Annotated in this window: 48 protein-coding genes and 3 tRNA genes (1 of these 51 running past the window's edge); 11 read left to right on the forward strand and 40 right to left on the reverse strand. The window is 45.7% G+C overall.

The genetic code is table 11. The annotated features are described in order from the left end of the window. A partial coding sequence (locus tag J9B83_RS00005; protein WP_211534620.1) for a DDE-type integrase/transposase/recombinase occupies nt 1–420 on the forward strand: 420 nt, incomplete at its 5' end. Here the strand turns inward: J9B83_RS00005 and J9B83_RS00010 are convergent. The 4 genes from J9B83_RS00010 to uvrB form a co-directional block, all read right to left on the reverse strand. After that, a complete protein-coding gene (locus J9B83_RS00010; protein ID WP_211534621.1) occupies nt 413–865 on the reverse strand; it encodes a hypothetical protein in 453 nt (150 codons plus the stop codon). The genes J9B83_RS00005 and J9B83_RS00010 overlap by 8 nt on opposite strands. A 515-nt stretch (nt 866–1,380) precedes the next feature. Next, a tRNA-Val gene (locus tag J9B83_RS00015) sits at nt 1,381–1,457 on the reverse strand. Between the two features lie 83 nt (nt 1,458–1,540). Beyond that, nucleotides 1,541–1,729, reverse strand: a complete 189-nt coding sequence (locus J9B83_RS00020) for a hypothetical protein (protein WP_211534622.1) — start codon at nt 1,727–1,729, stop codon at nt 1,541–1,543. A 12-nt stretch (nt 1,730–1,741) separates the two neighbouring features. Continuing rightward, nucleotides 1,742–3,769, reverse strand: coding sequence for an excinuclease ABC subunit UvrB (gene uvrB / locus J9B83_RS00025; protein ID WP_211534623.1), 2,028 nt, complete (start codon nt 3,767–3,769; stop codon nt 1,742–1,744). A gap of 235 nt (nt 3,770–4,004) precedes the next feature. Between uvrB and J9B83_RS00030 the strand changes: the two genes are divergently transcribed. Then, entirely contained in the window at nt 4,005–5,717 is a 1,713-nt protein-coding gene (locus J9B83_RS00030; protein WP_211534624.1) for a SulP family inorganic anion transporter, read from the forward strand. 44 nt (nt 5,718–5,761) lie between these two features. On the opposite strand, the gene J9B83_RS00035 is transcribed toward J9B83_RS00030, so the two are convergent. The 5 genes from J9B83_RS00035 to ihfB all read right to left on the reverse strand — a co-directional run bounded on the left by J9B83_RS00035 (nt 5,762) and on the right by ihfB (nt 8,896). Then, a complete protein-coding gene (locus J9B83_RS00035; RefSeq protein WP_211534625.1) occupies nt 5,762–6,097 on the reverse strand; it encodes a ComEA family DNA-binding protein in 336 nt (111 codons plus the stop codon). Nucleotides 6,098–6,244: 147 nt separating this feature from the next. Beyond that, nucleotides 6,245–6,952 (reverse strand): orotidine-5'-phosphate decarboxylase, encoded by a 708-nt coding sequence (gene pyrF / locus J9B83_RS00040; RefSeq protein WP_211534626.1) that lies wholly within the window; start codon nt 6,950–6,952, stop codon nt 6,245–6,247. A 57-nt stretch (nt 6,953–7,009) separates the two neighbouring features. After that, nucleotides 7,010–8,188: a lipopolysaccharide assembly protein LapB gene (lapB, locus tag J9B83_RS00045; RefSeq protein ID WP_211534627.1), complete on the reverse strand. Its 1,179-nt coding sequence runs from the start codon at nt 8,186–8,188 to the stop codon at nt 7,010–7,012. 5 nt (nt 8,189–8,193) lie between these two features. After that, nucleotides 8,194–8,517, reverse strand: a complete 324-nt coding sequence (locus J9B83_RS00050) for a lipopolysaccharide assembly protein LapA domain-containing protein (protein ID WP_211534628.1) — start codon at nt 8,515–8,517, stop codon at nt 8,194–8,196. A gap of 73 nt (nt 8,518–8,590) precedes the next feature. Beyond that, a complete protein-coding gene (gene ihfB / locus J9B83_RS00055; RefSeq protein ID WP_211534629.1) occupies nt 8,591–8,896 on the reverse strand; it encodes an integration host factor subunit beta in 306 nt (101 codons plus the stop codon). 208 nt (nt 8,897–9,104) lie between these two features. Between ihfB and ppa the strand changes: the two genes are divergently transcribed. Next, nucleotides 9,105–9,635 carry an inorganic diphosphatase gene (gene ppa / locus J9B83_RS00060; protein ID WP_211534630.1) on the forward strand — a complete coding sequence of 177 codons (531 nt, stop codon included), beginning with the start codon at nt 9,105–9,107 and terminating at the stop codon, nt 9,633–9,635. 103 nt (nt 9,636–9,738) lie between these two features. Here the strand turns inward: ppa and trxB are convergent, their stop codons facing one another. Both trxB and J9B83_RS00070 read right to left on the reverse strand, forming a co-directional pair. Then, complete coding sequence (gene trxB, locus J9B83_RS00065) at nt 9,739–10,695, reverse strand: thioredoxin-disulfide reductase (protein WP_211534631.1); 957 nt, start codon at nt 10,693–10,695, stop codon at nt 9,739–9,741. Between the two features lie 163 nt (nt 10,696–10,858). After that, a complete protein-coding gene (locus J9B83_RS00070) occupies nt 10,859–11,599 on the reverse strand; it encodes a HesA/MoeB/ThiF family protein (protein ID WP_211534632.1) in 741 nt (246 codons plus the stop codon). A gap of 87 nt (nt 11,600–11,686) precedes the next feature. On the opposite strand from J9B83_RS00070, the gene J9B83_RS00075 reads away from it, so the two are divergent. Then, nucleotides 11,687–12,985, forward strand: a complete 1,299-nt coding sequence (locus J9B83_RS00075; protein WP_211534633.1) for an inosine/guanosine kinase — start codon at nt 11,687–11,689, stop codon at nt 12,983–12,985. An 86-nt stretch (nt 12,986–13,071) separates the two neighbouring features. On the opposite strand, the gene J9B83_RS00080 is transcribed toward J9B83_RS00075, so the two are convergent. The 9 genes from J9B83_RS00080 to J9B83_RS00120 all read right to left on the reverse strand — a co-directional run bounded on the left by J9B83_RS00080 (nt 13,072) and on the right by J9B83_RS00120 (nt 27,479). After that, nucleotides 13,072–13,581: a chemotaxis protein CheW gene (locus J9B83_RS00080; RefSeq protein WP_236037025.1), complete on the reverse strand. Its 510-nt coding sequence runs from the start codon at nt 13,579–13,581 to the stop codon at nt 13,072–13,074. 109 nt (nt 13,582–13,690) lie between these two features. After that, on the reverse strand, nt 13,691–14,557 hold the full coding sequence (locus tag J9B83_RS00085) for a Tim44 domain-containing protein (protein WP_211534634.1): 867 nt from the start codon (nt 14,555–14,557) through the stop codon (nt 13,691–13,693). 12 nt (nt 14,558–14,569) lie between these two features. Next, nucleotides 14,570–15,577: a tryptophan--tRNA ligase gene (locus J9B83_RS00090; protein WP_211534635.1), complete on the reverse strand. Its 1,008-nt coding sequence runs from the start codon at nt 15,575–15,577 to the stop codon at nt 14,570–14,572. A gap of 158 nt (nt 15,578–15,735) precedes the next feature. Next, nucleotides 15,736–16,302, reverse strand: a complete 567-nt coding sequence (locus J9B83_RS00095; RefSeq protein ID WP_211534636.1) for a hypothetical protein — start codon at nt 16,300–16,302, stop codon at nt 15,736–15,738. Between the two features lie 111 nt (nt 16,303–16,413). After that, nucleotides 16,414–17,958, reverse strand: a complete 1,545-nt coding sequence (locus J9B83_RS00100) for an alanine/glycine:cation symporter family protein (RefSeq protein ID WP_211534637.1) — start codon at nt 17,956–17,958, stop codon at nt 16,414–16,416. Nucleotides 17,959–18,277: 319 nt separating this feature from the next. Further along, entirely contained in the window at nt 18,278–20,218 is a 1,941-nt protein-coding gene (gene recD, locus J9B83_RS00105) for an exodeoxyribonuclease V subunit alpha (RefSeq protein ID WP_211534638.1), read from the reverse strand. Continuing rightward, on the reverse strand, nt 20,205–23,876 hold the full coding sequence (recB, locus tag J9B83_RS00110; RefSeq protein ID WP_211534639.1) for an exodeoxyribonuclease V subunit beta: 3,672 nt from the start codon (nt 23,874–23,876) through the stop codon (nt 20,205–20,207). The genes recD and recB overlap by 14 nt, the downstream gene beginning before the upstream one ends. Beyond that, the gene (recC, locus tag J9B83_RS00115; RefSeq protein ID WP_211534640.1) at nt 23,873–27,247 is read right to left on the reverse strand and encodes an exodeoxyribonuclease V subunit gamma; all 3,375 of its coding nucleotides are present in this window, start codon (nt 27,245–27,247) and stop codon (nt 23,873–23,875) included. Before recC ends, recB begins: the two co-directional genes overlap by 4 nt. Before the next feature lie 156 nt (nt 27,248–27,403). Further along, nucleotides 27,404–27,479 (reverse strand) — tRNA-Ala (locus tag J9B83_RS00120). Nucleotides 27,480–27,723: 244 nt separating this feature from the next. Between J9B83_RS00120 and J9B83_RS00125 the strand changes: the two genes are divergently transcribed. The 3 genes from J9B83_RS00125 to J9B83_RS00135 all read left to right on the forward strand — a co-directional run bounded on the left by J9B83_RS00125 (nt 27,724) and on the right by J9B83_RS00135 (nt 30,325). Next, on the forward strand, nt 27,724–28,950 hold the full coding sequence (locus tag J9B83_RS00125; RefSeq protein ID WP_211534641.1) for an EAL and HDOD domain-containing protein: 1,227 nt from the start codon (nt 27,724–27,726) through the stop codon (nt 28,948–28,950). Between the two features lie 77 nt (nt 28,951–29,027). Next, nucleotides 29,028–29,112 (forward strand) — tRNA-Leu (locus tag J9B83_RS00130). A 274-nt stretch (nt 29,113–29,386) separates the two neighbouring features. Beyond that, nucleotides 29,387–30,325 (forward strand): DMT family transporter, encoded by a 939-nt coding sequence (locus tag J9B83_RS00135; protein ID WP_211534642.1) that lies wholly within the window; start codon nt 29,387–29,389, stop codon nt 30,323–30,325. On the opposite strand, the gene J9B83_RS00140 is transcribed toward J9B83_RS00135, so the two are convergent. The 20 genes from J9B83_RS00140 to rpsB all read right to left on the reverse strand — a co-directional run bounded on the left by J9B83_RS00140 (nt 30,238) and on the right by rpsB (nt 51,693). Continuing rightward, on the reverse strand, nt 30,238–31,137 hold the full coding sequence (locus J9B83_RS00140; RefSeq protein ID WP_211534643.1) for a LysR substrate-binding domain-containing protein: 900 nt from the start codon (nt 31,135–31,137) through the stop codon (nt 30,238–30,240). The genes J9B83_RS00135 and J9B83_RS00140 overlap by 88 nt on opposite strands. 57 nt (nt 31,138–31,194) lie before the next feature. Next, nucleotides 31,195–31,491 (reverse strand): DUF6482 family protein, encoded by a 297-nt coding sequence (locus J9B83_RS00145; RefSeq protein ID WP_211534644.1) that lies wholly within the window; start codon nt 31,489–31,491, stop codon nt 31,195–31,197. A gap of 69 nt (nt 31,492–31,560) precedes the next feature. Next, on the reverse strand, nt 31,561–32,895 hold the full coding sequence (tilS, locus tag J9B83_RS00150) for a tRNA lysidine(34) synthetase TilS (RefSeq protein WP_211534645.1): 1,335 nt from the start codon (nt 32,893–32,895) through the stop codon (nt 31,561–31,563). An 83-nt stretch (nt 32,896–32,978) separates the two neighbouring features. Then, the gene (gene accA, locus J9B83_RS00155) at nt 32,979–33,926 is read right to left on the reverse strand and encodes an acetyl-CoA carboxylase carboxyl transferase subunit alpha (protein ID WP_211534646.1); all 948 of its coding nucleotides are present in this window, start codon (nt 33,924–33,926) and stop codon (nt 32,979–32,981) included. A gap of 123 nt (nt 33,927–34,049) precedes the next feature. After that, entirely contained in the window at nt 34,050–37,526 is a 3,477-nt protein-coding gene (dnaE, locus tag J9B83_RS00160; RefSeq protein WP_211534647.1) for a DNA polymerase III subunit alpha, read from the reverse strand. A 3-nt stretch (nt 37,527–37,529) separates the two neighbouring features. After that, on the reverse strand, nt 37,530–38,129 hold the full coding sequence (gene rnhB, locus J9B83_RS00165) for a ribonuclease HII (protein WP_211534648.1): 600 nt from the start codon (nt 38,127–38,129) through the stop codon (nt 37,530–37,532). Further along, a complete protein-coding gene (gene lpxB, locus J9B83_RS00170) occupies nt 38,129–39,319 on the reverse strand; it encodes a lipid-A-disaccharide synthase (protein WP_211534649.1) in 1,191 nt (396 codons plus the stop codon). The genes rnhB and lpxB overlap by 1 nt, the downstream gene beginning before the upstream one ends. Nucleotides 39,320–39,382: 63 nt before the next feature. Then, nucleotides 39,383–40,156 (reverse strand): acyl-ACP--UDP-N-acetylglucosamine O-acyltransferase, encoded by a 774-nt coding sequence (lpxA, locus tag J9B83_RS00175; protein ID WP_211534650.1) that lies wholly within the window; start codon nt 40,154–40,156, stop codon nt 39,383–39,385. A gap of 2 nt (nt 40,157–40,158) precedes the next feature. Then, nucleotides 40,159–40,596, reverse strand: coding sequence for a 3-hydroxyacyl-ACP dehydratase FabZ (fabZ, locus tag J9B83_RS00180; RefSeq protein WP_211534651.1), 438 nt, complete (start codon nt 40,594–40,596; stop codon nt 40,159–40,161). Beyond that, nucleotides 40,593–41,633: a UDP-3-O-(3-hydroxymyristoyl)glucosamine N-acyltransferase gene (lpxD, locus tag J9B83_RS00185; RefSeq protein ID WP_211534652.1), complete on the reverse strand. Its 1,041-nt coding sequence runs from the start codon at nt 41,631–41,633 to the stop codon at nt 40,593–40,595. Before lpxD ends, fabZ begins: the two co-directional genes overlap by 4 nt. A 3-nt stretch (nt 41,634–41,636) precedes the next feature. Continuing rightward, nucleotides 41,637–42,131, reverse strand: coding sequence for an OmpH family outer membrane protein (locus J9B83_RS00190; RefSeq protein WP_211534653.1), 495 nt, complete (start codon nt 42,129–42,131; stop codon nt 41,637–41,639). Between the two features lie 31 nt (nt 42,132–42,162). Then, nucleotides 42,163–44,475 (reverse strand): outer membrane protein assembly factor BamA, encoded by a 2,313-nt coding sequence (bamA, locus tag J9B83_RS00195; RefSeq protein WP_328797678.1) that lies wholly within the window; start codon nt 44,473–44,475, stop codon nt 42,163–42,165. A 10-nt stretch (nt 44,476–44,485) separates the two neighbouring features. Next, nucleotides 44,486–45,832 (reverse strand): RIP metalloprotease RseP, encoded by a 1,347-nt coding sequence (rseP, locus tag J9B83_RS00200; protein ID WP_211534655.1) that lies wholly within the window; start codon nt 45,830–45,832, stop codon nt 44,486–44,488. Further along, complete coding sequence (ispC, locus tag J9B83_RS00205; protein WP_211534656.1) at nt 45,829–47,004, reverse strand: 1-deoxy-D-xylulose-5-phosphate reductoisomerase; 1,176 nt, start codon at nt 47,002–47,004, stop codon at nt 45,829–45,831. Before ispC ends, rseP begins: the two co-directional genes overlap by 4 nt. Next, nucleotides 47,004–47,807: a phosphatidate cytidylyltransferase gene (locus J9B83_RS00210; RefSeq protein WP_211534657.1), complete on the reverse strand. Its 804-nt coding sequence runs from the start codon at nt 47,805–47,807 to the stop codon at nt 47,004–47,006. Before J9B83_RS00210 ends, ispC begins: the two co-directional genes overlap by 1 nt. Nucleotides 47,808–47,809: 2 nt before the next feature. Further along, nucleotides 47,810–48,541 carry a polyprenyl diphosphate synthase gene (gene uppS, locus J9B83_RS00215; RefSeq protein WP_211534658.1) on the reverse strand — a complete coding sequence of 244 codons (732 nt, stop codon included), beginning with the start codon at nt 48,539–48,541 and terminating at the stop codon, nt 47,810–47,812. A gap of 50 nt (nt 48,542–48,591) precedes the next feature. After that, on the reverse strand, nt 48,592–49,149 hold the full coding sequence (frr, locus tag J9B83_RS00220) for a ribosome recycling factor (RefSeq protein ID WP_211535105.1): 558 nt from the start codon (nt 49,147–49,149) through the stop codon (nt 48,592–48,594). 7 nt (nt 49,150–49,156) lie between these two features. Continuing rightward, a complete protein-coding gene (pyrH, locus tag J9B83_RS00225) occupies nt 49,157–49,879 on the reverse strand; it encodes a UMP kinase (protein ID WP_211534659.1) in 723 nt (240 codons plus the stop codon). A gap of 133 nt (nt 49,880–50,012) precedes the next feature. Beyond that, nucleotides 50,013–50,873 (reverse strand): translation elongation factor Ts, encoded by an 861-nt coding sequence (tsf, locus tag J9B83_RS00230; RefSeq protein ID WP_211534660.1) that lies wholly within the window; start codon nt 50,871–50,873, stop codon nt 50,013–50,015. 85 nt (nt 50,874–50,958) lie between these two features. Further along, nucleotides 50,959–51,693 (reverse strand): 30S ribosomal protein S2, encoded by a 735-nt coding sequence (gene rpsB, locus J9B83_RS00235; RefSeq protein WP_211534661.1) that lies wholly within the window; start codon nt 51,691–51,693, stop codon nt 50,959–50,961. Between the two features lie 328 nt (nt 51,694–52,021). On the opposite strand from rpsB, the gene map reads away from it, so the two are divergent. From map to dapD, 4 genes are all read left to right on the forward strand, one after another. Then, a complete protein-coding gene (gene map / locus J9B83_RS00240; RefSeq protein ID WP_211534662.1) occupies nt 52,022–52,879 on the forward strand; it encodes a type I methionyl aminopeptidase in 858 nt (285 codons plus the stop codon). A 77-nt stretch (nt 52,880–52,956) separates the two neighbouring features. Further along, complete coding sequence (gene glnD / locus J9B83_RS00245; protein WP_211534663.1) at nt 52,957–55,650, forward strand: [protein-PII] uridylyltransferase; 2,694 nt, start codon at nt 52,957–52,959, stop codon at nt 55,648–55,650. Between the two features lie 5 nt (nt 55,651–55,655). After that, a complete protein-coding gene (dapC, locus tag J9B83_RS00250; RefSeq protein WP_211534664.1) occupies nt 55,656–56,843 on the forward strand; it encodes a succinyldiaminopimelate transaminase in 1,188 nt (395 codons plus the stop codon). 79 nt (nt 56,844–56,922) lie between these two features. Further along, on the forward strand, nt 56,923–57,671 hold the 5' portion of the coding sequence (dapD, locus tag J9B83_RS00255) for a 2,3,4,5-tetrahydropyridine-2,6-dicarboxylate N-succinyltransferase (protein WP_211534665.1). The gene runs 286 nt beyond the window's last position; the window shows 749 of its 1,035 coding nt (coding positions 1–749); it begins with the start codon at nt 56,923–56,925; the stop codon falls past the right edge of the window.

Below are 57,671 nucleotides of genomic sequence, written 5' to 3' on the forward strand. Positions count from 1 at the left end.
CCTGTTGGCTGGGCGATGTCTTTGAGTCCGGATTGTGAGCTCATTAGTAAGGCGCTTATTATGGCTTATGAATTAAGGGGAAAACCTAAGGGAGTAATGTTTCATTCCGATCAAGGCAGTCAGTACACAAGCTTAAAATATCGTCGTTTGCTGTGGCGGTATCAAATGAATCAAAGTATGAGTCGCCGTGGAAACTGTTGGGATAACGCCCCGATGGAGCGTTTCTTTAGAAGCTTCAAAACAGAGTGGATGCCTGAATTAGGTTACCGGACTTTTTTAGAAGCAAAACAGGCGATAACGGATTACATAGTAGGATATTACAGCCAAATCAGACCACATCAGCACAATAGAATGTTGCCACCGAATAAAGCGGAAGAGCTGCACTGGAAAAACTATAAAACCGTGGCCAGTTTTACTTGACCACTACACCTGTAATGACTGAGTTTGAGGATTTTAGCCCTTTTATAAATGTATCTTTATCAGTAGCACCTACATTTAGAAAATTTTGGCCATCACTCGACTCGAAGAGATTTACTTGGCTTATTTGGTCATCATATTTGATTTTAGTAAGATGATTCTTAGTGCTCATCTTCCACTCGCCACCTATAAAGTTAGCCTTATTGAATCCAATAAACGCCCAATACTGATTATCGGTATTGCAGCCTACACCTATCCATGATCTAGCATCTGTATAGGGGAAAGATAAAATTTTTATCGGTGGAAAGCTGTCTGATGTGGCGTAGTAAGACTCATTGGTTGCCATAGGGTCATTTTGTTGTAAGGTCACATTCCAGCTACCTGCCACAGCTGTTAAAGAAGAGCAAAAACATGCTGAAATTACTAAACCCTTAAAACTAAAAATCATCCTTAACCTCGATCTTTTATAAAGTTCCCAATGATAATGTACCAAAAAGCTAGGTTTGGCTAAACACAAATTATTCAAATACACTTTTTATAGATCATTGAGTACAACATCAAGGTAAAGCTTATCACGGTTGAAAAGCGAAACACTCTAAATAGACGTCTAAAAATGATGCCGCTTCACTGGGTTCAATAAACCAGAAACCCGCAGGAGAAATTTGAGAAGTGTAATAAAATGATGCCATGGTCTCATAAAATAAAAATCTCTTGATTTACAAGGCTTTTATATTTTTTTGGTGGTGAGCAAGAAACCGCCCTATTGTGTCGGAAAAGAATGAATTTTCGGAAGCCCTAAAGAAGTAAAAAAAACAGAAAATACTATATATTAGTACCTTACTAAAGTGGATTGGATTAGAAAATAGGGCAAGCAACAAAGAACTTTATAGTTTGCAGATCGTTTGCAGATACAAAAAAGCCCCGACATTGTGAATGATCACTAACTGTCGAGGCCTTATAAATTGGTAGGACTAGGCGAATTCGAATCGCCGACCTCTACCATGTCAAGGTAGCGCTCTAACCAACTGAGCTATAGTCCTAAAAAGTGTTGGCTATTATACTCACGGACTTAGGTTTGACAAGTCTTTGTTGCTGTTTTTTTATGTCTTTATTTTTAAACGGATTATTCGACAATCGGCACCAGCAATTCGTGGCCAATCACTTCATCGATGAGGTGATAAGGCACCTTATATTTTTTACCTTTAAAGGTCACTAATGCGAACTCATAACACATTTCAACCACAGTGCAATTAACAATGACGCCGTTGTCGATCACTCGCACTATGTTGTAATTTCTCAGGGTAACAGCCATATCAATCTCCTTTTAAGATTCGCCAACATCTTTGAGTTTTTTCTGCAATTGACGAATTTGATCGCGATACCCAGCAGCGAGTTCGAATTTCAGTTCTTCCGATGCTTGCATCATTTCTTTTTGCAATTGAATCATAGCTTTGCGCACTTGAGCCACGTCTTCCATGCTTTCCACTTGGTAATCTTTGGCGGTTTCAGCGACTTTTTTGGTTTTACTGCCCCGCTTTCCAGCGCCTGGATTGTAAGCGCCTTCCATGATGTCTTCGACCGATTTGGTAATACCGGTTGGAGTGATACCGTGCTCTTGATTATAAGCTTGCTGCTTTTCTCGGCGACGCTCTGTTTCGTTGATGGCACGCTCCATGGAGCCGGTAATACGATCGGCATAAAGAATGGCCTTACCATTCACGTTTCGAGCAGCTCGTCCTATGGTTTGAATCAGTGATTTTTCTGAACGTAAAAAACCTTCTTTATCAGCATCAAGAATGGCGACCAAACTCACTTCCGGAATATCCAGACCCTCTCGTAATAAGTTGATTCCCACCAACACATCAAACTCACCTAATCGTAAATCTCGGATGATTTCCACTCGTTCTACTGTATCGATATCGGAATGCAAATACCGCACACGGATACCATGCTCGTTTAAATAATCACTTAAATCTTCCGCCATACGCTTGGTGAGTGTGGTAACGAGAACGCGCTCCCCGATAGGAACTCTAAGGTTAATTTCTGACAACAAATCATCCACTTGTGTCGTCACCGGACGCACCTCTAAGATAGGATCAATAAGCCCTGTTGGACGCACAATTTGCTCCACTACCCAATCTTGATGCTCTTCTTCATACTTACCTGGCGTCGCTGATACAAAAATAGTTTGTGGCTTAATTTGCTCCCACTCTTCAAAACGCATTGGTCGGTTATCAAGGGCTGAAGGCAAACGAAAACCGTATTCCACTAGGTTTTCTTTGCGCGATCGGTCGCCTTTGTACATGGCACCAATTTGCGACACGGTAACGTGGGACTCATCGATAACCAATAAAGCATTGGCTGGTAAATAGTCGAATAAAGTTGGTGGCGGCGCGCCCTCTTCTCGCCCTGACAAGTAACGAGAATAGTTTTCTATACCAGAGCAGTAGCCAAGCTCTTGCATCATCTCCAAATCATAACGTGTACGCTGCTCAAGACGCTGCAACTCAACCAATTTATTCATCGATTTTAGCTGCTCAAGCCGCTGATCTAACTCCACTTTAATGCGCTCAATGGCAGCTTGAACGGTTTCCTTGGGAGTCACATAGTGCGTTTTTGGATAAATGGTAATACGGGGGACTTTTCGGATGGTTTTGTTGGTTAATGGCTCGATCATCGACAAACTTTCCACTTCGTCATCAAAAAGTTCTATACGAATGGCCGTGTCTTCCGAATCGGCAGGAAATACTTCAATCACGTCACCTCTGACACGAAAATTCCCTCGTTCCAATACTAAGTCGTTGCGAGTGTATTGCAATTCTGCCAAGCGACGCAGCACGTCTCGTTGATCAATTCGCTCGCCGCGATCAAGGTGCAACATCATTTTCAAATAGGATTGTGGATCACCCAAACCGTAAATCGCCGATACTGTAGCGACTATGATAACGTCTTCACGCTCCAACAAGGCCTTGGTGGCCGACAATCGCATTTGCTCAATATGCTCGTTTACGGACGCATCTTTTTCAATGAAGGTATCCGATGCGGCCACGTAAGCTTCAGGCTGGTAATAATCGTAATACGAGACAAAATATTCAACAGCGTTATGGGGGAAGAATTCTTTGAATTCACCATAAAGCTGGGCGGCAAGGGTTTTGTTATGTGCCATTACAATCGTTGGGCGCCTTACCTGTGAGATCACATTTGCTACTGTGTAAGTTTTACCAGACCCCGTTACACCAAGTAGTGTTTGATGAGCGAGACCGGCCTCCACACCACGGACCAATTTTTCAATGGCTTTTGGTTGATCGCCAGCCGGAGAATACGATGATACAACTTGAAATTCTTGCGACACGAACTTTCCCTAAGCTTTACAGTTGGCCATTGAGATTAGCAAAAATTGCCCGATACGTCTGGTTTTTCCTGCCTTGCAAAGATTCTCCCTCATCATAAATTCATTTTTTGTGCACATTTTAAAACTTTACTAATCCAAGACCTATCGATAACATTAAAAACTAAGCTTATATCAAAAAAGAAAAACAAAATAAAAACTTATATAAATATCTCTACCAACCTAACAGAGACGACTTATGACAACACTTGAGAAATACCTTCCCGCTTTGGTCTGGCTGAAAGATTACCGAGTAGCCGATTTAAAGCACGATTCGGTTGCCAGCTTGGTTTTCACCATCATGGTTATTCCTCAGAGTTTGGCATATGCCATGTTGGCAGGTCTTCCGGCGATTACCGGTTTGTACGCCAGTATTTTGCCATCTGTTCTTTACTCTCTCTTTGGTACTAGCCGCACATTGGCTGTCGGCCCTGTGGCACTGACCTCTGTGATGACCGCTTCTGCCGTGTTGCCCTTTGCTGTGTCTGGCAGTGAACATTACGCCAGCATCGCTATTTTGCTGGCTTTTATGTCTGGTGTGTTTTTATTGGTATTGAGCTTTTTAAGACTGGGTTTCTTGACCAATTTGCTTAGTCATCCGGTGATTTCGGGTTTCATTAGTGCCTCCGCTTTACTGATTATCATTGGGCAAATCAAATACTTCCTCGGAGTAGAATCCCAAGGTGACACTCTTATTCCACTGATGACAAGCCTTTACGCTCATGCTGATCACACCCACTTACCAACACTGTTATTAAGTATTTTCTGCATCGCGTCGCTATTGTTAATAAAGCGCTATTTTGGGCATTTTTTAACCTTCATCGGCTTACCAACAGCGACCGTCAAGTTATTTGAAAAGTCAGGGCCAGTGGTTGTGGTGGTCGTAACGACCTTAATTGTCGCCATCTTGTCTTTAGATCAAATGGGGGTAGCAGTGATTGGTACTGTTCCGACGACACCACCTACGATCAACTTAGACCTTATCAGTTGGCAAATGGCTAGAGACTTATTGCCCAGTGCCTTTTTAATCACCATTGTTGGCTTTATCGGTTCGGTCTCTGTCGCTCAGTCTTATGCTGCCAAACGACGCCAGGATATTGACCCGAATCAGGAACTGGTTGGCCTTGGTTTAGCTAATATTGGTTCTGCACTTAGTGGTGCATTTCCCGTCACAGGCGGCTTTTCAAGAACTGTGCTCAACGCTGACTGTGGCTCAAAAAGCCCAATGACGGGCATAATCACGGCCTTCCTAATTTTATTAACCTTATTGTTTCTCACGCCGGTCTTTTATTACTTACCTACGACCATTCTTGCTGCGATCATTTCGATTTCAATGTCAAAACTGATCAGCGTCGCCGATTTAAAAGAACTATGGCAGTTTTCAAAAAAGGAAGCCTGCTTACTAATAGTCACCTTCTGTGTCGTCATGTTTGAAGGCATGGAGACAGGATTAATAGTGGGTGTCGTCCTATCGATCTTATTTTTCTTGTGGCACACCAGTCATCCGCACATTGCCATTGTAGGTCGCGTACCTGGCACAGAGCATTATCGGAATGTGCAACGCTTTGAAGTAGAAACCCACAGCAAGGTACTTACAGTTCGAATCGATGAGAATTTGTTTTTTGCCAATGCTCGCGTTTTCGAAGAAAAGTTGCAAAGCTTGGTGTCTCAAAATAAAGATCTTCAACACCTTGTACTCATGTGTACCGCTGTCAATATGATAGATGCCAGTGCACTGCAAAGTTTAGAGAAAGTGGTAGTCCGTCTTGCTGATGCGGGGGTAAAAGTTCACTTATCAGAAGTGAAAGGGCCAGTCATGGACAAACTCATAGGCTCAATTTTACTGACTAACTTAAGTGGTAAGGTCTTCCTTACGCAGCATCAAGCCATTACAGAATTGACTCAACAATAAGCACGCAGGGTTATCCTTGAGTCAATCTGTTCTGTATGAATGCTTTATTGCTCGACATCACTCATCGTCATTTCCTCATTACCATCAAGGGGAACGACACGAAGCAAGGCTTGGTTTCGTGTTACCAACACCTCTCCAATGCCTTTTACTTGGGTAAGTTGAGACAAAGATTCAAAGGGGCCATTCATCTCTCGGTACGAGACAATGGCCTCAGCTTTCATTGTACCCACACCCGACATGACTGCAGCAAACTCGCTGGCTGTCGCCGAATTAATGTCTAAAGGGGTAGCAGCAAAAAGCGAAAAAGGTACTAATAACAGAGAAAAGATAAGCAGTGAACGGGTAACGCAGGAACGAAAAACACGTGCGACATGAGTCATAATAAACATCCTTTTAATAAGCTTCATGATAGAAGTGGCCATCTTGGCCATAAAAAAAACCACTCACTGATTGGACATTATGCCAATCAACAAGTGGTTTTAGAGTAAAAGGTTTTTAACAGAACTTCAACTATTGGAAAGCGTGATTTACAAACTCACACCCAAGCTTTTATTCGCTTGAGTTAACGCCTCGATAGGGTCGATAGCCTGCGTAATAGGTCGACCCATAACAAGATAATGGCTGCCAGCGGCCATGGCTTCGGCTGGCGTCATAATACGTTTTTGGTCACCACTGTCTGAACCTGCAGGGCGAATGCCTGGGGTGACCAACACAAAGTCTTTACCAAGCTCAGTCGACAACATAGACGACTCTTGAGCCGAACACACCACACCGTCCATACCAGACGATTTTGCTAATGTCGCCAAGCGTTTTACATGTTGCTCTGGCGTTGCGTCAATGCCCACTTCTAAAAGATCGGATTGATCCATACTGGTCAATACCGTTACTGCAATCAATAAAGTTTTGTTATCGGCTCGCTGTTGCAAGGCATTTGCAGACGCTTCCATCATGCGACGGCCACCTGTCGCATGCACATTGACCATCCACACACCTGCCGCTGCAGCGACACTCACCGCATTGGCAACGGTATTAGGAATATCGTGAAATTTTAAGTCTAGAAAAACATCAAAATCGAGCTTATGTAGAGCATCTAATATGGCAGGACCCGAGGTCGTAAACAGCTCTTTACCCACTTTGACTCGACATTGGCTTGGATCAAGTCGCTTCGCCATTTCGATCGATTGCGCCATGGTTGGATAATCTAAAGCAACCACAATAGGGGATTGGCAGTTCATTCGGTATCCTCTTTCTCAATTATTGTCTATCGGTTTACGTTATTTTGTAGCAAGGCATTACTCACCTTCTAAGCCGTGAATAGGCTTAACAACCCCCCAGTTCTTGCAACTAGGGCATTGCCAATGTAACTGGTGGCCAGAAAAACCACATTGGCGACATTGGTATTTATGCTTGGCTTGCACCAACTGATCAATCAGCTCATACAACACCGCCAAATGTTGTTGGTTGTAACCTTGGGAATCCGTTAACTGCAAACTGATCAACTCTTTAAAGCCTTTAATCGTAGGGTGCAACCTAAGTTGCTCAACCAAAAACATTTCAGCGTAGTCTTGATCGGTTTCTAAGTAATGCTGCACCAAAGCGACAATTAGAGCGGTAGACGGTTTTTTCTGATTGTATTCTTGCAAAAATTTAATATAACCACTGCTGCCCCAAACCTTCTGGTAAGACTCTTTTAGCTTGGGAAGAATAACAGAAATGAACTCAGGGTCTTGTTCCGCTGCATGCTTCAATTCTTTGATGGAATCCCTATGTCGGCCTTGTCCACTGAGCACATCCGCCGCGCCAATACTGGCACGAACACAGGTTGGATCAACCTCTAGCGCATCTTTATAATGCTGATACGCAGCTTTCCACTGCTCTTTTTTCTGTAATTCTTGGGCCATTTCACAATGAAAATGCCCCAAGCGTTTGATTTCTTTTTTACTCGTGGTGGTTTTAATTAACTCGTCGCCAATCTGAATGGCTTTATCCCAGCTTTGTTCAAATTCATAAAGATCGACCAGCAAAGATAAGATTTTCGGTTGGAATTCGCTTTTCTTCGACGTGGACGCCATATTAAGCAGGAGACGCCCTGCTCGATCCAACAAGCCAGCCGACATAAAATCACTCGCCAGTTCGAGCTGCACCATGCGCATCTCGCGTTCAGAGATCTCGGGGCGCGCCAATAGATTTTGATGAATATTGATGGCTTTTTGTATTTCGCCTTTTTTACGAAATAAATTACCAAGTGTTAAGTGGATATCGAAGGTGTCGGAATTAACTTCTAAGGAATCGACAAAGGCGTCAATCGCCTCTGAATGCTGATCGTTAAGAAGATGGTTTAGACCACGAAAATAGTCATTGGGGATGCTTTTTTTCAGTGGCTTATTCTTTTTGGTCGAATTTTTTCGGCCCATTGCCCAGCCCACAAAGAGCGCGACAAACAGTACCAAAAACAACCCAATTTCGGTCAACTCAATTACTCCTTGCCAACAGAAAGCTCTTTGGTAATTGAGACTTTTCGCAAGGCATCGACTTCATTACGGGTTTTTTCATATTTTCGAGTGAGTACTCGAATCTGACGTTCACTGCGTAAAAAAGCCACCGAACTGACAAGAAGTGCCACGCAAGCCCCCACCGTAAAGGCAAGAATCATGTAAAGGGCGACACTGAGCTGTGGACCTTGCCAAAAAACAAGATCTAAAGAAATGATTTGTGGATTACGGATGGCAAAAAAAACACCCACGGCAAGAAAGAAAACAACAAAAACAATATAAATAATTCTTTTCAGCCACTTAAGCATAAGGCAACCTATCAAAAATAGAATGACAATATTATGCCGTCATAGCAAAGAGATTTCGAGGCATAAGAAAAATTTAGTTAAGCTCGTCAGGCTCGACTTCAGGTAAGTTTACCAACTCTCTCAGCTCTTTACCTGGCTTAAAATGAGGAACATATTTTGCGCTCAGCTCAACGGAATCCCCAGTCTTAGGGTTTCTACCGATTCTTGGCGCACGATAATGCAGAGAAAAACTCCCAAAGCCCCTGATCTCTATGCGCTCTCCATTCGCCAAAGAATCAGACATATGATCAAGCATCGCTTTAATAGCTTGTTCAACATCCTTTACCGGCAAATGAGATTGCTGATCGATTAGCAGCTCTATCAGCTCAGATTTTGTCATTACTGTCCTCGCGACTATATTTTGACCACAATGTAAGACTAGCTAAATTCAGAAAGAAAGCAATAAGTTAACGCACTTTGAGGCTTTTTTTACTGATTTTATTCTACCCTAATAGTGAATATTACTCATGGGAGCATTCTACCGCTAGCGTACAAGCCTTCTAGCTTTTATAATATTGCGCATAATCAACACATTGGAAGAGATAATAATGAGCTATAACAAAATTCCTGCAGGCAAAGATGCACCAAACGACATCAACGTTATCATCGAAATCCCAGCACAAGCCAATCCAGTAAAATACGAAGTTGACCACGAATTAGATGCTTTGGTCGTTGATCGTTTTATGACAGCACCTATGTTTTATCCAGCAAACTATGGTTACGTTAACCACACACTTGCTGACGATGGCGACCCAGTCGACGTATTGGTTATCACACCTTACCCTGTGGTACCTGGCTCTGTCATTCGCTGCCGCCCAGTGGGTGTGTTAAACATGTCTGACGAAGCGGGCATGGACGCAAAATTGGTTGCCGTACCTCACGAAAAACTGAGCAAAGAATACGGTCATATTCAAGACGTGAACGACATTCCTCAGTTACTACGCGATCAAATTGAACATTTCTTCGAAAATTACAAAACCCTTGAAAAAGGTAAGTGGGTAAAAGTAGAAGGTTGGGCAAACGCTGACGAAGCGAAAAAAGCCATTGTTGAAGGCATCGAAGCTTACAACGCGCAATAATACAAAACCTGCACGCTGGCTGAGAAGTCAGCGAGTAACAGACCTAAAAAAACCGATTTTTAAAATCGGTTTTTTTGTTTTTGTACCATTGATTTTTACCTAGTTACGACTCTTGTGAATCCAAGAAGCGCTCGGCATCCAGCGCCGCCATACAGCCGGTTCCCGCTGAGGTAATGGCTTGACGATAAATATGATCTGACACATCGCCAGCAGCAAAAACCCCTTCAATGCTGGTTTGAGTTGCGTTGCCATGAGAACCAGACTGAACCGACAAGTAACCGTCTTTCATATCAAGCTGCCCTTGAAAAATATCCGTGTTTGGCTTGTGACCAATAGCAACAAACACACCCGCCGCCGCAATGTCTTTTGTTTCGCCGGTTTGGGTATTTTTAATGCGCACGCCCGTTACACCAGCGTCGTCACCCAAAACTTCATCCAATTCAGCAAACCACTCAATGTTCACATTGCCATTTTTAGCTTTTTCTAACAGCTTGTCTGACAAAATTTTCTCAGAGCGGAACTTATCACGACGATGTATCACGGTCACGGTTTTCGCAATATTCGCCAAGTACAAAGCCTCTTCTACCGCTGTATTACCGCCACCAATTACCACAACGTCTTGGTTACGATAGAAAAATCCATCACACGTGGCGCAGGCTGATACGCCCTGCCCCATAAATTTGGTTTCGCTTTCTAAGCCAAGGTATTGCGCGCTCGCCCCTGTTGCAATAATCAAGGCATCACATGTGTAGGCACCGCTGTCACCTTCTAAGCGGAACGGACGATTTTGCAGGTCAACTTTGCTCACATGGTCAAAAATGATCTCTGTTTCAAAGCGCTCTGCATGCTTACGCATACGCTCCATTAACTCTGGACCTTGCACGCCTTGATCATCGCCAGGCCAATTATCAACTTCGGTCGTGGTGGTCAACTGTCCGCCCATTTGCATACCGGTAACCATCACTGGATTCAAGTTCGCACGAGCCGCATACACCGCCGCTGTATAGCCTGCAGGGCCAGAACCTAAAATCATTAACTTAGCGTGTTTTACATCGCTCATGCTGTTGCTCCTAAAATCAAAATTAGCCAGACTCTTTACAAAAAGAAAGTCGGCAAGTATCTATATCGTAAATGGTAACGAAAAAGTTCTGAGAATTTTAGCGAAATATACTTATCACTAAAATAGGGTCTATCTATGAGTTTTCAAGTAAGAATAGAGAAACTCAAGTGCAGGCTTGGCATTTTGGGTCTTGAGTTAAGGTCAATTCTCGCCAACGTCCTGTAAAGCCATCAAAGAGTCGTAAAGCACCGTGTTTTACTTCACCGCAGCCACTGGCAATTTTTAACGTTTCCAACGCTTGAAACACGCCTAACATGCCAACAACGGGGGAAATAATGCCACTTTCGTTGCAGCTTAACTGTTGGTCAGATAGCTCAGGATACAGGCATTCATAACAGGGAGAGCCTTGCTCATGGTACAAAAAACTGATCAATTGCCCTTCCCAACGAATTGCCGCTGCACTGACTAAAGGGGTGCTTTGTATCAAACAAGCTTGGTTAATGCTTTGTCGTGCAGAGAAATTATCTGTGCAATCCAGCACAATATCTGCTTCCGCGACGGCTTGTTGTAATACGCTCCCTTCCAGTCGCTGGGCTATCGTACGAACCAACACCGCTGGGTCCTTCTTAGTAATTTGTTGAGCGGCAGCGACCACTTTATCCAGTCCTAATTGGCTCTCGTCATATAATACCTGACGGGGTAAATTGCTCAGCTCTAACTGATCGCCATCGGCTAAGATCAATGAGCCCACGCCCGAAGCGGCCAAATAGGTCGATGCTATATTGCCCAATCCACCTAGGCCAATAACCAATACCTTGGCTTGGCCCAGTTTCAATTGCCCTTCAATATCAAAATTTGGCAACAATAATTGTCGGCTATAACGATCTAACTCTGATTCGTTCATTTTCACCCTACTTTCTTTTGGTCTATTCTGCCCGACTGGTCAATTCTTTGCTAAACTCGCTCTATTATTCATTTCACGAGCATCAAAATGAAGTTTCCCGGCAGACGCAAACTTAAACACTATTTTCCGGTTTCTCAACCCAAACCGATTTTACCCACTTCAGAAGTCCGTCCCGACAAGGACACCTATGTTGTCGGTTTGGATGAAACCATTGTCGATGTGGTGGCGAATGTTACCGATGCTTTTTTAATAAAATTCGGCATCAAAAAGGGACTCTCGAACTTAGTCGATGCCGACACAGCGGCAGCTATTTTTGTTGAGCTCACTGCGGAACAATGCATTTCCGATCATTTTGCCGGCGGCACAATCGGTAACACTATTCACAATTATTCGGTACTCGCCGATGATAAATCTGTTTTGCTGGGTGTTATGTCGGCCAATATTGGCTTAGGTTCGCCAGCTTACCATTATATTTGCCACACTAGCAGCAAAGTCGATATGAACCATTTACAAGGCGTTGCCGGTGATATTGGTCGTGGTATTACCTTGATCACACCCGATGGCGAACGTACCTTTGCGATTGCCCCCGGCGACATGGACGAGTTAGATGCAGACCATATCCCTGAAAGCATTGTGGCAGGCGCAGCGGCGTTGGTCACTTGCGCTTACCCTTTACGCCATCAGGGAAAGCCCATCAAACAGGCTATGATTCAGGCACTGCAATACGCCCATCAAAATCAAGTACCTACCGTATTGACACTGGGTACCTCCCATCTTGTGGAAGAACACAGAGATGAGCTGCTATCTTTGATCAAACAATACATCAATGTCTTGGCCATGAATGAATTGGAAGCCGAAGCTTTAACAGGGCTATCAGACCCACTCGAGGCCGCTAGCGAAATTTTAAATTATGTCGACATTGTATTGCTCACCGCTGGCCCTGAAGGCATGTACCTTTGCGGTCATACGGAAGATGAAATGAAGCGTGAAACCACTAACCCAATCAAATCAGGACGATTGGCCGATTTTAATCGCTGGGAATTTAGTCGACCTATGCTACGAGAAGCCTGCCAGCATCCGATCAAGGTCTTTTCACACATCGACCCATACATGGGTGGCCCTGAGAAAATACGCAACACAAACGGCGCCGGAGACGGTGCTTTGTCAGCATTATTACACGACATTTCGGCCAATCATTTTCATAAGAGCGCCATGCCAAATTCCACCAAACATCTCGCGCCATTCTTGGCGTATTCGTCTTTTGCGCAAATCTGCAAATACGCCAATCGCGTCAGTTATGAAATTTTAGCTCAAAACGCGTCGCGTTTATCCCGTGGTTTACCAGAGCGCGAAGACAGTTTAGAAGAAGCGTATTGGGAAAAATAATCAAAAAATAACGGCAGCGTTCTAATTCACAGACATAAAAAAACCATCCGCAGATGGTTTTTTTTGTTTTGCTCGTCAAAGGTCAGTTAACTCATTGCAGAGATGCCCAGCGCTTCATTGCGCTCAAACATACGATCCAATTCGAGCAAAATCACCAACTCTTCGTCTTTTTGATATACACCTTGAATAAACATCAGGGCTTCATCATTGCCGACGCTTGGACTCTGTTCAATTTCGCCTTGGTATAAATAAAATACTTCTTGAACCGCATCCACTAGCAAGCCTACTTGCTCACCATCGTGTTCGATAATAATGATGCGTGTGTCATCAGAAATAGTGCATTCAGGCAAGCTAAAACGCACTCGCGTATCCACAACGGTAACCACGTTACCGCGCAAATTCACGATACCCAACACATAAGAAGGCGCGCCTGGAACCGGGGCAATTTCGCTATAACGCAATACTTCTTTAATCTGCATGACGTTGATACCGTAGGTTTCGTCAATCAGCTTAAAAGTAAGGTACTGCAACAACTCGCCTTTTTTACTTTCAGATAAGGCTTTCCCGTTTTCTTTGATAGGCGCTAGTTCAGACATGGCTCACATCCGTATTCAATTTAATTAAGGTGGCATAAAAAAACTCACCACAAGATTGCTTTAGCTTACAACAATTTGTGATGAGTCTACGAGCAAAATTAAGTAACAATTAGTTGTCTTGTTGAATACCAACAATGGTCCAATTTGCCTTTGGATCAGACATGTTCTTCTCTAGGTGCCAAATTTCATTGGTGTCAGACGTTTCATCGCCTTCTTTGATCCAGCCAGAGAACTTCAATGAAATGGACGCAATCGAGCCGATAAACTCACCACGAACCAATTCAGCCATCAAAGAAACCACTTCTGTACGAGGTTTGTTGTCACCATGAGTAGCACGCTCTGTTACCAACATGTTGTAAAGTTCAGGGCTTACATAATCAAGAATTTCATCAAAATTGTTGTCGTCCCATGCTTTTTGCAAGTTGATGTAGTGGTTTTTAGCTTCTTCAACAAACGCTTGCTCGTTGAAGCCAGGTGGAAGTTTGATGTCAGGCTCAGCACCAAAACCACTCATGCCAGACATAGGCGAAGGTTGAACATTATCGCGCGTCGAATTAGGCATTTCGCGGAACATGTTATTTGTTCCCGCTGCATTGGCTTGCGCGGCTGCACGACGCTTTGGCGCAATGAAAAACTTGTACACTAAGAAACCAATCACGGCGAACAACAAGATGTCACCAAATGAAATGCCTTCAAATGCACCGCCGCCAAGCAAGGTCGCAAACAAGCCACCCAATAGCAGACCACCTAATAGACCGCCACCTAAGCCACCCAAGAAACCAGGTTTTTTAGCGCCCGCAGCGGCATTCGTTGTACTGTTGGTATTTGTCGTCGCGCTTTTAGGTTTAGAAACAGAAAAGCTTTTGCCAAAGCTCTTACCACCGCCAAACTTCTTAGCTTGCACGTCAGCACTGTAACCGCCGGCACCTATTGCTAAAACAAATGCCATAAACATGGCAAATACTGTCGTTTTCACAAACACTCTCCTTTAATTAAAATTCACTAGACCTACGGCGTTGCGCAGATCTGCAATCCGACCACGGGCACGAGCTCGTGCTTTTTCTGCCCCAGCTTGTAAGATCTCTTCTACATGAGCTGGATTGGCGATAAGTTCAAGATACTTTTCACGTGGCTCGCTAAGTTGACCATTCACTAGGGTGAAAAGTTCCTTCTTCGCTTCGCCCCATGCAATGCCATCTGCAAATTTCTGACGCATCTCTTGAGTTTGTTCTGGTGTTGCAAAGGCTTGATAAATTTCAAACACGGTAGAATCGCTCGGATCTTTCGCTTCACCAGGCTCTAACAAGTTGGTTTTGATCTTATTGATGCCCTTTTGCAGCTTTTTCTCTGTATCGAACAAAGGAATGGTGTTGTTGTAGCTTTTGCTCATTTTGCGGCCATCTAGTCCCTTCAAAATAGAGCCTTCTTCGCCAACAACCGCCTCTGGCAGAACAAAATGCTCACCAAATAAATGGTTAAAACGGCCGGCAATATCGCGCGCCATTTCAATGTGTTGAATCTGATCACGACCGACTGGTACCTTGTGCGCGTTAAACGTCAAAATATCCGCGGCCATTAACACGGGATAGCAAAATAACCCCATGGTAATACCAAAATCTGGGTCTTGCTCATTGGCAAGGTTTTCATCCACCGCACCTTTATAAGCATGGGCACGGTTCATCAGACCTTTCGCCGTCACACACGTCAGTAGCCAATTCAGCTCAGAGATTTCTGGAATATCCGATTGACGATAAAAAGTGGCTTTGTCTGTGTCTAACCCACACGCTAGCCAGGTAGCAGCAATTTCTAATCGAGACTGTTTAACACGCTCTGGATCTTGGCATTTGATCAAAGCATGGTAGTCCGCCAAAAAAAAGTAAGACTCTGTGTTCTCTTGACGGCTTGCTTCGATCGCAGGGCGAATGGCGCCCACATAGTTTCCTAGGTGTGGCGTGCCTGTGGTGGTTACACCGGTTAAAACAATTTCTTTGGTCATTGCAGTGTCTCTTTCCTGTGATCAGTCAATATCAAAAAATAGATGCGTTGGTATCAAAATGCGCGCCTACATTAGCATAAAAATCTGATCGCAAGCACAACCCCATGCAATTAATCATAAATTCAATCGGCCTCTTCGGTCGCTATAAACCTCACCACTTACAAAATAATTTCACGCCGGTAATCCTTCACCTCAACATCTAGGAATATCCCAAGTAACTCGGCATCATGCAACAATTGCTGCTCATCTCCGTGGTTCAAAATATTAATCCGGCGACCATGCTGAGTGAGCAAGTTCAGCTCAAAACAGCCATAACTCAACCCATGCTTGCTTTGAATAACTTTATTATTGATTTGCAAAGAAACGATATGCTCTAACGTCACATTATGATCTTTGTGGTTGTCAAAACAATTTGTTGTCTTATCAAAACGAGAACGGCGTAAGAAGGGCTGAATCAGTGCAATACCAAATGTTCCTATGGCAATACCAAAACCACCCAAAAACACGGCTAAATCATAACGATCCGGCATTCTCAACAAAGACACTGCCAGCCCAAATAAGAAAACGCCAACTACAATGTAAATCATACAAAAAGACATGGCACTGATGGTGGGTTTTAAATAAGCAAGATCGCCTTTTATCACCAGCTTATGGGACAAAAATTCTGGGCCATTTTTCAGGATAGTCCGCTCTAAATTAACAATACAAGAATCGTTTTCATTCATATTGTTCTCAATATCATGTGGGTGCATTTATACAGAAACACAAATGAAAAGAGCCCACCGAAGTGAGCTCTTTCAAAAAACCAAACATGATAAGCATGTATGGTGATTGTTTTATTTTTTGTATGCCTTAATTTCGCCAGATTTTACTCGAGCAATAAAAGAATGTAATTCTTTTTTCACTACAGGCATCAAGAAGTACAAACCAATAATATTGAAAATTGACATAGCGAAAAGAGCCGCATCAGAGAAGTCAATCACGGCACTAAATTGGATAGTCGCCCCTATGACAACAAAAATACAGAAAAGGATTTTAAACGCTAACTCTGACCCTTTACTTTCACCAAACAAATAAGTCCATGATTTAAGACCGTAGTAAGACCACGAAATCATCGTAGAAAAAGCAAACAAGACTACCGCCAACGCCAATAAATATTTAAAAATACCGGCTGTTGCAGTGAAAGAAGCCGCTGTTAGCGTTACGCCCGTCAAACCAGAGCCATCGTATGGACCTACATTTAAACCTGCAATGGTAATAACCAACGCCGTCATGGTACAAATCACCACAGTATCAACAAAAGGCTCTAACAATGAAACTAAACCCTCAGTGATTGGCTCTTTGGTTTTTACCGCAGAGTGAGCGATGGCCGCAGAACCAACACCAGCCTCATTCGAGAAAGTCGCGCGTTTCAAACCTTGGATAAGTGCACCAATAAAACCACCAGCCACACCAGCACCAGTGAAGGCACCTTCAAAGATAGCGCTAAAAGCCGCACCAACTTGCCCAATGTTAGCAATAATAACGATCAACGCCATACCAATGTAAAGAGCCGCCATCCAAGGAACAATTTTCTCTGTTACCGATGCGATAGAAGGCATGCCTCCAACAATAACCGAAAATACCAACGCCGCTAACACAACACCAGTAATAACGCCAAACTCACTGGGCACATTAAACGCGTAAGACAACATAGCGTGGGCTTGGTTAGCCTGAAACATGTTACCCGCACCTAATGCTGCCAAAATACACATCAGCGCAAAACCAACAGCCAGAATCTTACCTAAACCGCCTAAACCTTTTTCTTTTAGACCTTGGCTTAGGTAATACATTGGACCACCCGAAACCGCACCAGAAGGCAACACTGTTCTGTATTTAACACCTAATGTACATTCACAAAACTTAGACGCCATGCCAAGTAGACCACATAAGATCATCCAAAACGTCGCACCGGGGCCACCAATGGCGAGGGCAGCACCCACACCCGCGATGTTACCAAGACCAACCGTACCGGAAAGCGCTGTTGTAAGTGCCTGAAAATGCGACACCTCACCATCTTCTTTCGCATTAGGGTCTGTGTACTTTCCTTTAACAATATTGATCGCCAGACCAGCCTGTCTGAACTGCACAAAGCCAAAGTAAAGCGTAAAAATAAACGCCGCAAACAACAACCAACCCACGATAAGAGGAAAATTGGCTTCTCCTACTGGCACGCTTTTAAAAATCAAGCTCACAAACCAGCCAGTGTAATCGCTAAAAAAGCCATCAACAAAGCTACTAAAGGAAGCAACGCTTTCTTTAAACGAACCCGCCTCCTCTGCAAAAGCACTGGTACTAAAGGCTAACATTAGCCCTAGCATAGTCTCTCGTATTTTATTCATAATGATTTCCTTTAATATAAAAATAAGTGTCTGTTACCGTCTCTTCGTATCGGTTTTAAAAACGTGAATAAAAAATGAGACAGGTGCAACGTAATAAAAAACATAATGGTGAAGATAAGAAGCCGCAAAAAAATCCCCAATAGTGCTTGTGACATTTTTTGCACTCTTAAGGCACATGAAAAAACCATGCCAAAAAAACCTTATAATTCACCTAAAAATCAATAAATTACGCAACTAACGTAACACTCAAACCATCATTATGCACCAAAAAAGAACAATTCAGACTAATAGGGCAAAAACAGTGCACCAATATCCGTATTCAATTTCCCCATAGTGCTTCATTAAGCCCTGAATAGCGCTCTATTTGCGTCTGAGTCGCCACTCGAATCAAATGACTGCCGCCCCACAAAGTGAATGCGAACTTAGCTCGAGTGATCCCCGTGTACAATAATTCTTTCGTCAATACTGGCGAGGGCGACAACGGAAGCAGCAAGGCCACCTGATCAAATTCCGATCCTTGTGATTTGTGCACCGTCATCGCAAAAACCACTTCGTACTCACTTAAACGGCTCGGCAACAAGCCCGTAAAAGACCCATCAGGTTGCATAAACCAAACCCTCAAACGCTGACTTTCGTCTGGCATACACAATCCAATGTCCCCATTAAACAATCCCAAAGAAGCGTCGTTTCGCGTCAGCATCACCGCTTTTCCCGGATACCACACGTGAGGATCTTTAATACGGCCACGCTGATAAAAATACAATTCAAGCTGTGCATTAACCTTTTCGACTCCAAATTCTCCTTGGCGCACTGCCGTCAAAATTTGATAACGAGAAAAAGCCTGATACAAATCGGCAATAGGTCGCTTGTGTCGAACCGCTTCCCAGTAATCGTCGTAGCCTTTGGCCAAACGCGTAATATCAACTTTGGTTTGACCTTCCTCTGGCGGGCACCATTGCACATCCTGATAATTGGCTTTTAGGCAACGCAATACTGCTGGCGCGTCACCGGCGTTCATTGCTCTAGCAAGATGACCAATGCCACTGTTTTCGTTAAAACGATAGCTGGTGCGCAGCAAAGTAAGCGCACGGGTAATTGAAGGTGCAGTAGGATTACCAAACGGCTGCAGATTGTCCCCCGTTAGATTGCTTAAACGCTGCGCCCAATCTGGCTGAAAATACGCGGTTTCAATACCAGAAGTGAGATCACCCAGTACACTGCCGGCTTCCACCGACGCCAGTTGATCCTTGTCACCCAGTAAAATCAGCCGTGCGTGCGGTGGTAGCGCATCGATCAGTTTTGCCATCATCGGTAGATCCACCATAGACACCTCATCCACCAGCAGCACATCCAAATGCAACGGATTCTGGCGATGATGTTTAAAACGGCTACGACCAAATTCGCTGCCCAATAGTCGATGCAAGGTGCTGGCTTGCTCTGGAATCGCCGCCTTGATGTCGTCGTTAAATGGCAAGCTGGCTTTAGCATTGGCGATGGATTCTGTCAGACGCGCCGCCGCTTTTCCGGTCGGCGCCGCCAACTCAATGCGCAATGGTCGATCCTGAGCCGCAGACTGCGCCACCAGCAAAGCGAGCAACTTGGTTACCGTGGTGGTTTTGCCTGTTCCTGGCCCGCCGCTGATAACGGAAAAAGGCAAGCTTGCTGCGTTGGCTACCGCCACTTTTTGCCAATCGACCGCTTTGTCGATAGTTTTGTCATCGGTTATTAAAGTCGAAGGAAAAAGCTGCGCCAGTAAATCGCTTTTTACGTCAAAAAGAGGCGTGTCGAATTGTTTGCGTAAGTAGGTCAATACTTGCTGTTCATAAGCAAAATAACGATACAAGTACACGCGAGTGCCCACCAACACCATAGGTGTATCACGCAAATCAGAGGCCGAACATACCAAAGAACTGGCCTGCAGCGCTCGACACCAATCACTCACACTGTTTACTTGTCCTTGCCCTAAAGCTTGGCGAAAAGTATCTAGGCTGATTTCTTGAGGCGGTGCGCGCCAGAGAGTAGCAAGATCGATACAAATATGACCCGCTCCCAAATACGCGCTGCATAAGGCACCCGCAACAAGCACCGCTGTGTTTTTTTCATCCGCATGTTGCGCCAACTGCTCAACCCATTGACGATCAATAGCTCGCAGCACGCCTTTTTCTTGCCACTTACGTAAATCAAACTTGGAGGTACTACTTTTATGACTATGCTCGTCCGCTAACGCATCAAGCAAATCCAATTGATTAGAAAAGTCCATATTGCACCGTCTCCTCATTGTCTTTTGTCTCTTGATCGGGGTTCGCTAATGACGCTCCCTGAAAAAGCACGTCTAACTCATTCACGTGCTCAAGAGACAAACGCGACTGAAATATGCCCGTTTGTTGACCCGGCTGCATGCCTCGCAAAAACAAATACACCACACCGCCGACGTGTTTATCGTAATCATAATCCGGCAAACGTTGCTTGAGCAGTCGATGCAAAGCCAGCGTATAAAGCTGATATTGCAGGTCGTACCTGTGTTCCGCCATAGCATGAAGCAAGGCATCTTGCTCATAATCGGCCACACTGTCTCCCAAATGATTGGACTTATAATCCAGCACGTAATAACGCCCTTGCCATTCAAACAATAAATCAATAAAGCCCTTTAACATGCCCTTTAAAGGTCGATATTGAATGGCTGGCGCCGCACGGGAAACCCGGTCGTGCTGTCGAGAAATACGATCCAACTCCAGCGCATTCATGCCACCCACAGGAATAAAAAACTCCAGCTCCTTACGACACGCCGACGCCGACAGCGCCCCCAAACTCATGCCAGCGAACAGCTCAGTATGAATCACATCGGGCAACCAATCGTTGAGTACCTTTTGCCACTCTGCGTAGCCTTGGCGTTCATAAAACGCCGACATCAAACTGCTGTGGCTGTTTTTGAGCAAATCACCAAACGTGGGATTGGCCAGCACAGAATGTAGCGCTTTGCCTTCTAATGTGTCGTGCAAAAAAGTGCCTGGCTTTGCGCCTTTGGGAAAGGTAAAACGACTTGGAATCGGTTCGCCTGTTTCTTCGATTTGTTCTATGTCGTCCACGATCGTCTCGGTAATACGCGTGTTTTCATCCAAACCCGGCACGCTTTCGTCGTAGGTAGAACTGGCTTCCACCACTAACGATGAATAACTGCCCACCCACCAATCTCGTTCTACGTGGCCTTGAAACGTTCGCACTAGCGGCTTGAGAAGCTGAGAGTGAGCCATGGTGAAACGTGGCAATGTCGGTGGCTCATCCGGTAGCTCCAACACACACATTTGTCCCACTGGAGATTGACCACACAATCGCTCAAGGCTAGGGCGTAAATCTCCCGCGTCAAGAGGTTCACCTTCTGCCACCAAAGACCCAACACCGCTCAAGTGCACATGTAAACTGGCCTCTTTTTTTGCACTCGCGGCTTTGCCTACTTCCATCGCGCCAATAAAACACGCTTCTTTGGAACGAGTCAGAGCCACATAAGCCAAGCGAATTTCTGTCGCATACAGCTCTTCTTTATGTTGCGCTGCTTGCTCTTCATCAGGATCAATAGCGATCCACAACGCCTGCTCTTGATCGTGAAATAAAGCCGATTTATCTTTACTGGTTTTGTAAGGTGTAAAGGCAAAAGGCATGTACACAATGGGGTATTCCAAACCTTTGCTTTTATGGATGGTAATGATGCGTACCAACTCGGCGTCGGTTTCAAGGCGAATTTTCTGCTCGTCGCTGTTGCCATTCGGGTTCTGAATCGCCAAACGAAGATAACGCAACACCCCTTCTTTTGACTCTAGCTCTAGGGATTTTTGCTGTAACTTTTCCGTCAAATGCAAAAAGTCGGTGAGCCGTCGTTCGCCCCCAATGCGCTTGAGCATATTGGCGGGCAAGGAAACGTCTTGCATGAAAGCGCGCAACATGGGCAGCAGACCTTGGGTATCCCATAGCTGCCAATAATGGCGAAATGCGTCTACCCACTTTTCATAGGCGATGTCATCGTGATTTAGGGTGTCGAGTGCTTCCAGGGACCAATCCACCAAATGCGTTGCCAATGCCGAACGCAGTTTACTTTCTTGGCCATTGGACAGTATCGCCGTCAATACAATGAGTAATTCTCGCGCTTCGACCGTTTCAAACACCGAGCCTTTGTCACTCAAATACACGCTGGCAATGCCCCGTTGACGCAGAGCTTCTTTTAACGCGTTGGCTTGAGAAAAGCCTGACACAAGCAATGCCACGTCTTTTGGCCGCACACCTTTGCCGTCTATGGTGGCCTGTGCCTGTTGACCTTCTAGAAGCAAGCCATGAAGATGCGCCGCACAAGATTCTGCCATGATGCTTCGATAGTGCGCTTCAGACACAGGTTCATCAGAAGTTTGGTACAAAAACTGCAACGCCGCTTGCGACTGACCTTGCCTGACAAAACGCCCTGCGGTGCCTCGATCCTGCACTGTAACAAAGGGAATACCCGCCACCCGAAATGGCTCAGCCTGAGTACTGAACAAGGCGTTGACCGATTGAATCATGGCCGCCGATGAACGATAGTTAGTCGCCAACGAATAGACCTTGTCGACATGCTGCTTAGCCGCCAAATAGGTGTATATGTCTGCACCTCGAAAAGCATAAATAGCCTGTTTCGGATCGCCGATCATGATCAAGCCAAGCGACGATTGATCGACCGTCGCAGGTTGATAAATAGTCGAGAAAATTCGATATTGTACTGCATCCGTATCTTGAAACTCGTCGATCATGGCAATGGGGTACAAGTGGCGTATACGCTCAGCCAATTTGCCGGCTTCGTCTTGAGTTAACGCGGCATCGAGGGAAGTTAATAAGTCGGTAAAGGTCAAGGATTGGGTGCTGCGTTTCCAGCGTTTCATACGTTCTTGGGTTTGCTGCCATAACTGCGCCAACAACACTGATTTGAGTCGCCCCTTGTCTGGAAAGCTGGCTCGTAACGCTTGCACCGAAGCAAAAAATTCATGAACTGGCGCTGAACCGCCTTTATTAATGCGGCTGGCATGCTCATCAGCATCAAAAAACTTCAGTTCTTCGCAGAGTTCAAACCGCTTCGAATGAGCCCATTGGCTCATCTTTTGAACATCATTTTTAGGGTCTTTTTTCCAAAACCGACGGCTAATACCACTTTGATTCAGGGAATCGATAATATCTTGGGAGTGTGCCACCCATATGGCTCGCACTGTCGCCATGGCGTTTTGCGCTTCGACCAAGGCCGTTTCCCAATCGTAATCTGAGCGCACAATCTGCGCATCGGGCTGGCTGTTAAGCAGGTACAAATCCTTCAACAAGGCATCCGGTGTCGACCAAATAGGCTGCACCAAGGACGCCTTGGTGTCATCCATGGGATAAAATACGCTGCGCCAAACATCCTTGACCGCTTGCGCCAAAGGCACTTGCTCGTCGGTTTCAATCGTCTGCTGAAACAACATGCGACTTTCAAAGGCGTTTTGACTCAACATACGCTGGCAAAAACCATGAATGGTAAAGACCGCGGCTTCGTCCATCTGTTTTTCTGCATAAAGTAACTTTTCGATCGCGTCGGCCTGCTGCACGTCGGACATTTGGCTCATCCAATTGGCCAAAAACACATCTTGGCTGGTGCCTTGCAATAACGCTTTTCGAGCGGCACGAATACGACTGCGAATACGCGCTTTCAGCTCGGCAGTAGCCGCTTCGGTAAAGGTCACCACCAAAATTTGATCGACGGTGAGTGGTTTGTCTAAGTCGACTGATTGCCCTATTGGCACCAGTAAGCGCAAATATAAATTGGCAATGGTGTAGGTTTTGCCTGTTCCGGCGCTGGCTTCAATCAGCCGTTTACCAGTCAAGGGAAAGGTCATTGCATTGAGTGGCTCTGTTTTGCCTGAAAAAAGAGTCATTCTATTACCTCCAAGTGACGGTGCATCGGCAGCCAAACAAGCTCGCAAAGAGCAATAAAGGTGGCTTTATGTGGCGTTAAATCAGGAAAATATCGCTGCCAATAGGCGTCGTCCCCTTCATTGCTGGCATACTGACCGTCGCTTTCTTGATACTTTTTCAGCGCTTTTTCCCATGCCGCATCGGAGTCGTCTTTGGCTTTGCCGGAACAATAGCTTTCGCACCAAGCATCGGCACTTTTGGCTGGTAAAGCAAAGGGTTCACACAGGCCTTTTTGCCACAAACCTAACATATCTGACAACAAAGCTTGGGCCGCCGTTGGCGTCAGTATCTTAAAGCACTGCTGTAGAAGCGCTCCCTTCTTCGTCAGATTAATCAGGTGATGTTCTTTTGGCATGCCTTGGGCACACAACGCAAGATGCTCAATCCATAAGCTCATTTTTTGATTCGCAGTAGGGTCACCGATGCGGTACGACAAGCGCGTGGTTGCCGTTGGCAAGCCTAGCCATGCCGTCAATACCACTCGACCTATGGACAAATCCACTTCGAGAGGATCAAGCGGCTCCAGTAAATAGCCCTTGAGAACAGACAGTAGCTGGCGACATTTATCATCGCTGTTTTGCAAAGACAAGCGCCCAAAAGCCCCATAAGGTAAGGCACCCGTTAGGGATAATCGCTCAAGAAAAGTCTGCTCTTCGCCTTTTAACAGAGCGTCTAATAACTCTTCTTGAAGGTGGTAACGGGGAAGACCTTCAAGGGCAAAAGGTTCGTCTTCTTGTTCGTCTTCGTCCCGGACACTCAAGTAAGCTTTTAAACGTCGCTGGATAAAATAGCGCGTTGGGTGACGAATAAAGCTCGACAACTCCTCCAGCGTCAATTTCAGCTTGGGTTGTTCTAGTCCTTCTAGTGGCGTAAATTCGTGTGTCATCTCGTCGCTGGGTGCGCTCAATAAAGCCGGTAGCCATTGTTCGTCATAGCTATACAAGCGATGATTAAGCGGGTCGGTATAGTATTGGTCATTAAATGGCTGCAAAGGGTGCTCTAAAATAAGACGAGCGAAAAGCGCCTCTTGCGCTTCGTCTGGCGGCAAATGCTCGTCGCCTTCAAACACACAGCTTTGTCCTATGTATTCGAGCAATTCGCTCACCAAGATAGAGGGATTTTTTTCACTGTTGTCTTGAATACTGCGACCCACATAGCTCATATAGAAGCCTTTACGAGCAGACATGAGGGCTTCCAAAAATAGGTATTTATCGTCTTCTCGGCGACTACGGTCACCGCTGCGGTACTGCCCCACCATCAAGTCAAACCCCATGGGCGCAACGCTGCGCGGGTAGTCTCCTTCGTTTAAACCCAATACACAAATCACCTTAAAAGGCACCGAGCGCATGGGCATCAAGGTACAAAAGTTAACCCGTCCGGCGAGAAAACGTTGCCCCCCTTGGGATTCTTGCAACAAGGGCGATAACAGCTGACGCAACACTTGTTGGTCTAATGGTGCGTCAAAGTAGGCTTGCTGCCATTGCAGGGTTAAGGCGTCTAGCTGTTGGCTGAGCAACACTTGAAAGCCGTCGCCTTCTTCCAATAAAAAGAAACGCTCCGACAAAGAATACAAGGTAGTTATCCATTCGTTTGGCGTTAAGGGCGCCATAAGCTTACTTTGCGTATCGTTAATGGCGGCCAAAAACTCAGCCAGCTTTCCTGCGACCGACGCTTCTAAGCCTTCCACATCACCATAACTTAAGGTGCCTTGCCAAATATGATCGTGTCCCATGGCGTAGCCCAATAGCATTCGCCTCATACCATGCAGCCAGGTGTGGGTCTCTTGAGCTGGTAAATCGTGTTGTTGGGCGGTGTGTTTGTCTATGCCCCAGCGAATACCGACCTCGGTCGACCAGTGACGTATGCGCTCTAGCTCGTCGGCGTCAAGCTCAAAGCGCGCCAACACGGCAGGCACTTCCAACACACTGATTAATTCAGACAAGGTAAAGCGACTTTCACCTAAGCCCAATAAATATAAATACGCTTCCACTACTGGGTTTTCCATGCCGCCAGATTGGTCAATCAGCGCAAACGGAATGCGTTTTTTGCCTTCAAACACCGCTTTTACAAAAGGGCTGTAGGTGTTCACATCGGGCAACATCACGATGATGTCTTTTGGCGTCAGACTTGGGTCTTTTTCAAACATATCCAGCAATTGATCGTGCAGTACTTCTACTTCGCGCAATGGACTATGGCAACGATGCACACGCATGCTTTGATCTTGTTGAGAAATGCGATGACGATATTCCGATGAATACAAATTTGGGTCACGCTCTTCTTTTGCCCCGTGATTGTCCAGCGTAAAAACATCTTGTTGTACCCACTGCAACAAACTGCTGTGTTGATCGGAACGATAATCTTCAAACACCTCGATGTCGTTATCGGCCATGTCTTGCAATTGCGCTATGTAGTCACGCCCTAATCGCCCCCAACTGGCCAATAAAGGGTTCGCATCTAGGTGTAAAGCACTCGTATTCAAACCTGGTTTTTGCTGCTGTCGTTTGATTTCACGCCCCAGATAATGCTTGTCCACCACGTCACCCCAATAAAAACGACAAGGGTTTTGCAAAAATAAATGAATATCTATCCAACCAGACGCTGCCAGCACTCGAAGGGATTCCAGCGTATTGGGCGGCAAGGATGACACACCAAAAATAAAAATACGCTGGGGAACACCAACAGGTCTAGGCTGGTTTTTTGTGGCTTCTTGCAGTGCATCGATTAAATTGCCCCTGTGGTACAAAGAGGTACCCTGTTCGCTGACATCGGCCACCAAGTCGCGCCACAAAATTGCCTGCCAAGGTTGTTGTTCAAACAGCGCAGCCAATGCTTTGTTTTGGAATAATGAAGCATCGCTGCTGTGGTCACCCAGCTCACCGGCTTCCCAAAGCGCAATCCAATCCGGTCGGTAAACCAAATATTGATCGTAAATATCAGCAATGCTGCTGCACAGCTGAAAGCGTCGAATTTGGGTATCGTCTTCTTCTAGGTACCAGCTTAGCGCCTGAAATTCGGGTTGAGCCAGTCGAGCATCCAGTAACCTCATTAAACGCCAAACCAAAAACGGCTTATTGAATTCACTTTGTGCCGGAATATCGCTCAAGGTCTGAGAAAAAGTTTGCCACACAAAAGTAGATGGCAAAGGGAACACCAAGCCCGCGGCAATGTAGTGAGACTCGGCCAAAAACATTTTCAGCCACTGAGCCATCCCTGGGTTTTGCACCAGAATGGTTTCATCATCAAAGGGGTTTTCTGGCGGCGAAATGGCCAAAATTTTTGCCAGCAACACGGCTAAGTCCTCTAGCCGATTTCCTGTATAAAGCTGAAACATACACGCGTCCTTTTCTTTGAAAATGGGTCAACATCGATTGGCTGATCTACACAAAAGAGTAACGCAAAAGATGGACTCAAAAAATACAGACGTGGTGAGATTTCTCAGTAAACTGATTTAAAAAAAAGAAAAGAAATTTACCGAAAGGTGTTGAAGTGGTGGAGCTAAGCGGGATCGAACCGCTGACCTCTTGCATGCCATGCAAGCGCTCTCCCAGCTGAGCTATAGCCCCACAAAACGCTAAGCGTAAGTGGACATTGATGTCCTGGGATTGTCGTGTTGATTTGACTGCGGTGAATTTTATGGGCGCTTTAATTTTCTGTCAATCCTTTTTAAAACAAAATAGTGAATTAAGACAATGACTCGGGACAAGACACTTGGGCTTACTTATTGCAATAAGGAGGAAATGTGTGCTTTTATTGAATCCAGAAAATCACATCTTAAAAAGCCCAAAAGGCGTTACAAAAGAGAGACATATGATCGAGTTCCCAGCGGTATTGGATGATCTAATGATGGCTCAACAACCTATTCTCAAACACACAAAAGAGATATTTGGTTACGAGCTTCTATTCCGCGGTAAGGACGCCCACAATGCAAGCGTATCAGATGGTGAAGTCGCCACAAGTCAGGTATTGGTCAACCTATGTATTGGACTCACAAAACTCGAGTCGCAACTAAGAAAGCCATTCTTTGTCAATATGACCACCGAGCTTATGCTTTCTGATGCATTTTTTCCGATTGCTCCCGATACGGTATATATTGAAATCATTGAAGGTCAAGTGCTTACCCCCGATTTTGTTGAGGCTGTTAAAAAATGGCGAGCAGCGGGTTATCGATTTGCTTTAGACGATTACCAGTTTAATGCCGACTATGAAGCACTCCTCCCTTGGGTATCCATTATCAAGGTGGATGTCCTAGAAACGCCACCAAATGAACGTCTTGAAGAAATAAAAGCGTTAAAAGCAAAAGGCCTGACTTTATTAGCCGAAAAAGTAGAAGATTCGGCTATGTTTGAACAATGCAAACTGCTTGGTTTCGATTTATTCCAAGGCTACTTTTTACAGCGACCAGAAATCATCACTGGCAAAAAAATAGATTCCGCGACTCACAGTGCCATCGAGCTAGTTAACGCTTTGCAAGACGATAATATTAGCATTGAATCCGTCACCAGCTTGGTTGAACGGAACCCCAAGCTCTCTTATCAATTGTTACGCATTCTTAATAGCCCCGTCTGTGGCATCAGCAAAACCGTTACTTCCATAAAAGAAGCGGTAATTTTTTTAGGCCTTACCCAACTAAAAAAATGGGCACTGTTGATTACCTTAACGTCATCCACCAGCCAACCCAAAGCGCTCTTGAAAGTGTTATTAACTAGAGCGCGCTGTTGTCAGCTACTCGCGGAACACGCAAGGTCGACCACAAGTGATTCGGCTTTTATGGTGGGTTTGTTGTCTGGTATAGACGCCGTATTTAATGTGGAAAAGTCGATAGTATTGTCCCAAATCGCTTTAGATCAAATAGCGCGCAATGCCATTCTTTCTCACAGCGGAGAATGGGGGGCCTACTTGAAACAAACATTGGATTGCGAAGAACAAAACTGGGAAAGCATTGCCACAATGACATCTGCCGAAAGAGCTACTCTCAATCACGCCTTTTTAGACGCTATGTTGTGGTCTGAAAACGTGATGCAGTCAATAACCTAAAATAATATGATTTATTTTAGGTTATCTTATTGACAGTCATAAAAAAAACCATAGAATATGTCTCACCTTTTTTCAAGGCCAGTGTGGTGGAATTGGTAGACACGACGGATTCAAAATCCGTTGCCGAAAGGCGTGGCGGTTCGAGTCCGCCTACTGGTACCATTTAGATGAAGCCCTAACTATTTACTTAGTTAGGGCTTTGTTGTTTCTGGGTATAGTATTTCTTATAACAACCCATTCTTTGCGAATCACATCGTTTCTCCAAATGCACTATTAATATCAACCCTCACAGGTACTTTAGAGCCAAATTCTGCAAATAGCATTATTTTAAACTGTAGATTTTCTACAGCCTGTGTTTTTTTAAATAGCGCGCTAATCTAATCGTTACCTTCTACAATAATACCATCTGATCAAACGCTTTCTGTAGGAAATCTAAATGTTAAGAAGCTATCTTGCGTTGCTTGCGCTAGGCACTATCTGGGGTTCTAATTTTATATTCATGAAATGGTCGACGATGCTGATCTCCCCATCCCAAACGGTTTTATTGCGTGTGCTATTTGGTTTTATCCCTCTTTTATTACTGGCCTTGTACTCTGGGGTTCTCAACCGAGGTCAATTCAAACATATACTGCATTTTGCCGTTATGTCTGTGCTCGCTACCACTTTTTATTACTATGGTTTCGTTGCAGGCACCGCGCTTATTCCTACCAGTGTAGCGGGGTTACTCAGCGGCTCCATTCCGATTTTTACCTTTGTCTGCGCATTTGTCTTTTTACGACAAGATCGCCCTACCATGAAGGTCTTTCTTGGGGTGATCATTGGCTTTTGTGGTATTGTCATCAGCGCCCGCCCATGGGAGGGTGTAGACGGGATTAATATTCTTGGAGTGGTTTGGATGTTAGCCGGTACGACCAGTTTGGGCGTGTCTTTCGTTTACGCACAACGCTTACTTTCACCTCACAACATACCGCCCTTGGCGCTGGCGACGTGGCAAACGGGGTTCGCTTCACTTACCCTGCTACTGCTGACCGATTTAAACGGCATTGCAGCCATCACCACAGACCATATTGCCTTAATGGGCCTAGTGGTTGGTTTAGGCCTCGTTGGTACAGGCTGTGCTTTTTTTCTGTATTACTACATCATCAGCAAATTGGGATCAATACAAGCATCGGGCGCTACTTATATTGCTCCCATTGTGGCGGTGGTAATTGGTGCTTTCGTTGGAGAGGACATCAATTATTTTATCTTTATCGCGCTGGCGTTGATTTTTACTGGGGTCATTTTGATTCAAGTCGGCTCACAAAGATCACCATCAAAACCACCGTATTCCGCTAAGCACCACAACCAAACAGCTTCTACTGCGGGAGACGCTTGAGCGCTGCGTTTTCTAACGAGAAAATAATCAGGCTCAATCACATAGGAACGACCTAAGACATCGACCAAGCGACCAAGCTCGATGTCTTTTGCAACAAAGGCACGACACGCCAACACCACCCCTTGTCCTGCGACGGCGGCATCAATGGCCAACGCGGTTTGATTAAATCTCGCTCCGACAGGTGCCTCCTTTGACTGCAACACCATTGGCCAATGATTGTGCGCGTCGTGCAACAGGGGTTTGTGGCGCAGCTCATCCAAGGTCAAAGGCAAGGCCACTTCTTTCAAAATGAGGGGGCTGGCCACCGCGACCAATTCTTGAGGAAATAGCTTAGCCGCTTGTAAATTGCTTGGAAAAGACGACTTCGTTAGTCGAACCGCAATGTCGATTTGATCGGCATCAAACTGAGAGACGGCTTCTGTGGCAACGGTTCGTAATTCAATCTGAGGAAACTGTGCCTGAAGGTCGCCCAGCCGAGGAATCAGCAACTTAGCAGCAAAGGTGGGAGTCACACTGATGGTCACGATATCCGACCGCGCCATCACAGCATCGGTCGCTTCCGCCATGATATCAAAAGCTTTGGTCATGTCTTGAAGGTAGGTTTTTCCCTTGGGCGTGAGCGCCAAGCCTCTGGCCAAACGTTCAAACAGTAAAAAACCAAGAGTGTCTTCTAAGGCTCTTACTTGCTGAGCAACCGCGCCTTGCGTCACCCCAAGCTCCTCAGCAGCGCTACGAAAACTCAAACGCCGCCCAGACACTTCAAACGCTCGAAGCGCATTCAATGCGGGCAACTTTCTACGCGATAAAACCATGATCCATTCCTATCATTTTTTTCTATTTTATCGCGCTTTATGCCGAGCTAATAGCCACTATGCCAAATCGGTATTCCCAAGCGGCACTTCAAGACCATTGCCACGACCAACAGGCTGACCAACCATTTCGTCATACGCACTTTGATGACACAGCACCATGGCACCGACGGTTTTTTCTTTGAATAAAGCCTGTAATTCTAGCTTATTGTGACTGGTCAAAAACCTGCCATTATCGCGGGTTATGTATTCTTCTTTGTCGCCGATCATAATAGACAATTGATACAGGTTCGATTCCAAAGAATGCAGTTTCACCTTATCCACATGGGTCAGTTTTTTAAGCTCTTTTAGTTGCATTGGCACGCCTCCTATTTAGTCTATTTGATACGAGCCACCCATGATGGCAGTTCACACTTCAACAGGAATTTAAACCGACTTGGTGATCCAAGGCAGATCGGGCGATCGCTGCCAACGCAACTCACCCTGCCAATCAGGATGCCGCCAAAGATCGCCAATGGCAATCAAGGTGTCGCCTTGAAACACATAAGGCAGATGATCACGCCACCAGCTGGGTATTTGCTGGTCATTGAGCCATTTTTTCAGCTTGCGAGTCTTGCCATTTGGCATCACCAAGCTCGCACCTTGAGGTCGTGACCTCAGCTCGCAGTCTTGATTATCTTGGTCGGTTTTGGTTTGAGTGCTGATTAGCACAACACGATCAAAAGATCGCTCTAGAGCAATACCTTCGGCCAACCCCCCTAACACCACACACTGATCGCTTGGCAACAAGTAGAGCACATGTTGGTGGCGCATGAGACGGCCATGGGAAAAAGCAAACTCAGGCTGCTTATCTTCTGCCGACAAAAACATGCCATCAATGCTGCCTAACTGACTGTGTGGTAAAGAGATATCCCAGCGAAGTAGAAAATAACGCAGCCAAAAAAGGCGCTCTTCACGGGGCTTTTCAACAACAAAACGCAACGGAAGACCTGCGTATTCGTCACACCACTGGTCTAGCTGCTGATTCGCAAATCCCGCCAAGATACGGTAATCCGCAGCAATGCGCTGCGCAGTAACGGAGATTTGCTGTTCCATTTGCGGGAACCGTGTTTTCAGTACAGGTATTACACCTTGTCGCAGAAAATTACGAGTAAAGCGTTCGTCTTCGTTGGATTCATCTTCTACCCAACATAAATGATGCTGCTGGGCGTAGTCTTGTAACACCTGCTTATCAAGCGTCAAAAACGGACGAACCAGCCTCGCCTCAGAACCAGCAAAAACTCTTTGTTCAGGGATGCCCGACAAACCTTTGCCACCGGTTCCACGCAACAGACGAAACAGCACAGTCTCAGCCTGATCACCTCTATGATGAGCCAATAACAACACGCCATCATTCGTCATAATCGATTGAAACGCCTGATAGCGAGCATTTCGTGCCGCCTCTTCAACAGAGGCTTGCTCTTGTAGGATGACCCGCTTTGCAATGAAGCGTATACCTAACGAATGGCAAACGGACTCACAATGCACCACCCAATCATCCGCACTCTCACTCAAACCGTGATGCACATGAATAGCCGTCAGCTGATGTATTTGCGACTCCGATAACTGAGCCACCAAAGCATGCAAGAGCACATGGGAATCCACGCCACCACTGAACCCTAAATACACCTGCTGACCAGGCGAGAAAAGCGCGTCTATCCAAGCAGGGTTAAATTGCAAAGACGAAGGTGAAACAAGCGGTGCTACCTCGGAATACGCCATAATGAACTCAGTACATGACCCAAAACGATTCAGTTAAAAACAAAAAAGCCCCCAATCAAGGAGGCTTTTAGCACAAGAAAAACTTATAAACCGTAAGACATCAAACGATTATAACGACGAGCCAAAAGCTCTTCTGTCGTCAAGGCTTCCATTCGATCAAGCGCAGCAATAATATTCTGCTTTAGACTGTGTGCAACCTGCTCATGAGCAATGTGCGCCCCACCCATTGGCTCTGGAATAATGGTATCCACCAGACCTAGCTCTTGTAGGCGCGGAGCAGTAATTCCCATGGCTTTTGCGGCATCAGACGCGCGATCTGCGCTCTTCCACAAAATGGACGCACAGCCTTCTGGTGAAATCACCGAATAGGTGCCGTATTGCATCATCATTAGCTCATCGCATACGCCTATCGCCAATGCACCACCAGAACCACCTTCACCGATAACGGTGGAAATAATCGGTGTTTTAAGACGAGACATCACAGCCAAATTAAAGGCAATGGCTTCACTTTGACCACGCTCTTCAGCGCCAATGCCAGGGTAGGCTCCTGGTGTGTCGATTAGCGTTACGATGGGCATATTGAAACGTTCAGCCGTTTCCATAAGACGCAACGCCTTACGGTAGCCTTCTGGACGTGGCATACCAAAATTACGAAGTACTTTTTCTTTCACTTCGCGACCTTTTTGGTGACCTATGATCATCACTGGACGACCATCTAATCGAGCAATACCGCCAACAATCGCGCGGTCGTCGGCGTAATGACGGTCACCGTGCATTTCTTCAAAATCAGTAAAAGCATGCTTGATGTAATCTAGCGTATAAGGGCGTTTTGGGTGACGCGCCAACTGAGACACTTCCCAGGCACCAAGATTACTGAATAGGCTTTTAGTCAGCGCTATTTTTTTATCTTCAAGGCGACTGATTTCATCGCTGATGTTAAGTTCATTATCGTTACCGACTAAACGTAACTCTTCAATTTTTTGTTCGAGCTCAGCAATCGGCTGCTCAAAAGGGAGATAATCTAAATTCATGTTTAATTACACTACTGTTTGGTTGCCATCAAATTCAAAGACAAAAGGCTAAGAGCCATTCGCTTTCTAGCGCTATTAAGCGTGTCTCTACGTCACATTCCATTGCAAAATTATTAAATGAGACTAAGTATACACTAACTGAACATTTTGTTTACCGTATTGTTTCTGCAGTTGATGAATTAATTCGTCATCTGGACGGACTTTCCAGCCAGCCCCTAAACGTACATCACCACAGGCTTGCTCGGTGTCAAAGCTGATGACCACGTCGCAACCATCGCCACGGTAAGATTCCATATATCGGGCTAACACCTGTATATCTTGAGGCGTTACTGTGTCAGAGGTCCATTCAATACGCAATGCTTCAACGTAACGTATTCGCGCCTGAGCAATGTCTAAAATATTGCGCGCAATGACTTTTTGCCCGCCACGAAACTCATCTACGGTGATTTCACCTTCTACCACGACCACTTCGTCTTTCACTATCGCATTTTTGAAGCTATCGTAATTGTCTGGAAACACGGTAACTTCAATACGCGCAGATCGGTCATCTAGCGTAACGAAAGCAATATTGCCGCCTTTTTTACTCTTAGTGACACGTAAATCAACGATTAACCCCGCCATGATCTGAGTGTCGCCGCGTTTGGGTTGTAAGTCGACAATTTTTGATCGAGCAAATCGGCGAATTTCTTTTTCGTATTCGTCAATCGGGTGGCCCGTTACATACAAGCCTAATGTGTCTTTTTCACCATCTAAACGCTGACGAGGTGGCCATTCATGCTGAATACCAATGTCTTTGTAAGCGTCTTCGGTGCTTTCTTCCACCGCAATACCAAACAAATCCATCATGCCGGCGTCTTGGTTTTTCGCATCCTGAACGGCTCTTTTCAGCGCCTCATCGATGCAGGCAAACAAGGTTGCCCGATTTGGCCCTATGGTGTCAAATGCACCCGAGCGAACCAAGGCTTCCATCACACGCTTATTTACCTTGCGCCCGACCCGTTGACAAAAGTCGAAAATATGCTCAAAGGGTCCTTCTTTTCGAGCTTCTACGATGGCTTCAATCGGCCCTTCTCCTACGCCTTTGATGGCACCTAAACCATAAACAATGGCACCTTTTGGATTAACCGTAAACTTGAACACAGACTCATTCACGTTGGGCAGTTCAAGGGTCAATGTCATCGACCGACATTCTTCGATGAAAATAACGATCTTGTCGGTGTTCTGCATATCTGCAGACAATACCGCCGCCATGAAAGGCGCTGGATAGTGGTTTTTCAACCACGCCGTTTGATACGACACCAGGGCATACGCCGCAGAGTGGGATTTGTTAAAACCGTAGCCGGCGAACTTTTCCATCAGATCAAAAATATTACCGGATAAGTCTCGATCTACATTGTTCTTAGCCGCACCTTCCATAAAAATCATGCGTTGTTCGGCCATGACTTCTGCTTTCTTTTTACCCATGGCACGACGCAATAAGTCGGCGCCACCTAAAGAAAACTTCGCCAATACCTGAGCGATCTGCATAACCTGCTCTTGGTACAAAATAATACCGTAGGTGGGTTCCAACACAGGAATTAGATCCGTGTGCTGATAATCTGTATGAGGAAATGCCAGCTCAGCTCGACCATGCTTACGGTTGATAAAGTCGTCTACCATGCCCGACCCTAGCGGACCCGGACGATACAAGGCCACCAAAGCGATAATGTCTTCAAAGCGCGATGGCAGAAGCTTTTTAATCAGCTCTTTCATACCACGGGATTCCAGCTGAAAAACCGCGGTAGTTTCTGCGCGCTTGAGCAGGTCGTAAGTCGATTTGTCTTCCAAATCGATCAGCGCAATGTCCAGTGGTGGCTTGCCTTCAAGCGCGTTGATGGCGTCGATATTTTTTACCGCCCAATCCACCACGGTTAGGGTTTTTAGTCCCAAAAAGTCGAACTTCACCAAGCCCGCTTCTTCCACATCGTTTTTGTCGTATTGGGTGACCAACCCTGAGCCATCTTCCTCACAATATAACGGAGCAAAGTCGATCAGCTTGGTAGGCGCAATAACCACACCACCCGCGTGCTTACCAAAGTTACGCACCACGCCTTCAAGAGATATGGCCATTTCCATGACTTCTGCGGCATCCTCGTCCCCCGCCAAAAACTCTGGCAACGCAGGCTCTTCTTCCAACGCTTTTTTCAACGTCATGCCGATTTCAAACGGGATCAACTTAGAGAGTTTGTCTCCTAAACTATAGGGTTTGCCCTGTACCCTCGCCACGTCTCGTACTACGGCCTTGGCCGCCATGGCGCCAAAGGTGATGATCTGAGAAACCGCATCACGACCATAAGTACGTGATACGTAATCGATCACACGGTCGCGGTTTTCCATGCAAAAGTCGATGTCAAAATCGGGCATGGACACCCGCTCTGGGTTCAAGAAGCGCTCGAACAGCAAATCGTATTCAAGGGGATCAAGGTCGGTGATTTTTAACGCGTACGCCACAAGGGAACCGGCACCGGAACCACGACCAGGGCCAACAGGAATGTCGTTGTCTTTCGCCCATTGGATAAAGTCCATCACGATCAAAAAGTAACCGGGGAAGCCCATTTGATTGATGATGGTTAATTCAAAATCCAGACGATCCCAATATTCTTGCCGACGTTTTTCAATACGTTCACCGTATTTTTTGGTTAAAAAATCGAAGCGTTCTTTTAAGCCGTCATAAGACAATTTGCTGAAAAATTCGCCCATGGTCATGCCATCAGGCACAGGATAGTCCGGCAAAAAGTATTCGCCGAGCAAGACATCGACACTGCAACGTTTGGCTATTTCAACGGTATTTTCTAGGGCTTCTGGAATGTCCTCAAATAAGGCTTCCATCTCTTCTGGAGTCTTAAAGTATTGCTCTTCGGAATAGCGACGCTTACGACGAGGGTCATCAATAGTAACGCCATCATGAATACACACTCGCGCTTCATGGGCTTCAAAGTTTTCGCGCTTTAAAAAACGCACGTCGTTGGTGGCCACAACAGGGCAACCTAGCTCGGCGGCCAAGGGCACAACGCTGTGGATATAGCTTTCTTCGCCTGCTCGGCTGGTGCGTTGCAGCTCTACATAGAAACGATTTGGAAACACAGACATCCAATACGCTAAACGCGATCTGGCTTGGTCTTCTCGACCTTTTTGCAGCAGTAAACCTACATCGCCAAAGCCTGCGCCCGATAACGCGATGACGTCTTGACTGCAAGCTTCAATCCACTCACGCTGAACAATAGGACGACCTTCAGCCTGCCCAAGTTGATAGCCTTTGGAAATCACATTAATGATGTTTTTGTAACCTTGGTTCGAGGTCGCCAGCAGAGTAAGTCGATAACGTGAATCCACATCATCGTCCTCGGCGATCATCACATCCACACCACAAATGGGTTTGATGCCTTTTTCCATGGCACCTTTATAAAAGCGCACAAAACCGCACAAGTTGTTCTCGTCGGTAATGGCCACCGCAGGCATGGCCATGGATTCCGTGGTTCCCAATAGTCCTTTGATTTTCAACAAACCGTCCACTAAGGAAAACTCAGTATGAACGCGCAAATGTATAAAAGAAGCAGACACGTTTTATCCCTCTAAAATCTTTTTAACAGGGCCAAAGCTACGACGATGCAGCGGCGTAATACCATGTTGTCGAATCGCGGCAAGGTGTTGAGCGGTTGGATAACCTTTGTGTTTTTCAAAACCGTATTCAGGGTATTGCTGTGCGGCTTTGACAATGTCTCTATCTCGAGTGACCTTCGCCAAAATAGACGCAGCAGAAATCGCGGCGTGTCGGGCATCACCCTTAACAACGGCTTCGGCAGAGCAGGGTAAATCCGGTGGAAGTCGGTTACCGTCCACTAGTACGTGCTCAGGAGCAACCGGCAACAGCGCCACCGCTCGGGACATGGCCAACATACTGGCGTGCAGGATATTTATTTCATCAATTTCTTCGATGGACGCACTGGCCACCGCAAAAGCCAAGGCTTTTTCTTGAATCTCAACAAACAAGGCTTCGCGCTTTTTCTCGCTCAGCTTTTTGGAGTCCGCTAAACCGGCAATGGGGCGATTCGGGTCGAGAATCACCGCGGCAGCAACAACCTCACCCGCCAGCGGCCCCCGCCCTGCTTCATCGGTGCCCGCTAAAAGGTCTCCAAAGTACACCTGACTAACAAAGGGTTCCATTATAATGGTCTCCCCTGCGTACTGAATGGTTCCTGTGGACTAGGTTCGCCAAGCATGGACAAAATCGCGGTGGCTCCAGTTTCACCCGCATTTTTGCGCAGCATTTTGTGCAATTCTAAGTATTTGGCCTGAATGGCCTTATCATCAACGAACTCTCGCCATGTTTGTAACAACTGGGTCGCTAAATTTTCCGGTACGGCCTCGTCTTGTAGCAATTCAGGCACTAGGGGCGCATTGGCTAACAGGTTTGGTAAGGACACATAAGGAACTTTAATCATCCGCGACATGATAGCAAAGGTCAGTTTATTGACTCGGTACGACACCACCATAGGGCGTTTCACCAACATAGCTTCTAATGCAGCAGTGCCTGATGCCAGCAAGATCGCGTCGGCCGCGGCCATGACGGTACGAGATTGACCATCAACCAACACAGCCTCCATGCTCGCCTCTTGCAGTAAGGTTTGAATTTGCTCTCGTCTGGCTTGATTGGCGGCTGGAATCAAAAAAGTCGCATTGGGCTCTTGTTGCTGAATAAGCTTCATGGTGTCGATAAACAGGGGCGCCAGCCGTGACACTTCCCCCTCACGAGAGCCTGGTAATATGGCAAACACAGGGCCTTTAACCGCACCTAAACGTAATTCCTCTCGAGCTAAAGACGCGTCACTTTCTAATGGAATATCATCGGCCAAGGTATGACCAACGCATACTACGGGTATATTGTGTTGGTGATAAATGGGCAGTTCAAAAGGAAACAAGGCCAGCATTAAGTCAACTGACTTTTTGATGTTGAAAATACGTTTCTGACGCCACGCCCATACAGAAGGGCTTACATAATGCACCGTCGGAATACCAACTTGCTTCAGCTTTCGAGCTAAAGGCATATTAAAGTCAGGCGAGTCGATGCCAATAAAAGCAGTAGGAGGGTTACTAACACAGGATTGATACAAACGTTTACGGATGCCTAATAATTCTCTTAGTCGCCCTAGCACTTCAACCAGCCCCATGACAGACAATCTGTCCATTGGCACCATGCTGGCCAAGCCTTGCGCTTCCATTAATGGCCCACCTATGCCTTCAAAAACTGCGTTTGGTTGATGCTTTTTTAGATGCTTGATTAAATTAGCACCCAGAATGTCTCCGGACGCTTCGCCAGCGACCAATACATAACGTGTCGTAGACGTGTTTTGCATTTATAAACCTCTAATAATAAAAAACCCCGAAACAGTCCGGGGTTTTCTTTGGAAACAGGCTGCCTATCGGACAATGCCACGTTTGGATTGTCGTATGGAAAAGACAAACTCTACCACCTCGGGAACATCAAACACATCACTCTGTTCGAGTTCAGACAGCGCCGACTGCAATGTCAGCCCTTTGAGGTAAAGTGTTTTATAAGCGGTACGCAACGCACGGATCACATCCGCAGGCACACCTCGACGACGCATACCTTCAAAATTCATACCATGCGCCTTGGCAGGGCTTCCAGACACCATCACATAGCGCGGTACATCCTTGGCAACCATGGAACCCATGCCGCACATACTAAAAGAATTTACTTGGCAAAATTGATGAATGCCCGTGTAACCGCCCAATATCACGTAATCACCAACAGTCACATGCCCAGCCAACGCTGCAAAATTAGCCATAATGTTATGGTCACCTACTGTGCAGTCATGCCCGACATGTGTGCTGGCCATAAATAAATTATGACTACCTATCGTAGTAATGCCGTTATCTTGAACGGTACCACGATGAATTGTGGCATTTTCACGAATAACATTGTTGTCACCAACAACCAATTTGGTCGGCTCACCCTTGTACTTTTTGTCTTGGTTTGCTTCTCCAACCGAAGCAAACTGGTAGATTTCATTATTAGACCCAATTGTTGTGTGACCATTGATAACAACATGAGATTTAATAACACTACCAGCGCCAATTTTTACATTCGGTCCGATAACACAAAACGGCCCAATTTCAACACTAGAGTCAATTTCTGCTTTCGGGTCGATTAAAGTAGTTGGATGTATCAAGACTATATTTTCCTGTCAGCACACAGAATTGTTGCAGAACACGCTAACTCACCGTCAACCGTTGCTCTACACTCAAACTTCCAGATTCCGCGTTTTTCTGTCAAAATTTTAGCTTCTAACTGCACACGGTCACCCGGTACAACAGGACGTTTAAATCGCACCTTATCAGAACCCACAAAATAATAAATAGATCCGTCTTCTGGTTTTTTATCCATGGTTTTAAAGCCAAGAATACCCGCCGCCTGAGCCATCGCTTCGATTATCAAGACACCAGGCATAACTGGGTGATCTGGAAAATGTCCATCAAAAAATGGCTCGTTGATGGTGACATTCTTATAAGCAACAATGGACTCTTTTAAATTTAACTCTACAACACGATCCACCAACAAAAACGGGTACCTGTGAGGCAAGTATTGGCGGATTTCATTTACGTCCATCATTTAGTATCGACCTTCTCTAAAAGCTTATTAATCTGTTGTTTCAGTTGTATAAATTGTTTTGCCATATCGTCTATTCGCCTTACTCTTGCTACCGTCCGACGCCACTTGCTCGTCGGTTCCATACCCATACCAGAAGAGTAAGATCCTGGTTCCAAGATAGAATGGCTTATCATGGTCATTGCTGTAATGTGTACTTGGTCTGCTAGCGTTAAGTGACCTGCAATACCCACACCACCGGAAATAGTACAATGCGCGCCTATTCGTGTGCTACCTGCAATCATGGCGCCACCGGCAATGGCGGTATTATCACCAATTATGACGTTATGAGCAATTTGAACTTGGTTGTCTATTTTTACGCCGTGACCAATTTGGGTATTTTCGATAGCACCACGGTCAATAGTGGTGCTTGCACCTATCTCTACTTGATTGCCTAAGACAACAGCGCCGAGTTGGTGTATTTTTTCCCAACGCCCTTGCACGGGTGCAAAACCAAAGCCGTCAGCACCAATCACAGCATTACTATGAATGATACAGTCTTCACCAAGGTGAACACCATGATATAAAGTAACGTTTGGATACAGGTAGGTACCTTTGCCAAGCACCACGCCCCGACCAATCACACAACCAGCACCAATGACACATTCCTCACCAATGATTGCGTTGTCATCTACGGCTGTGTTTGGGCCTATCACCGCATTGTGAGCAATCTGAGCACTGTCGGACACCACCGCACTTTGGTGCACACCAGTCCACCCCTGAGTAACGGGAACAAATATGTTAGTTAACTGAGCAAACGCCAAATAGGGATTATCGACTACAATGGCATTATCCACTAATTGAGCCAATTCATCATCTTTTACTAATACAGCACCCGCTGAGGTGCTGGCTAACTGATGTTGATATTTAGGGTTGGCCAAAAAACTGAGTTCATTGTGCATGGCATTTTCAAGCGTTCCTAGTTTATTTATTACTAGGTCAGCATTACCCTTGACGACTCCCTTTACCCTATGTGCCAACTGCCCAAGTGTGTGGCTCATTGATTAGTTATCCTTGTTAATACGTTGCATCAGCTCATTAGTTAAATCGGCTTCTGCATCGGCAAACAAGCTTAACTGTCGATTTAGCACCAAATCCAATCCACGTTCTTCAATAAGCGCTTTCAATGCGGCTTCACCTTGCGGTGTAATAGACTGAATTAACGCTTGTTCTAATTCTTTGGCTTGACGCTGCATATTTGCCGCCATAGCGCGAATTTTATTTTGTTCTTCTGCCAACTGCTGACGACGCTTATTGAACTCTTCTTTAGATAAGGTGAGTTCATCTCGCTTTAAATCGTTAGCGGTGGCTTGCAACGCTTCCTGATCTTGCTTCAAGCGAGCATCCATAGCGGCAATTTTTTGTTTTGGCTCTTTGGCGGCTTCCTGTCCAATATCGCTGCCCAACAGGGCGGCTCTAAAATCAACAACAGCAACCTCTGTGGCTTGAACTTGAGAGATAAAGCAAAGAGTAAAAATAGCGGCGATGATTTTTTTCATAATAAATCCTATTTATATATTTTATTCAAAATTAAAACGTAGTACCCAACTGGAACTGGAAGAAGTCGGTACTGTCACCCTCTTGGTCATTTAATGGTCGAGCAAAGTTGAAGGATAACGGCGCGATCGGTGTGATCCATGTCCAACTTAGACCTATGCTGTAACGAATTTCTGACAAATCCACCCCTTCGTTACATTCAGTATTATCTACATAACAAACATCAGTAAAAACGTTACCGCCATCTAAGAAAAGCGCAGTCCTCACCGATTTATGGTCTTCAACCATGGGCAAAGGGAAGATAATTTCAGCGGTACCCGTCATTAATATGTTACCGCCTAGTGCTGACGTATCTTCGTCTTCATCGTCGTAGGAGTTCTGCGGTCCCAATGACGACGCACTGTAACCTCGAACCGAGTAAGAGCCGCCAGCGTAATAGTTCTCGAAGAAAGGTAAGGTGTCTGTGTCACCGTAACCATTACCATACCCCAAACGACCTTTCACATGGAACAACCACAGGTTGGACTGGTTCAGCGCCCAATACTTTTGTGAGGTCAAACCAACCTTGTAATACTGTTGATCACCTACAGGCGTCGCAACTTCCAAAGATGCCTTAGTAGAGTAACCGTCCGTAGGCAAGACACCACCGATCAAGTCGGTGTCGCTCCAAGTTAGGCTAGCGATAACGTCGTCAAAACTTTCACCATAGGTGTCGGTATAATATTCCGTTTCATTAGATGGTGTAGAACCAAGCTGAACCGTACTTTCTTTTACTGTTACGCCAAAAGTCAAGCGTTGCGTGTCTGAGATAGGGTAGCCATAGTTGAGCCCTACGCCAATCTCATCGAGTTGATAATCTTCAACATCGTCATCGGCATAATCACTGGTTTCATAAAACAGGCTGACCCCACGGCTCACACCATCTACGGTGAAATATGGGTTATCGTAAGAAATCGAATAATCTTGCTTTGACGAAGTGCGAGTCGCACTGAAAGACAGTTTATTGCCCGTTCCCATGAAGTTACGCTTGGAAATACCAAAGCCCAACACAGTACCATCTTCTTCTGAGAAACCAATGCTGGCTTGAATACTACCAGACGCCTGCTCTTGCACAACCACATCCAGATCCACTTGATCCGACGTGCCGGCAACCGGTCGAGTACGTAAATCGACACTACCAAAGAACCCTAAGCGCTCAATACGGCGTTTCGACGATTGGATTTTAGAGTGCGTTGCTAAAGCCCCTTCAAATTGCGTCATTTCGCGGCGCAACACCTCGTCTTGTGTCTCACTGTTACCACTAAAAGTAATGCGTCGTACGTGTACTTTTGGACCTGGTGCGATTTGATAACTCAAATTTACCCTGTGGTTATCCAGTTTCTCTGGGATCACGTTCACATTGGTGAACAAATAACCGTCGTCACCCAACTCTGCGGAAATATCCTCAATGATTTTCGTCACTTGGCTACGAGAGAAAACGTCGTCTTTTTTCTGAGAAATATGCTTCCATACTCGGTCTTCCGAAATGGGCAAGCTACCATTCAAGGCAATATCGTTCAGATAATATGGCTGGCCTTCTTCAACATTGATCACTATGTACACATCACGTTTGTCTGACGACAAACTCACCTGACTCGACACCACTTTAAAATCTAAGTAGCCCTTGTCCAAATAAATGCTTTTTAGTGTATTGATATCCCCTTCAATTTTCGCTTTGGCGTACTCATCCGCCGAACTGAAGGGGTTCCAAGAGCCGGTCTCGGCGGACTCAAAATCCTTGGTTAAAAACTCATCGTCGAAGTCTTTGTTGCCGACGATGTTAATATGAACAATTTTGGCGGTATCACCTTCGTCGATGTTGATCACAATGCCAGTACGGTTCCGCGGCATGTCTTCAACCGAAATACTCACTTTGGCACTGTATCGCCCCAAGGCGTAATACTGACGCTGAAGTTCTTGAACGATCTGATTGAGGGTTTCTGGCTTATAAATTTCACCTATTTCTAGCCCAGACAAGCGTAAGCCACGCTCTAAATCCTCCGTTTTAATTAGATCATTCCCTTCAATGGTTAAGTTACCAATCGAAGGGCGCTCCTCAACATCGAAGACCAAGACATCGTCTTCTTCATAAACGTCTATATCACTAAAGTAGCCGGTATTAAAAAGCGACGTAATGGCTTGATACACTTTACCTGAATCGTAAGACTCATCTTTATCGAAACCAATCACATCAAACGCTCGGCTGGATGGCATTTGTACTAAGCCATCAATGCGCACATCTTCTACGGTTTTGGCAACACCCTGCACGCTGATTAAAGCCAACAAAACTGCTGAAACGACTTTCACATATACCTCTCTACAAGCGGGCAATATCATTAAAAATGGCCACCGCCATTAAAGCAAATAAAACAGAAGCGCCCAGTCTGTAAGCCATGTTCTGGATTTTTTCAGACACGGGTTTACGACGAGCGGCTTCAATGCCAAAAAACAACAAATGCCCACCATCTAACATGGGGATAGGCAACAAATTAAGCACCCCTAAACTGACACTGAGGTAAGCCATGAAGGTTAAAAACGACTGCAATCCAGAATCTGCAGACGCACTTGCCACTTTTGCAATGGTGATTGGGCCAGACAAATTATCCACCGAAATCAAGCCTTGCAACATCTTCCCTATTGACGACACCGTTAATGAAATCATCTTAGACGTTTGAGCCATGCCATAAGAGAGGGATTCAATAGGGCCATAACGACGTTCACGAATCAGGCTTTCATCCCACTGAGGTGGCACAACCGCCAAACCAGCGTAGCCTATCGTTTGTCCATTTTGTTCCGCCGACTTGGGTGACAACACCAATTCAACTCGATTACCGGCGCGTAACACATCCACGAATAAAGCATTATTAGGATTAGCTTGAACCACGCTAACCACCTGACGCCACTGGTTAATCGATTGATCTTCGATCGCCAGAATCGTATCACCCGCTAAAAAGCCCGCTGTGGCTGCCGCGCCACCGTCTACCACCTGAGCAATAACGGGGGCTACTTGTGGCTGCCATGGCGCTAAACCGAAGGCTTGGATTAAATTGTTAGGCTCTTCACCCACCAACCATCGATCCAGACTTACCGTATCTTCTTGTAATGCACTCGAACCTTCAGGCTGGTAACGAACGATAATGGTTCCGGTTTTACCAATCAAGCCTGCCAACACTAAATTTACATCTTCCCACGAAGCAACGTCTTCCCCTGCCACCATGACCAGCTCGTCGCCGGACTGTAGCTGAGTCTGCGCTACAGGGCTATTCGCCGCGATTCCACCTACTTTTGGTGCCACTGTTTGGATACCCAATACTGCGACCAAGGCATAAATGGCGACCGCCAGAATAAAGTTAGCAATGGGGCCTGCTGCCACAATGGCGATACGTTGCCAAACGCTCTTCACGTTGAACGTCTGATTTTTTAGCTCTGGTGGAACATTGCCTTCACGCTCATCGAGCATGCGCACATAACCCCCTAGGGGAATCATTGCCAAGGTGTATTCGGTGCCGGTTTTCCCCACATAGCGATAAATGGGTTTACCAAAACCCACAGAGAAGCGTAAAACCTTCACACCACAGCGACGAGCCACAAAGAAGTGACCAAATTCGTGAAAAGTAATCAACAGCCCAAGAGCAACAACAATAGAAAGAATATTTTGTATCATGCAAAAAATCCACGAGAAATAATATCGAGTGCTAACTGGCGAGCCATGCTATCGGCTTCAAACACATCATCAAGCGAATGAACTTGAGTGACCGTAGCGGATGCTAAAACTTGTTCATTTAACCGAGCAATATCCAGAAAACCCATGCGCTCTTCCAAGAAAGCCGCCACAGCGATTTCATTGGTGGCGTTTAAAATTGCCATGGCCGTTCCTCCCATAAACCAAGCATCGGCCGCCAGTTTGAGATTAGGAAAACGAGTAATATCTGGGGCTTCAAAATTCAAACGCGCCACATCGATCAAACTCAATGGGGGCACCTGGGTTTCAATTCGCTCTGGCCAACTCATGCCATAAGCGATGGGGATTTTCATGTCTGGGTTGCCCATCTGCGCAATGACAGAACCATCACGGTAAGACACCATAGAATGAATAATACTCTCAGGATGAACAACCACGTCCACCTCATCGGGGGTGACATCAAATAACCAGCAGGCTTCGATAAGTTCCAAGCCCTTATTCATCAAAGAGGCGGAATCAATGGAAATCTTTTGCCCCATTGACCAGTTAGGATGTTTGCATGCCTGAGCCGGCGTCACTGCCTTCATTTCATCTAAACTGAACTCTCTAAAAGGGCCACCAGACGCGGTTAAAATAATTTTAGACACGTCTTGTTTGTGCGCGCCTAAAGCAGTCTGCGGTAGACTTTGATAAATGGCGTTATGCTCGCTGTCTATAGGCAGCAAAACCACCTTGTGCCGTGTGACTTCGTCCATAAAAAGCTTACCTGCGGTCACTAAGGACTCTTTGTTCGCCAACAGGGTACGCTTACCGGCTCGAATGCCCGCCAAGGTAGGTTTTAGGCCTGCAAAGCCCATAATCGCCGCCATTACCTGATCAACTGCGTTGTCGGCAGCAATGCTCTCAAGCGCTTCTTGCCCCCATTCAAACGATACGGACAAGTCAGAACACAGTCGAGCCAGCTCATCACGGGCTTGTTGCGACCCCATGACCACACGCTGAGGCTGAAAACGTCGACAAATATCGGCCATTTTCTCAACACTTTCATTAGCCGACGCACTGACCAAGGTAAACTTATCGGGATGCTGAGCAATAATATCGAGGGTACTTTGCCCAATCGAGCCAGTAGCGCCTAATAAACAAATCCCCTGCATCAAAGCCATCCTGTCATGCTAAGTAACAGCACATAGATAGGCGCCGCCGCAGTTAAGCTGTCAACACGATCCATCACACCGCCGTGCCCTGGAATCAAATGGCTGGAATCTTTGAGTTTTTCGTGACGCTTAAACAGACTTTCAGTCAAATCACCCAATACGGACACAAACGACGTCACCAGAGCAATCAACGCTAATACAAGCCAGCCAGAAAAAGCATAATCAGAACTGACAGCAAATATCATCACACCAACTTGTGTCAGTAAAACGCCACCAAATACGCCTTCCCACGATTTACCTGGGCTCACAGCAGGCGCTAATTTACGCTTACCAAAAGCACGGCCAGCAAAATACGCACCTGAATCCGCCCCCCAGATTAACCCCATTAATAGCAGCACCCAAACAACAAACTCGTCGGACTGTTTTAATACTACCAGTGCCGACCAAGTGGTGGTCAGAACCAAGATACCAAACAGCAGGCGACTAATGACTGGCTGCCAAGATAACTGAGCGGGATAACGCATCACCCAATACAGAGCAAGCCCCCACAAAATCGGACTGATATAAAGTGATGTTTTCGCCATGGCTGCGTTAAAAACAGCAAAGCACACCATACCAATCAGTGCCGCGTAAACCACACGCCCTAATTGATGCTTAACACCAGATAATCTCGCCCACTCCCAACCAGCGAGGCAAACGACCACCCCAATAGCTAAAATAAAATTCGACGCGTCTAAAACAAAAACAGCGTATATAAACAACACAGCCATTACGATGGCACTTAGAATACGAGGAAGTAACATGGTTATCGGCCACCATAACGTCGTTGACGATTTTGATAGGTTTCAATCGCGTCATCAAAATGTTGTTGATCAAAATCCGGCCATAACACCGGCAAAAAGACAAACTCAGAATACGCCGTTTGCCAAAGAAGAAAATTGCTAATACGCTCTTCACCAGAGGTACGAATTAAAAGATCTGGTGGTGGTAAATCCGCCAATTGCATGTGTTCACCCAGCAACGACTCGTCGATATCATCTGGGGATAAGTTTCCCAAAGACACCTGCTCAGCTAACGACTTGGCAGCGTGCGTGATGTCCCAGCGACCGCCATAGTTCGCCGCGATCACCAGGGTCATGTGATCATTATTTTGCGTCGCGTCTTCAACATTCTTAATTTGCGCTTGCAAACCTTGACTGAAACTCGACACATCGCCCATCACACGAAGACGAATTTTATACTTATTTAAGCGCTTCAACTCTTTTTTCAAGGACCTCATAAAAAGTGCCATCAAGCCATCTACTTCTAGCTTTGGGCGCTTCCAGTTCTCACTCGAAAAAGCGAATAGGGTCAATACTTTAACATTCGATTTGGCCGCCGCTTCAACAACACGACGCACAGCAGATGCGCCTGCGGTGTGACCAGCAATGCTAGGAAGGTGTTTTTTCTTTGCCCAACGATTATTTCCATCCATGATGATGGCCACATGCGAAGGCATAGCTGCTGAATTAATTTCAGCACCATCTATTCGAGACATAGCATTACCCTAGTCGATAAAAAAAGCGAGCCTAAGGCTCGCCTTGTTTATTAAATTTCCATCAAGTCTTTTTCTTTCGCTGCAAGACGTTCTTCTACTTGAGCGACGTACTTGTCAGTAATTTTTTGCACTTGATCTTGTCCACGACGATCGTCGTCTTCAGAAATCTCTTTCTCTTTCACTAGGTCTTTCAAGCTACCATTCGCGTCACGACGGATGTTACGGATCGCAATACGACCATTTTCCGCTTCGTTTTTCGCTTGCTTGAAGTAGTTTTTACGAGTTTCTTCCGTCAATGCAGGCATAGGAATTCGAATCAAGCTACCATTTGTCGCTGGGTTCAAACCCAAATCTGACTTCATAATGGCTTTTTCAATTTCAGGCACAAGATTATTTTCCCATGGGGAAATACCCAGTGTTCTTGCATCTTCCACAGTAATGTTGGCTACTTGGCTTAAAGGGGTTTCTGAACCATAGTAGTTTACTTTTACCGAATCAAGGATGCTTGGGTGAGCACGGCCTGTACGAATTTTTTTAAAGGCAGACTCAACTGAAGAAACCGCTTTGCCCATACGATCTTCAGCGTCTTTAAGAATTTCGTTAATCATCATTTCCTCACTTAATCAGTGTGCCTTCGTCACCACCTACCATGATATTAATCAAGGCACCTGGCTTGTTCATATTGAACACACGAATTGGCATAGAGTGATCACGGGTTAAACAAATTGCTGTTAAGTCCATGACCCCTAATTGTTTTTCAAGAACTTCATCGTAGCCCAATGTATCATATTTTACCGCTGCAGGGTCTTTCATTGGGTCAGCAGAGTATACACCATCTACTTTTGTGGCTTTCAATACAACGTCAGCATCAATCTCGATACCACGTAAACAAGCGGCAGAGTCAGTTGTAAAGAATGGGTTACCTGTACCAGCTGAAAAAATCAGCACATCACCTTCTTTCATCAAGCGCATCGCTCGACGACGGTCATAAGGCTCAACAATACCCGTCATGGTAATTGCAGACATAACACGTGTTGCAATATTGGCACGTTCTAGGGCATCACGCATCGCTAAGGCATTCATTACCGTTGCTAGCATCCCCATGTGGTCGCCAGTCACACGATCCATACCCGCTTGACTTAGCGCTTGACCGCGAAACAGATTGCCACCACCAATAACAATACCAACCTCAACACCAATACCACGCAATTGACCAATCTCAAGCGCTATGCGGTTCAACACTTTTGGGTCGATACCAAAGGACTCATCACCCATCAAGGCTTCGCCACTCAGCTTAAGCAAAATTCTTTTGTATTTTGGACTCTTCTCTTTTGGCATACCCACCTCCGGCAATGATTTGAATACTACAATCGTTGTAGGTCAAAATAACTGACCTTCATTAGCACATGTCTTTCATAAAAAGGGGCAGTCAAGCTGCCCCTTTTATTTTGCAAGACAACACCCGCTAGGATTAACCTTTAAGCTGTGCTGCTACTTCTGCTGCAAAGTCCACTTCTGCTACTTCAATGCCTTCACCTACTTCTAAGCGAATGAAAGAAGAAACAACAGCGCCAGCGTCTTTAACCAACTGGCCAACTTTGATTTCAGGATTCTTAACAAATGGCTGCTCAGTCAAGCTGTTTTCAGCCAAGAATTTCTTCATACGACCAACAATCATTTTATCAACGATTTCCGCTGGCTTGCCGGCCATATCTGGCTGCGCACGAACAATTTCTTCTTCTTTTGCAAGAACTTCAGCTGGCATATCTTCACCGCGTACAACGCGAGGAGCCACAGCAGCAACGTGCATAGAAACGTCTTTCGCCAATTCCGCAGAACCGCCTTCCAACTGAGTCAATACAGCGATCTGACCGTTACCGTGAAGGTAACCACCTACTAAACCGCCTTCAATGATAACAGCACGACGAGGTGTGATGTTTTCACCGATTTTTTGTACCAAAGCTTCACGTGCTTCAAGCATTTCGCCCGTGATTACTTTAGCCATATCTGTTTCTTTTGTAGCAAAAACTGCATCAGCAACTTTATTTGCAAAGGAAAGGAAACCTTGATCACGTGAAGCGAAGTCAGTTTCAGAGTTAACTTCAACCAAAACTCCGTAGGAAGCGTCGTCAGCAACGCGCATGATGATGGTGCCTTCAGCAGCCGTACGGCCCGCTTTTTTGGCAGCTTTCATGCCACTTGATTTGCGTAGTTCTTCAATCGCTACTTCAACATCAGCGTTAGCAGCAACGAGTGCTTTTTTACACTCCATCATGCCTAGACCTGTACGTTCACGTAGCTCTTTTACCAATGCTGCAGATACTGCGGCCATGTTAAATCCTCTTTATACCAATTCAAATTTAAAAAAGGAGGCAAGAAACCTCCCTTTAGAAACCAGAACAAACTAGATAGTTTGCTTATGCTTCAGTCGCTTCGTTTACTTCAACGAATTCGTCTGCTGTACCAGCTGTCGCGTTGCGACCTTCCAATACGGCATCAGCAAAAGCACCAACGTACAACTGAACCGCACGAATAGCGTCGTCGTTTGCTGGGATGATGTAATCAACACCATCTGGATTACTGTTAGTATCAACGATACCGATAACAGGAATACCCAACTTGTTTGCTTCTTTAATAGCGATACGTTCGTGATCTACGTCTACTACAAACAATACGTCTGGCAAGCCACCCATATCTTTAATACCACCCATAGAAAGCTCAAGCTTTTCAAGCTCACGAGTACGCATCAAAGCTTCTTTCTTAGTTAGCTTATCAAAAGTACCATCGGCCATTTGACCTTCTAGTTCACGAAGACGTTTGATAGAAGTACGAATGGTTTTGTAGTTAGTCAACATACCACCTAACCAGCGATGGTTAACGTATGGCATAGAAGAGCGAGCTGCTTGCTCTTTGATTGTTTTAGATGCGGCACGCTTAGTACCAACAAACAATACCTTGTTTTTGTTCTCAGCCATTTTTTTAACAAGCTCAAGGGCATTGTTAAGTGCTGGAACAGTGTGCTCAAGGTTAATGATGTGGATCTTGTTACGAGCGCCAAAAATGAATGGCTTCATTTTTGGGTTCCAGTAACGAGTTTGGTGACCGAAGTGTGATCCAACCAATAATAGGTCGCGCATAGAAACTGTAGGCATTTTACTATCCTTTATTTGGGTTATTTAAGCTTACCAGCTAAAAGCATCAGTCAAACAAGGTTTAAGGCAACCTAAGACACCCAAGATACTTTTATTTGTTGCGGCAAGATCGTTGATTTAAGTAATTTAGCTTTAAGTGAGCTCAAGCCCAATAAGCTGGCGTTTTATATCACATTCCGCCCTAAACCAAAAGACTTGACGATATTTTTACACTCCATTCTAGCGGCGTTTTTTTCATTGAGGGAGGCGATTCTACCGTCTAAGTCATGTAGAATATTGCGCAACTGACTCTCATTGTAGAAACAAACTATTTAAAGACACGTTAATTATGAGCAACGAAACCTTACAGAAAATCAACGAACTTACTAAAGATGGGCGCCTTGATGTGCCAAGCTGGACACCACGCCCGGCGGCTACTCGTTTCAACGATATTAGCGATATTGAAGGTATGCGCACGGCAGGCAAACTGGCCGCCGATGTTTTAGTGATGCTAGAAGAATACGTTGTCCCTGGCGTGACCACGGAACAACTCGACATCATAGCGCACAACTACATTGTCGGCGTGCAAGGCGCAATTCCTGCACCGCTTAATTACCACGGTTTTCCAAAGTCTTGCTGCACGTCGGTTAACGACGTTATTTGTCATGGCATTCCAAACGACAAAGCGTTGAAGAAAGGCGATACCGTCAACATCGACATCACCATCATCAAAGATGGATATTACGGCGATACCAGCCGAATGTTTTTTGCCGGCCCCGTCCTTCCTCATGCAGAGCGCTTAGCTAAAGTCACCCAAGAATGTCTGTATTTAGCCATTGATATGGTAAAACCAGGCACACGTCTTGGCGACATTGGTGCGGCGATCGCAGCCCATGCTCACAAAAATCATTGCTCTGTTGTAGAAGAGTATTGCGGACATGGCGTGGGAACAACCTTCCACGGCGAACCACAAGTTGCCCATTACGGCAAAGCCGGTACTGGCGTTATGTTAGAGGAAGGCATGACACTCACGATCGAACCCATGATCAATGCGGGCAAAAAACAAGTGAAACATTCAGGTCTAGATAACTGGATCGCCAAAACTAAAGATGGTCGATTATCTGCGCAATATGAGCATACTTTGCTGGTTACTGCCGATGGGGTGGAAGTATTAACTCGCCGCCCAGAAGAAACGCGCTTCTCATAAAGAAGCGCCTAAACCATTAACTTAATAACATCGTATTTAACAAGACCTAAACACCACAAACTCTTCGAGGCTTTTGTATGGACTTCCCTGCTTTTCCAGACGCTCCGCCATTACTGACACAGGAAGAAAAAAACGAGCTAGCACAACCGACCTGCTCAATTGCTCGCTACAAAGCCGTTATTGAAGAAAAAACAGACCTTTACAATGACCTATTTCATTCCCTTTATCCGATTGAAAAGCTGGTCAAAGGGCTGTCTTCTTTTTTCGATGAAATCATGCAAGCGGCCTGGACCGCAAAAGCGCTAGACAAAGAAGAGTATGTGAGCCTTGTTGCTGTAGGAGGTTATGGCCGCGGAGAGTTACACCCGAAATCCGACATTGACTTACTCATTCTGATTGAAAACGAAGCGTCAGCGCCGAAGAGCAAACTGGAAGCCTTCATTACCTTTTTATGGGACATCAACCTTGATGTGGGTCACAGCGTGCGTTCAATCGATGAGTGCACAGAGATGGCCGAAAAAGACATTACCGTCATCACCAACCTCATCGAATCCCGCACTTTAATTGGCCCAACAGATTTATTAGAAACCCTGAAACTGCACGTTGATATCACGCAGATGTGGGATGGCCATTCTTTTTATAAAGCCAAAGTCGCTGAACAAAAGCAACGCCATGCCAAATACCAAAACACCGCTTACAATCTTGAACCCAATTTAAAAGAGTGCCCCGGCGGATTAAGAGACATGCAAGTCATCGACTGGGTAGCAAAGCGCCATTTGCATACCAACCGACTTAGCGCCTTAATCGACAAAGAGTTTTTATCTGAAGACGAATATATTCAATTAAAAGGCGCTGTCAGTCATTTGTGGCGCGTACGTTGGGCGTTGCACATGGTGGCTGGTCGCAAAGAAGACCGCTTACTGTTTGATCATCAACGCACCCTTACAAAGCTATTTGGTTTCGATGATGACGACTTAAAGCGCAATGTTGAACGCTTTATGCAAGGCTATTATCAAAGCGTAGCCGCTATTCAACAGTTAAACGACTTGCTGCTGCAACATTTTGAAGAATCCTTCCTCAGTAAAGATGCCATTGAATCCGTTGAAGTACTCAACGACCATTTCCAAATATCTAATGGTCAATTAGAAGCCCGCTCGGAAACCCTGTTTCAAGATGATCCTTCCAGCATGTTGGAAATCTATGTACTGTACGGCGCTCATGAACACATTAAAGGCATTCGTGCCAATACCATGCGCCAACTGCGTGATAATCTCGACCTGATCGATGACGACTATCGTAGCAATAAACGCAATACTGATTTGTTCCTAGACATTATCGCCAGTCGCTATCGCTTAACAAGCATTTTACGCTCCATGAAACACCTTGGCTTGCTTGGTCGATATCTGCCAGAATTTGGCGCCATCATAGGTCAAATGCAACACGACTTATTCCACATCTACACGGTCGATGCGCATACCTTGCAACTGGTCGAAAATCTGCGCCGCCTTTGGTTACCAGAGTTTAAACAAAAATTCCCTATATCCGGCCAAGCTATTCGCCATGTACCGAAAGTCGAGCTGCTCTATATTGCTGGTTTGTACCACGATATCGCCAAAGGCCGCGGTGGCGATCACTCGGAACTGGGCTGCGTCGATGCACAAGCATTTTGTGAACGCCATGGTCTACCTAAGCGGGATACGGATTTAGTGGTTTGGCTAGTCAGAAATCATTTATTTATGTCAGTCACAGCGCAGCGTAAAGACATCTCTGACCCAGAAGTCATCTGGGAATTTGCCAGCTATGTGAAAGACCAAGAACATCTAGATTACCTGTTTATCTTGACTGTCGCTGACATCAACGCCACTAACCCAACCATGTGGAATAGCTGGCGTGCATCACTCATGCGCCAGCTTTATCTTGAAACAAAACGTGCCTTGCGTCGCGGCTTAGACTTCCCTATTGATGCTGACATGATCAGCGACGAACACAAACAACGCGCTTTAGAAATCATGATAGAGCGCAACGTGGACATTACAGAAGCAGAGAGCATCTGGAGCACCATCGAAGAAGAGTACTTCATTCGTTCCAATGGCGATGAAATTGCTTGGAACACAGAGGCGATTTTACGTCACCGGCCAAGCGACAAACCTCTTATTGCCATCACTCCTCTAGGCGGTCGTAATTTTTCTGGTGCCAGCAAAATATTCATCTATACCTTGATCAGCAAACACTTGTTTGCGGTGACTGCGGCCACGTTTGAACAGCTCGGCTTAACCATCTTAGACGCCAAGATAAGCCACACGACTAATCATTACAGCCTAGACAGCTTCGTTGTCATGGACAGTAACGACAACGACACCATTTTGCACCTCGATAAAGAGCGCATCACGCTCATTCGTAAAACCTTAATGGAACAGCTTGAGACGCCGTCTTTGTACGAAAGTGTTGTACAACGCCATACACCACGGATTTTAAAAATATTCAACTCTCCTTCGACGGCGCATTTCGTTAGTCAAGCAGAGGAAGTGTGGTCAGCACTGGAGATCACCGCTCCCGATCGATTAGGGTTACTGGCACTGATCGGTCAATTCTTTATGAATCACAACATTATGCTGCACAAGGCGAAAATCGCCACACTAGGCGAGCGCGTAGAAGACACTTTTTACATCACTGATGAAAATGGTGATCTGATTACAGACCCAGAACGCATGGATAATATTTGCACCCTTTTAAAAGAGAAAATAGACCGTTTTTCTCAAGCGATGGACTAAACAACATGAATCCTTTAATACAATCTTTGCACCCATACCCCTTCCAAAAGCTTGCAGAGCTCATCGAAGGATTAACCCCTAACCCTGAAAAACCGCTGATCAAGCTCACTATTGGTGAGCCTCAGCACGAGGCGCCAGCCGTTGTTCTAGAAGTGCTTAGCAAGAGTTTGCAGGGTGTTAGCAAATACCCAAGCACCAAGGGCGAATTGCCGTTACGCAGCGCCATCAGCGAGTGGGCAAAACGTCGCTTTTCTCTTGATAGCCTAAGTCCAGATACACAAATATTACCCGTTTCTGGAACACGAGAAGCCTTATTCGCCATCACACAAACGCTTGTAGGCGAGAAAAACGATGCTTTGGTCATCAGTCCGAATCCTTTTTATCAGATCTACGAAGGCGCTGGTATTTTGGCTGGCGCCGAGCTGCATTTTTTACCTTGCGGCTCAGAAACAGAATACAAAGTGAATTACTCACAAGTAGACGACGCGACTTGGGCACGCTGTGAAGTGTTGTTTGTGTGTTCGCCGAACAACCCAAGCGGTACCATTACCACGCTTGAGGAATACGCGTATCTTATCGACAAAGCCAATACCTTTAACTTTACGATTGTGGCCGACGAATGTTATTCGGAAATTTACTTTGGCGATGATGCGCCTCTTGGCTTATTGGAAGCGTGCCAGAAATTAGGCAACACAGATTACAAACACTGCCTTATTTTTCAATCGCTTTCCAAGCGCTCTAATTTACCAGGTCTACGCTCTGGTTTTGTGGCAGGTGATGCCAACATTCTCAAACCTTTTTTGCTATACCGCACCTATCAGGGTTGCGCCATGCCAATACATCATCAAGACGCTTCGGTTGCGGCTTGGAACGACGAAGCCCACGTAATGAAAAACCGCGAGATTTACACGCGCAAATTTGATTCCGTGCTGGAGATTCTATCGCCGGTTATGCCCATCAAAAAGCCAGAAGCGGGCTTTTATTTGTGGCCTGAACTGAGCATGTCGGACGAAGCATTTTGTACCGCACTGTACCAAGAAGAATCTGTTTTGGTATTACCTGGCAGTTATTTAGGCCGCGATGTAAACGGCCGTAATCCTGGTAGCCATCATGTACGCATGGCGTTAGTTGCGGAAGAATCCGAGTGTGTCGAAGCGGCCAAAAGAATACGTGACTTTATACGTCGTCGATAAATGTACCCTAACCACCCATTTTCATTAATAACAGATAACTTTTTAGTTAATAAAGATAACTCTTAGTTGGAGAAAGCACATGAGTAACCTTTTCGCGTTCGGTCTTGGCATCGGCACACAAAACAAAGAAGGCAACTGGTTAGAAGTCTTCTACTCAATGCCAAGCCTAGGCGCAGAAAAAAGCACCCTAGACGCGCTATTGGAAAGCACCAATTACGAAGGTGGCAACAGCACACTGGTTTTAGATGAGAGCGATTTAAATCGTTTGCACATGAACCTATTAAAAGCAGGCAACATCGAACAGGCTGAATTGGCATCGCGCCTAAAAGCATCTCGACAGCCAGTTATTTTATGTGTATTGGCGACCGACGAAGCCCCAAGCAACCCAGCCGAAGTCTACTTAAAACTTCAACTTATCTCTCATCGTTTGGTAAAACCTCACACGACGGTACTTGATGGCATGTTTGGTTTGCTGATCAACACCGCGTGGACCAACGAAGGCCCTATCGATGTACGTGAACTGGCCGATCGTCAGCTAAGCGCTCGTATGGAAGGCCGCACCATTGAAGTATTCAGCGTCGATAAATTCCCTAAAATGCTGAATTTCATTGTGCCTGCAGGCATTCGTGTGGGTGACGCCGCTCGTGTTCGCTTGGGTGCCCACCTTGCAGAAGGCACCACCGTCATGCATGAAGGTTTTGTGAACTTTAATGCCGGAACCCTTGGCAACAGCATGGTTGAAGGTCGTATCTCTGCCGGTGTTGTCGTCGGCAATGGCTCCGATTTAGGCGGCGGCTGCTCAACCATGGGCACCTTATCAGGTGGCGG

Source organism: Marinomonas vulgaris (assembly GCF_018145875.1).
GTDB lineage: Bacteria > Pseudomonadota > Gammaproteobacteria > Pseudomonadales > Marinomonadaceae > Marinomonas > Marinomonas vulgaris.

Coding starts and splice junctions, on each gene's coding strand:
- rpsB (WP_211534661.1), bottom strand. CDS start 51,693: ATGCCTACAGTTTCTATGCGCGACCTATTATTGGTTGGATCACACTTC.
- J9B83_RS00010 (WP_211534621.1), bottom strand. CDS start 865: ATGATTTTTAGTTTTAAGGGTTTAGTAATTTCAGCATGTTTTTGCTCT.
- recC (WP_211534640.1), bottom strand. CDS start 27,247: ATGTTTCAGCTTTATACAGGAAATCGGCTAGAGGACTTAGCCGTGTTG.
- J9B83_RS00030 (WP_211534624.1), top strand. CDS start 4,005: ATGACAACACTTGAGAAATACCTTCCCGCTTTGGTCTGGCTGAAAGAT.
- J9B83_RS00100 (WP_211534637.1), bottom strand. CDS start 17,958: ATGAATAAAATACGAGAGACTATGCTAGGGCTAATGTTAGCCTTTAGT.
- J9B83_RS00075 (WP_211534633.1), top strand. CDS start 11,687: ATGAAGTTTCCCGGCAGACGCAAACTTAAACACTATTTTCCGGTTTCT.
- frr (WP_211535105.1), bottom strand. CDS start 49,149: ATGATTAACGAAATTCTTAAAGACGCTGAAGATCGTATGGGCAAAGCG.
- recD (WP_211534638.1), bottom strand. CDS start 20,218: ATGGACTTTTCTAATCAATTGGATTTGCTTGATGCGTTAGCGGACGAG.
- ppa (WP_211534630.1), top strand. CDS start 9,105: ATGAGCTATAACAAAATTCCTGCAGGCAAAGATGCACCAAACGACATC.
- pyrH (WP_211534659.1), bottom strand. CDS start 49,879: ATGCCAAAAGAGAAGAGTCCAAAATACAAAAGAATTTTGCTTAAGCTG.
- J9B83_RS00140 (WP_211534643.1), bottom strand. CDS start 31,137: ATGGTTTTATCGCGTAGAAAGTTGCCCGCATTGAATGCGCTTCGAGCG.
- uppS (WP_211534658.1), bottom strand. CDS start 48,541: ATGTCTCGAATAGATGGTGCTGAAATTAATTCAGCAGCTATGCCTTCG.
- J9B83_RS00080 (WP_236037025.1), bottom strand. CDS start 13,581: ATGTCTGAACTAGCGCCTATCAAAGAAAACGGGAAAGCCTTATCTGAA.
- fabZ (WP_211534651.1), bottom strand. CDS start 40,596: ATGATGGACGTAAATGAAATCCGCCAATACTTGCCTCACAGGTACCCG.
- accA (WP_211534646.1), bottom strand. CDS start 33,926: ATGAATTTAGATTATCTCCCTTTTGAGCAGCCGATTGCTGAGCTCGAA.
- tsf (WP_211534660.1), bottom strand. CDS start 50,873: ATGGCCGCAGTATCTGCAGCATTGGTAAAAGAGCTACGTGAACGTACA.
- recB (WP_211534639.1), bottom strand. CDS start 23,876: ATGACTCTTTTTTCAGGCAAAACAGAGCCACTCAATGCAATGACCTTT.
- rseP (WP_211534655.1), bottom strand. CDS start 45,832: ATGATACAAAATATTCTTTCTATTGTTGTTGCTCTTGGGCTGTTGATT.
- J9B83_RS00035 (WP_211534625.1), bottom strand. CDS start 6,097: ATGACTCATGTCGCACGTGTTTTTCGTTCCTGCGTTACCCGTTCACTG.
- glnD (WP_211534663.1), top strand. CDS start 52,957: ATGGACTTCCCTGCTTTTCCAGACGCTCCGCCATTACTGACACAGGAA.
- J9B83_RS00135 (WP_211534642.1), top strand. CDS start 29,387: ATGTTAAGAAGCTATCTTGCGTTGCTTGCGCTAGGCACTATCTGGGGT.
- J9B83_RS00190 (WP_211534653.1), bottom strand. CDS start 42,131: ATGAAAAAAATCATCGCCGCTATTTTTACTCTTTGCTTTATCTCTCAA.
- J9B83_RS00145 (WP_211534644.1), bottom strand. CDS start 31,491: ATGCAACTAAAAGAGCTTAAAAAACTGACCCATGTGGATAAGGTGAAA.
- dapC (WP_211534664.1), top strand. CDS start 55,656: ATGAATCCTTTAATACAATCTTTGCACCCATACCCCTTCCAAAAGCTT.
- map (WP_211534662.1), top strand. CDS start 52,022: ATGAGCAACGAAACCTTACAGAAAATCAACGAACTTACTAAAGATGGG.
- tilS (WP_211534645.1), bottom strand. CDS start 32,895: ATGGCGTATTCCGAGGTAGCACCGCTTGTTTCACCTTCGTCTTTGCAA.
- lpxB (WP_211534649.1), bottom strand. CDS start 39,319: ATGCAAAACACGTCTACGACACGTTATGTATTGGTCGCTGGCGAAGCG.
- J9B83_RS00125 (WP_211534641.1), top strand. CDS start 27,724: ATGATCGAGTTCCCAGCGGTATTGGATGATCTAATGATGGCTCAACAA.
- trxB (WP_211534631.1), bottom strand. CDS start 10,695: ATGAGCGATGTAAAACACGCTAAGTTAATGATTTTAGGTTCTGGCCCT.
- ispC (WP_211534656.1), bottom strand. CDS start 47,004: ATGCAGGGGATTTGTTTATTAGGCGCTACTGGCTCGATTGGGCAAAGT.
- J9B83_RS00090 (WP_211534635.1), bottom strand. CDS start 15,577: ATGACCAAAGAAATTGTTTTAACCGGTGTAACCACCACAGGCACGCCA.
- J9B83_RS00050 (WP_211534628.1), bottom strand. CDS start 8,517: ATGCTTAAGTGGCTGAAAAGAATTATTTATATTGTTTTTGTTGTTTTC.
- pyrF (WP_211534626.1), bottom strand. CDS start 6,952: ATGAACTGCCAATCCCCTATTGTGGTTGCTTTAGATTATCCAACCATG.
- J9B83_RS00020 (WP_211534622.1), bottom strand. CDS start 1,729: ATGGCTGTTACCCTGAGAAATTACAACATAGTGCGAGTGATCGACAAC.
- J9B83_RS00070 (WP_211534632.1), bottom strand. CDS start 11,599: ATGAACGAATCAGAGTTAGATCGTTATAGCCGACAATTATTGTTGCCA.
- rnhB (WP_211534648.1), bottom strand. CDS start 38,129: ATGGAACCCTTTGTTAGTCAGGTGTACTTTGGAGACCTTTTAGCGGGC.
- lpxD (WP_211534652.1), bottom strand. CDS start 41,633: ATGAGCCACACACTTGGGCAGTTGGCACATAGGGTAAAGGGAGTCGTC.
- J9B83_RS00095 (WP_211534636.1), bottom strand. CDS start 16,302: ATGAATGAAAACGATTCTTGTATTGTTAATTTAGAGCGGACTATCCTG.
- ihfB (WP_211534629.1), bottom strand. CDS start 8,896: ATGACAAAATCTGAGCTGATAGAGCTGCTAATCGATCAGCAATCTCAT.
- J9B83_RS00210 (WP_211534657.1), bottom strand. CDS start 47,807: ATGTTACTTCCTCGTATTCTAAGTGCCATCGTAATGGCTGTGTTGTTT.